The organism is Fusibacter sp. 3D3 (genome assembly GCF_001748365.1).
In the GTDB taxonomy this organism is placed as follows: Bacteria; Bacillota; Clostridia; order Peptostreptococcales; family Acidaminobacteraceae; genus Fusibacter_A.
This window is the reverse complement of sequence record NZ_BDHH01000027.1, coordinates 1-52,047: the sequence shown is the minus strand read 5'-3', so window position 1 is coordinate 52,047 and position 52,047 is coordinate 1. Positions and strand designations below refer to the sequence as shown.

Here is a 52,047-nt window from a genome sequence, read left to right as displayed (position 1 = left end):
CATTAGAGTAGTAAACACTGTAGAAAGATTTTGGAATAACATCATCTGTGTCAATAAACTGGTTAAAAAGAGAAAAAAGTTGATCTGATTTGTATGAAGTGAGTTCATCAAACTCAGCATCAAGATCAAACAGGGAAACCTGATTAGAAGCAGAAATTAGCATTATTACCTTCCTTTCTTTTGAGTATGAGTTATCAACAGGAACACACCTTATTTATACCCAAAATGGAGGGTAATATGCTATTTCTATAAATAAAAGCAAGTATTTTCAATGCTTACAGAGTTTCGCAAGAAACTAAGACAAATCTGATTTAGGAGGAAAGTTTATGTCAAAGAAACGCGTTAGCGGTCAAGAACAACCCTATTTTCCAGTAGGTCCATTCAAAATTAGGGTTCCATTTGTGCATTATCGTTTTGAATGGCCAGATTATCTTCAAGGGTTACTGATGTGTGCGGTTTGTTTAGGTGCGGTCCCTATGCTTCAGGAATATTTAGGGATGCCATTTGAAGTGGCCATGGCAGTTGTTGTGCTTAATGGTATTTTATATTCGGCACATGTGTTTTTAGGAGATCCGGTTATACCGGGTTGGGTAACCCCAGCCATTCCACTTCTTATGTTGTATGTCTCAAACTTTGAAATCGGTCCTGAGCGCATGCAAGCTTTGATTGCTTTTGAGTTATCACTAGGTATTCTCGCTTTTTTACTAGGTGTAACTGGGTTAGGTAAAAAAATAGTTTCTATAATACCCAATGCTATGCAATCGGGGATTATTCTAGGCTCGGGATTCGCGGCTATTATGGTAATTTTTAAAGAAGGCGCACGATTTGATATGTTTCCATTTTCAATAACAATTTGTATCGGACTAGGATTTTACTTGTTGTTTTCTAATCACTTTAAGAGTATTCAGAACAATAGCAACCTATTGAAATTCATTGCGAATCTTGGTATTTTACCAGTCGTTTTACTTGCTGTTTTCATTGGTCCAATATTCGGTGAAACACCTTGGCCAGCCATTGAATGGGGGATTACACGACCAGCATTTGGCGCCCTTTTTACAGAGTGGACTTTCTTAGGGGTAGGATTCCCGCCCTTAAGCATGTTTATTAGTGGATTGCCTATGGTCTTCTCAGCATATATTATTTTATTTGGTGATATGATTCAATCAGAGGCTTTGCTCAAAGATGCAGCTCAAGCACGCCCAGATGAAATAATTGATTATGACCCTAATAGATCTCACATGATTTTTGGTCTCCGCAACATGATTATGTCTATTATTGGTCCGGACCTTACAATGTGTGGTCCGTTATGGGCGGCTATGCAAGTGGTTATTTGTGAACGCTTCAAAAAAGGTCGTGAGACAATGGATTCTATTAACGGTGGAGCGGCGTCATTCCGTTTTGGAACATTGACAGGTTATTTGCTCCTTCCGATTGTAACATTGGTTAAACCTATTTTAGGAATAGCACTTGCTTTAACGATGTTGATTCAAGGGTTCGTATCTGTTAAGGTAGGCGTGTTAAAAGCCCGAACAGCTAACGACTTGGGGATCGCTGGTATAATAGCCGCAGTTCTAGCAACACGTGGTGCAGCTTGGGGATTGGCAGTAGGTGTCGTCTTATGTGTTCTTATAAACATTGGCAACAAACCAGAATACGATCAAGTTATATTTGAAGAACCAGAACCATTAGAGCAAGCAAGTTAAATGGGGGATTATTTGAGATATAAAAAACACTGGCTTGTCCAGTGATCGAGCCCTGCCTTTGTAATGAAGGTGGGGCTATTTTTGTATTAATAAACTGACTTTTAATAATGATGAAAAGTACGACTTAGTAAAGCAGTTTGATCAAGTACTGTCATTAGATTTATTAGAAGTGGATGGAACAGTTGGTGAAGCTGACTGGTGGTACAAGGCTGTATGTGATGAAAAAACGGGTCCAGATTCATTTGATTACTTTGGTTTTTTAGGATATGTCTATCGAAGCGTTTACGATAAGGACTTAGGTCATAGTTCTTCTGGAATGAGCAAAGTGGGTGTGGCTGTAGAAAAAAACAGAACACTTGTTCCACTGACGCATTTAGGGTATAACCTAAAAGCCGAAATTTTAAATAAACAATTAATAAAGTACAAAATAGAGGGTATAATAAAAATTAGGAAAAGTGCAGATGTCATAATTTGAAAAAAGGAGCGTTAAAAGATGATTAAACATAATTATGGGTACATGGGTAAAATTTTATGGATTGATTTGGATACCCATAAAATTACCAGCAAAGAAATTGACGAAGCCGTATATCGTGAATACCTGACTGGATATGGACTGGGTGTCAAAATAATCTATGAGAACCAGCCCCCAAAACTGCCACCTCTTGATTCAAGAAACATTCTTGGCTTTATGAGTGGCTTGTTAACCGGTACAAAAGCATTTTTTACAGGTCGTTATTGTGTTGTAGGCAAAAGTCCTCTTACAGGCACTTGGGGCGACGCTAATAGTGGTGGGCATTTTGCGCCAGCGATTAAAGAAGCTGGTTTTGATGGTATCTTTTTTGTTGGAAAAAGCGAAACGCCAGTTTACTTACTCATCAATGGGGGCCAAATTACACTTGAATCGACGGTGCAACAGGATGGATATAATCTATGGGGACAAACAACCCTAGACACAGAACAGTATTTATTAAATAAACATGGTGACAAATTCAAAGTATCTTGTATTGGTCCATCTGGAGAACAACAGGCGCTAATTTCTGGGATCGTTACTGAAGGGGGGCGTTTAGCTGCAAGAAGTGGATTGGGTGCTCTTATGGGTTCTAAAAATCTAAAGGCACTTTGTATCAGTGGCACAACGGATATAGAAGTGTTTGATCAGGAAACGATCATAAAAGGCAATAAAAAATTTGCCAAAGCATTTAAGCACTATAAAACGCCTATATTAGATTATGCTGAATCGGTAGCCCCAACGACAAAAATAGGGTCTGAGGTGCTTGATTTTTTAACAAAATTGAAAATGAAACCCACTGCAGAGGCTGAAAGATATGTCATGACACATTGGGGCACTGCTGGCGTTGTTTCTTACAGTGCTGCCAATAATGATTCCCCTATAAAGAATTGGTTGGGTGATGGTGCTAAAGATTTCCCTGCCTCAAAATCGGGTAAAATTTCTAATAATGCGGTTACAAATTTGCAAGATGAAAAATTCGGTTGTTATTGTTGTCCAATGCGATGTGGTGGCTACATGAAAAATAAGGATGACAGTAAAATACATAAACCCGAATATGAAACTTTATGCGGATTTGGTACCTTACTAGAGGCAGACGATTTAGAGAATATTATCGAAATTAACCATCTGTTCAACTGTTCTGGAATGGATACGATTAGTGCAGCTACAACCGTTTCATGGGTTTATGAATTGGTACATGAAGCCTTAATTGACAAAGAAAAGTTCTGTGATGAAAATATAAAATGGTCTAGTAATGATGGCGCCTTGGCATTGGCCAAACTTATGATTTCGGGAGAAGGTATTGGTAAATACCTTCGGAATGGCATCACCTCTGCTGCAAAAGCATTAGTTGAAAAGGGTTACATTCATGAAATCAATCGTGAAAGAGCACTTGAATGTGGCATGGTTATCCAAGGTCAGGAATTGCCAATGCATGATCCAAGAAAAGTAAACACGGTAGGTGTTGGATTAGGCGTAGGTTATGAAGCTGAACCAACTCCAGGAAGACACACATCTACCCTCAGTGGTGCAGATTATTATAAAGAACAAATGAATAAGAAGACGACTCATTTGCATCCGTTATTAAATCAAAATAGCTTACCAGAGCGTGAAATGATAGGGGAAAGTTTAAAAACAGATAGCTGTTTTATGGACTTGATTAATGGTTTAGGGATGTGTGCCTTTGGCTTTGGCAGTGACGTCAATCTACCTTTGATCGATTACATTAATGCCGCTACAGGTTGGCATTATGATTTTGATTACTATATGACCTGTGCACAAAGAATCAAAACCTTGAGGCATGCCTTTAACATTCGAGAAGGTATTGATGTGAAAAATATTAGAATGCCTGAAAGAATCCGCGCTGGCATAGAGGATTATGAGGGGCTGTCTTTTCAAGAAGTTAAAAACAGCTACTTTGACGCCATGGCATACGATCCAGATACATTAAGACCTACGCAAGCCATTCTCAAAGAGCTTAATTTAGGTTATGTGATAAAAGATTTATATGGGAGTGATGACTAGATGAAATACATGCTCATACCATTGCTCATTATTGTCTCCGTGCTAAACGTATACAGTCAAAAACCATCGGATAAAGGTTCGATCTATTATTGGATCAAAACGATCACGAAGCCTCTGATTATGCCACTGATTATCGCAATTTATTTAAGCTTTTCAAATGTGATTGAGCCCCTATTGATTTTAGCATTTGCCTTTGGATGGTTTGGAGATATTGCTTTAATGCTTCATATAAATGTTCACAAAGGGACGGCAATTCAGTCAACCGAAAAAACAGATATCATACCTTTGATGCTCGGCATGCTATTTTTTCTTGGTGGTCATATCACTTATATTTTTCTATTTGCAAAGGAGGCTGCCCATTTTACAAGTCACATCATAATTTACACGGCAATTTATTTGATCTATATTTTGTATGCCTTTATGATGTTTAAATATTTAAGTTCACATGGCATATTGAAGCAAGATCAGATAAGCCCTAAAGTTAGGCTGATTTTAAAAGTGGCGATATCCATGTACATGCTGGCGATTACGCTTATGAGCTTCATGTCGTTTTTAAGATATATGAATGATAGGCTCTTGGCAAAGTTGCTTTGTTTTATCGGTTCACTGATCTTTATTACATCTGATTCAGTGCTTTCAATCAGTACGTTGGGTCAAAATGAAAAAATGTCCGAACGTTACATTATGGGAAGCTATATCATAGCTCAGACTTTGATCATGATGAGTTATTTACTAATTGTTTAGAGTGACAATTTAATGAAGCCACTGAATGCGTAGATGACATTCAGTGGCTTTAAGGTGTACCCGAAACGATTAGTTAAATGAAGAAACACTTGGATATTTATTAGGACTGCTAGACCAGCCATTTTGATATTTGATGGTCATATATAAGGTTTCGCTTCCGTTTGAAACTTGAACATAACAAACCTGATCATTAAACTTGTCTGTGATATTGATTTTCTGATCGAAATAGTAAATCCAAACAGAGCCATCATCTTCATATCTCACATCTGGGTCGTCAAGGTGATCCAGTATTTCATCTTCTGTTAGAGGTCTTTCGCTTCCATCGGAATTAAAAGCAACGCCGCCACCACCTTGTTGAATCTCATTGCCTTCACTGTCTGAATAGGCCATGCCATAGCTTCCATCTGCATTAAAATCAATAATCACTTCAGTTTGGTCTCCCTGTATCCAAAGTTGAATTGTGCGTTGAATTCCGCCCAAATCAGCAGCATATGCAACAGTTGAGCCGCCCACTAAAAGTACACAGGCAGCAATACACGCAACCAGTGGATTGATTTTTTGTTTTCTACTTGTATTTGTCATTTTTTTTACCTCCAAATAAAATGAGTCAGAGATATGAACTGCAGAAAATGCTTGCTTGTATTTTTCTCTATTCGTCATCTTCCCATCCCTCCTTCAATGTTTCCCTAAGCAACATTCTGCCACGTGATAATCTAACTTTTACATTACTTACAGATATTTTTAGAATATCGGCTATTTCATTTATAGAATAGTCTTCATAATAAAACAGATGAATGGCGATACGATACTTTTCCGCAAGTTTCATCACGGTCTCAAATAATTCGGAGGATTCCGAGGATTCGAAAGTTAAAGTTTCCATGTAATCTTCCAGAGGCAGTGCATGTCGTCTAAAAAAGGTAGTGTTCTTATTCTTGGCCTTATTAATTGCTACTCTTATAAGCCATGCGCGCATGTGTTGCTCTGTTTCAAAATCTTTTTTGAGTGATATATACTGAATGAATGTATCCTGAACAACATCTTCTGCATCTTGCACGTTTTTACATACATTAAAAGCGATTGCATAAATGTTGCTTTTGTACTGTTCAATCAGTATCTCTACAGGTTGTCTCATAAGCATGCTCCTTGATCTATTTGAAAAGCTTTTCACTAATAATACAATTATAAAGGACAAAAGGTTACATATTTATATAAAAAAGTTTTACTGAGTAGATATGCTGTTGTATTCAACGGTCAAGTTGCTCTCGAATGATCGGTGCACTCAAGTAATTCTTGCATATTTTAAATTAAGATTTAAATTTAAAAAAGCGATTGACCCTCTCGTTACGTCATAGTGTATAGTAATAACATATAGAAATAAAAGAAATGGAGTTAATAATATGGAAATCAGAAATATTCGTTCAGATGAAATCTACAAAAAAATTATAGCTGCCCCTTTAGAAAAAAAGAACGACATTTATCGTTATGAAATGATGAAACCCTTTGAAAAAAAGTGGGCTTGTTATAATGTACCGCTCAAAGCGAAGCAAGAAAACGGTTATGATGTTATAATGGCAAGCAATATGTTAGGTTATTTGGCTCCTAACGAAGTTGACGAAAGTCAAAAAGAAGGCGTTGATTTGCTTTCAGAGAACGCATTTTGGAAAAGCTGTCAAGCCTCAATAGAGGATGCTCTTGGGCGTTTTGTGAATGTAGGTATTGAGCTACCAGTACAAAACTATTTATATACGATTCTCCTTGCTGATCCTCGGAGTCCATATACCATACTTAGTGATGGCTACTCGGGTGACGGCGGTATACCTGGTTATATCTTTGGCGCAATTACACCTAACGCTTATACAATTGGTCGGATACCAGCAGCCCTCGCTCATGAGTGTAATCATAATGTTCGATTTCAATTTGAAAAATGGCGTGATGATATTTCCTTAGCGGGTATGATGGTCACAGAGGGTTTGGCAGAAAACTATGCAACTTTCATTTATGGAGAGGAAAAACTTGGTCCTTGGGTTAGTAAGATTGATACGGATACTTTGGATAATTATGTAAAACCTTTAGTCAAAGATGCATTGGATGTAACGGGTATGGACAATTTGACCTCTTATCTTTATGGAGATGAAATTGCGAAAATGCGAGGTTATTTTCCTGTAGGTCTACCGTTTTGTGCTGGATATGCATGTGGATATTATATGATAAAACATTATTTAAAAAAGACAGGTAAAACCATCATTGAAGCAACGCTTACACCTACAGAAGAAATTCTTAGAGAGATTGAGGACTTTTGGGATGAATAAGGACGAATTAATGACAGTAAATGTCGTTGCCAAAATGACGGGCATAACCATTCGTACTCTGCATTATTACGATCAGATAGAATTATTATCTCCCACCTGTGTTTCAAGTGCAAATTACCGATTTTACTCCCATGAGGATATAGATAGGTTACAGCAAATTTTGTTTTTCAAGGAAGTAGGTTTTAATCTTAAAGAAATAAAAATAATCATGTCTGCTCCTTTATATAGCAAAGAGGAAACTCTAAAAAGGCATGTTGAGATTCTTGTATTAAAAAGGGATCGTATCGACGAATTAATTGAGCTTATTGATAAAGTTTTGAAGGGAGAAAGCAAAACAAACTTTTCGGTATTCAATGAAGATAATATTATTGAATTACAGGAGCGTTATCATCAAGAGGTTTTGGAACGATGGGAAAATACAACGGCTTATCAGCAGTACAAAAATAAATATGCTGGCATGGAAAGGAAAAACGAGTGGCTACGATTAGAGAGTACTGCACAGGAAATTTTTGGGAAAATTTTTCATCATATTGATGAGACTCCAGACAGTAAGAACGTTCAGGCTATTATCCATGAGTGGAGAAATTTTATTTCAGCAAATTATTATGATTGCTCTATTGAAATGTTGCGGTATTTGGGCTTTCTATATGTTTCGGATAAACGTTTTTCAAGTACCATTAACAGCTATGGAGATGAACGCTTATCGGAATTTGTAAATCAAGTAATCACGATTTATTGTGACAACAATATAAGTAAATAGTCGGTAGTCAAGCGACGGTTTTGTAATTTACACATATCTATAGTTTGTAAAATGAATTTTACAAACTTGATGTTCTGTGCGAATTATGTTGATATGAGTTTGCGAAAACAATAAGACCAGCTAATAAAAGGGAAACAGTATCTCGCTACGGGATCAAAATATGACGTCGCTGATATTGGACTTCGCTATTTCCTTTTGGGAACGAAACATACAGATATGGGGCACATCCTTGAGAACAGCGTTTATCTTGAACTTTTAAGAAGAGGATATAAAGTCCATGTAGGCAAAGTAGGTGACGCTGAGGTTGATTTTATCGCTATTAATGCTGAAGGGCAAACGTATTATCTTTGTCTGCTCTAGGCATGCGGAGAAGGTTTGCTTGTGTAACTGAATTATTTTGCTCAGAACTTTTCTAAATTTGATTTCAAACCACGAATATCCTTATGCTTCTGCTATAATGTGCCTCTGATGGAATACTCCAATTCTTAGTTTACAGAATAGTCGCCTCTTGTATGAACCTACTCTGATTTGATAGATATAAAGAAGCCCACTATGATAAGAAATGAAAGGCATTATACTGCAAAGCCTTGACTTTTAGTATCTCAAAACTGCCTCAATACTGCCACAAAACTGCCACGCTTAAAAATTGGGTTTCTTCCGATAGACTATTTAGAGTCAATAAATCTAATAAACCCAAAAGGAGTGATTTTAAATGAGTATATCACCTGTTTCTTCCTCAATAAGTTCAGGTTACGACAGCACGGAAGTTCAGAAGTTAAAGCTGAAATCAGGCAATGAGGCGTTAAGTCAAAAAACTGAGCATGTAAAAGAAAATGAAGTAGTGGATTCAAAAAGAATCGAATCCAAATTAGAAGTATCATCTGAAGACCGTTCGACGGTTGGAACATCAATACATGGTGACACCGTTGAAATAAGTAAACAGGGTATGAGCAAAGCACAAGAAATGTCTGCTGCATCAAATTCTGTATTGGCAGAACAGTCAGCGTCAACTCAAACGGCATCAACTGTGTCAGCTACAGCAACTGTGTCCGCTACATCAACAAAATCTGCACAAGCAGCAGCAGTATTAAAATCATCCGAGACAGAGGATACAGAGTCTTCAACGACATCTTCGACAGCATCTTTGTCAAATGATTCAGAGTATGATTTAAAGCAAAAGCTAGCAAATGGAGATATAACACAATCACAATATGATAATGAGCTTAAGAAAAGAGGAAAAGGTACAGAATCAGCTGAAGTTAATAAATAGCATTTAGAAACAGCATATCACATTGATTACAAAAGATACTTACGAGATTCAGCCTATTTCTTTCACCCATGTGGAGGTAGTTCGTCTGCTTAAACGAGTAGCCTAATTGAATATTGAGATGGATTTTAAGTTCTGAGCCAATTTTTTTGCTCAGAACTTTTTTACATTTATTGTGTTTCCTCCACGGATTGCCCGAATCTAAAAATTTCGCCGTTAATCAGTTGCAGCTTTGCAGACACAAGCGGTTTTTCATGCATATACTCTGTTTGTGTAACGCTTATTTCCCCCTCATCCATGGATAAATAATAGTCGTAATGCGTTCGATCTGCTAATGGATACACTTTATCGGTGGCATAATCATAAACTATGATGTGAGTATCAACAATACCTGAACCAAAACTTACTGTGGCACAAAACTCTGGCTTGCCGTCGTTTGTCAAATCGGTTAGATAGACATTCCAAACTGGCATCCCTTGGAATAAGACTTTGTCTCCTGCAGTCACTTTTTCTGATGACCATGTAAAAGTGATGCCTGGAAATTCTGGAAGTGTTAGTTCTTTGATCTCTCCCCATGGCAGTTCCTCATCTTTAAAATAATCAAGCCATTTTTGAGGTTCGTATTTTGACGGATTCGCCAATCCGAGGTATACATCAAAAGAAAGATTTGTTGAGCCATTAAGGTTCATTGGAAAACTCTTTCCGTCCGAATTACGCTCAACGATACAGCCCGTGTTTCCGTCACTGCTGACAATCACTTTGAGTGTGTAGCCGCCATCAACATTAAAGATATGGTAGTCTGTGTCAATATCAAAATGCGTGTATTTCTCAAAGTCTGAGACGGTAAGATACGGCGCTTTCTTCACCAGTTCCCGCAAAGCGTCAACAGTAAGCGTTTCACCTTCAATTTTTGGATATTGACTTAGATAATCCGCATTGGAGCGGTAGTTATAGACTGCCCCAACTTTCGTAAAGCCTAAGGTTGATGATTTCAGAGTTAGCGTATCACCATTATTGGATACTTCAAATGAAGCGCGTGTATTTTCACCATGAGTGACCATTAATTCATTTTCATTTATCTCATATTGTCCCATGGTAAACAGGGCAAAACTGCTGATGGGCGGTTGAGAGAGCTGAGCATTTCCGTTTTCGTAAAGAGTGACTGTGGGCATGATCCTAAATGGGTCTTCGTCTTTTAAAACGTATACTTGTGGCGTTTCAAGCAGTTTGAAAGGATTCGCGGGTTCCGATTTGAAACGATTCGCTTGTTCAGAAGTGCAACTGGACAAGACACAAGTGGTGATGAATAGAACCATTACATAGAATATCTTTTTCATAGGTTTAGCCTCCAACCGCATTCGTAATCAGAACAAAGCATATGGCAACGATCAGTGCGCCGAATGCCACTGTAGATAATAGCGTCAGTCTTTTGTACGATAAAACACTTTCAATGCGTATTCTCGTTTTTACACCGCCAAAAGGACTGGTAAAATAACGTTGACCGGAAGCACAAGACAGTAGAGTGGCAGCGTAGTCTTGTGCTGAACGGTCACCTAATGTTTTAAGGACCTTTGCATCACAGGCAAGCTCCATGTCCGTAAAAAACCATTGCAAAAATAGCCAGCTGAGTGGATTGAACCAATGTACACACGCTGTTATGAGCGCCACAATCCGCCAGAGGTTATCCCTGCGACGTATATGGATGCGTTCATGTGCTAAAATAATGGGCCGTTCTTCTGGAAGAATCCAATCGGGCATGATTATTTTCGGTTTGATAATGCCATAAACTGCTGGAGTGGACACCTTTTCAGAAATCCAAACTTCACCCTCTAAATGGCAGACGTCCTGTAACTTATGTTTTGAGAGTGTGTACAAAAAAAACAATGTTAGAATTGCGAGGGCAGTGATTATGCCCCATATAATAGAAGCTGTTTCAAAGATGTTTTTAAGCAATTCTGTTTTGTAGACAACTGGAAAGTAGCTTTCAGCGGCTTGCACAAAGTTAGAGGTTGTACTCGTGAGCAAATGAGGAGACATCTCCCAGACAATCACGGTCTTGGTGGCATACTTTGAGATTAGGCTCAGTAAGCTAAAGCGGCTTGCTATGCCAAATGGCATCCAAAATCGAATCAGTGGCAGAAGCCATAGAGCATACGCTGCAAAAGAGGGGAATTTTGGTGTTTTCCTCACAAGAGCGACGATTAAACCAGTTGCGCTACCGATAATGCTGGCGTTTAATACCCAGTAGAAAATTTCTGATAGCATAGGCGTCACTTCTTTTCGATTAGGGTTCTGAGTTCAGCAATCTCGTCTTCAGAAAGCTGCTCGTCAATGAAAGCAGAAAAGAACGCTTTCTTTGAGCCCCCCCATAATTTGTCGATCAGTCGCTCGGTTTCGTCCTTTTGAACCTCATCAAGGCTTATGAGCGCAGAGCATACAAAACCTGGGTCCTCACGGCAAACGGCATTCTTATCAATGAGTTTCTTAATAACAGTATAAGTCGTATTTTTATTCCAGCCGATTTCTGTAGCGGCAATTAAGCAGATTTGCTTGGCGGTGGTTTTTCCCTCGCGCCAGAGGATGTCCATGATTTTAAGTTCACTGTCAAAAAGTTTTATGGGTTCCAATTAATGCCTCCTATCAATTTTATCTAGATCAATTTCATTAAGACTATTGCAGTAGTATACAAATATACTACTGCAATAGTCTGATCGTGTCAATAGAAAAGAAAGTAGTGCTATTCTAAAATTATCAATGAATGGATACGGGGGAGTAATTTTCTGTTTTTATCAGGACTATTGAAATAACCAAACTCAATAAGTTTGTAAAATTCATTTTAGGTTAGGGTGTCAAATCTAAAAGTTGAGCAACCCTCTACCCTATGATGTAATCCATATTTTAGTGGAAAAATAACCACTTGTGCAGATTATTTACCGCTTGATCACAATCTATTGAAAAAAATTGGACCAAATGCTACTTTAAAATAAAAACGCTTTTAAACGCATCGTTAGGCGCAATTGTAATTGTGTGCGGCGTTTTTAGAAGGGGATGTCCGAGGAAGCCGTCCGATGTATAGCTCCGAGAATCGGTAACAGGATGTCTTAGATTTTTAGAAAAAGAAGAGAGCGAAGCAATGCCGTATTAAGAAAGGGCATTGAGCGATGGAGGAGCTTATGAAAACAAAACAAATCGCAGAACGCCTAAACAGCGTTCTTGTCAGAAAAAAAGCAAAGCAGTTATTGGCGGTAATGCTGGCAGTACTGATGATGAATCCGATCACAGGCTATGGCCTTTCTGCCTATGCACAGGAAGCGGAGACGATTACCGCTTTTGCAAAGCTGTCCAGTGAGATTACCAATCAGCAGTTTGCGGTGGGCGTGGAGAAATCGGAGATCACACTGCCCAATACGCTCAGCGTCATACTCACGGGTTATGGGGTGGAAAGTACCACAGGATCTGCAATTAGCGTGGCTTTAGAGGGTACAGACACTGAGCAGGCCGAAATTCAAGCAATCAGCTCACAAGAGCGGACGATTACGGGCATCACATGGCAGATCAATTTAGAGCGCAGTAGTTCAGACACCTTTGATTCACAGCGTGCAGGTGCGATATTTTACTATGAGCCCGTTCTGCCAGCGGGCTATGTCCTTGGGGACGGCGTCAGCCTGCCGCAAATTCAGGTACAGATTCAGGCTCAAATGCAGGTTCAAATTCAGCCTCAGATGCAGGTTCAGAACAACGGCAAGTGGACATTCAGCCAAAGCCAGACCATAGACGGCATCGAAATCACTGTTAAAGCGGAAAAGGACGTGTTCCCAGAGGGGGCTGTTCTTCATGCCGAGAAGGTGACCCGCACAGAGGACAAAGAGAAAATCCAAAGTGCGGTCAGTGAAGAAGTCAAATCAAAAGATACTGCTAAAACCGTAACGAAGCTGGTTTCCTTTGACATCACGATCACCGATGCAGACGGTAACGCGCTTCAACCCGATACCAGTAAAGGCGAGGTAAAAGTCTCCTTTGCGCAGCTGCCTATGGTGACAGAAGAAGCCGTGCCAACACAGGAGCTGAAGGTCTTTCACATGGATGATACCTTAAGCGAGGCAAAGGGACTTGACACCACTGTGGACGATGTGACAGAGACAGTGGAAGCATTAGCGGAGCATTTTTCTGTGTACACTGTGGCACAGCTCACCGAGGACATCAGTGCAACTGTAGAGGCAGAAATAAAGGCTTCCGATGGCACGCTTACCTACTATGATACGATTGAGGAAGCGATTACTGCGGCACAAGGTATGAACGGCAGTACGGTGACACTGCTGAAGGATGTGGTAACAGAAAACCTTGTTTTAATCACTTCGGGTACGTTCACCCTTGATTTGAATGGGAAGTGCGTGAATAGCACCTATTCATACGGTTCCATGGCATTTAAGTTGCAGGGAAGTAGTGGCAATATTGCTTCCCTTACCGTAAAAGACAGTGTAGGCGGTGGAAGTATTACGAAGGAGAATGCATTTTCTATTTATGGCGACAGCTATTGCTCCTTGACTTTGGAGGGAGGAAGCTATACTGGTATACAATGGGCGTATGAAAATGTAGGAGATGTACTGGGAGAAGGCTATGTCTACAGAAACAGAAGTGATAGTTCAGTTGTGACAGATACATCCATACTGAGTGGATATGAAATTTACAATGTAGAAGTAACGCCTGCACCAGTCAAAATCACCGCACAGTCAGAGGACGTCATTGCAACACCTGGTTATGCAGGAGCAGAAGCACCCACATTCACTGTAACGGCGGAAACGATACCTGCTGATTCCGGCAAAGCCATTTCGTACCAGTGGTATAAGGACGGCGCAGTCATTGACAGTGGAACAAGCGTAAGCTATACAGTTGATACCAGTCTTGCGGAGGGTACTTATACTTACTACTGTGCTGTGACTTGTGATGGTTATACGGTAAATTCGAATAATGCAATATTGTTTGTTACCAGTGCTACTGGAAATTATGAAGTGATAGCAGCGAATGGTAGTTCTGTGAGTTACCCGACACTGGAAACAGCTATTACTTCGGCAAAGAGTAAGCCAAACAGTACCGTCAAACTCCTTGCTGACGCAACCACGTCAAGTAAGGTGGAGGTCACCTCTGGCACGTTTACCATAGATTTAAATGGTAAAACATGGTCGAGTACCGCCAGTGATGTCGGATTAAAACTCGCAAATGGCAGCCATGTAACCTTAAAAGATAGTGATACAAATGGGAAGTTTACTACCAGTACCGCTCAAAGTACAATATCTGTTGCTGATTCCAATCTTACCATTGAAAGCGGCATCTATGAAAATGAGAACAGCAGTCGTATGAGCTGGGTGCTGGACGCTTATTTCTCGGGGACAGTTACCATCCAAGGTGGTACAATACAAACCACTCAAACTACCATGTGGTTAACCTATTTCCAATCCGTGAATGTGGTGATTTCCGGTGGTACCTTCAGCGGCAACGAAACAATTTTTGATGCCTGCGACAGCGTTGCTCTTTCCGGCGGGGAATATGAACATATTGATACTGCTTACAAGACTATAGTCGCCAGCCTACTGGCAAGCGGCTATGGATTTAAGAATGCAAACAATACTTGGGTAAACCGGATTGCAAATGCTGGAAGTTATGAGAATGATTTAGCACATTATTTTCTGAGTAATCCTGTCACCATTCAACCAGTGCCCGTGCAGATCACCGACCATCCGCAAAACGCTGCAAACGCAACCTACGGCTACACCGAAGCGCCCACTATGAGCGTAACGGCGAATAAGACTACCGCAGCACCAGTTGACAGTACGATTGCCTACCAGTGGTATCGGGTTAAGAGCGGCAGTGAAACCAGCGATACTGCAGTGGGAACAAATTCCAACACGTTGACCATTCCTATTGGTCTTGACGCAGGCACACACAGCTTTTATTGTGCGGTTTCCTGCGATGGCTATATCGTGAACAGCGAAAGTGCGGAATTTAGGGTAGAAAAGGCAACGCCGACGATAGACCTCAAAATTGACACCTACGAAGACGCCCCCTTTATCTATGGCGAGGGCGTGTATTTTAGGGCGGAGGTCAGCGGTGTCAACGGAGAAATTCCTAGTGGCACAGTGACTTTTAAAATAGATGGAAATGACGTTGTAGAAGTAAATCAAGTCAGTGTCGATTTATATCAGACGGGTCAGGAGAAAATATTCGACGCGGGAGCGCACAGCTTCACCGCCGTTTATACGCCAAGCGCCGACGGTACGGGCAAAAACTATGTAAGCGTAACCAGTGCAGTGCTTGAACAAACCATTGCCAAAGCAGATCAAAAAGATTTTATGATTACCGATGTTACAGATAAAAAATTTGGGGATGACCCTTTTACACTGGAGGCTGTTGATGGAAATGGCGAAGGTGTTGTAACCTATTCTGTGCCTGAAGATAACGGCATGCTTTCCATCAGTGGCAGCACTGCAACGATCCTAGGTGCCGGTGTGGTGACTGTGACTGCCACAAAGGCAGCGGATACGAACTACAACGAGGCAATCGCCACAAGGGAGATTACGATCTACAAAGCGGAGTCCACCATTGGCATCAAGTCCGATTACACTACCTTGCACACCTATACTGGAAGTCCTATTCCCAACCCTGCGGCAGAGGAAATGACCATTACGGGAGCAAACTATTCAGAGGTGGTCTTTACATGGTCGGTAGAGAGCAGCGGAGAGGTTCTTTCAGGGACACCCGTTGAGCCAGGAGATTATACTCTAAAGGTGAACATTCCAGAAACCCAAAATCATTTGGAATGTGAGAATTCTATCACGATAGGGCTTTATTACCTTACAGAAGAACCGACATTTGCCTATAACGGAAGCACTACAAAAGCGGACTGGTACACCGCAGCTGTAGCCATTACGGCGGCGGGTTATACCATAAGCGATCATCTAGACGGAACCTATGCGGAGTCCTACCTGTTAAGCGGCGAGGGCGCTATAACGAAAACGCTCTATTTTAAGCAAAATGGCACAGGCTATATCACGGATGGAAAAACCGTTTCCGTAAACATTGATAAAACCGCCCCAGCATTTTCAGTCGATACTGACGGTATCCACATCAGCAATAACAACTGGAAAGGATTCCTGAATCAGATTACCTTTGGGCATTTCTTTAAGGAAAACAAGGCCGTCAGCATATCGGCTACAGACGGTGGTTCCGGCGTGGAAAAGTATTATTACTATATGGATACCACCGGTAGTACGACAGTCAAAACAGCAGAGGAACTAAATATGCTCTCTTTTACAGAGGGGGATAGCTTCTCCATTACTGAGGAGAACAAATATGTCATCTATGCGTATGCGGTGGATTTGGCTGGCAACAGAAGCGCTTATATCTGCGCCGATGGAATCGTCATTGACAAGACGGCACCTACCGTTACCTTAACGGCGCCTGGGGGTTCTGATCTTGGAGACGTGTCAGGAGCAGCAAAAGTACAGATGAATGAAACAGGAACTATTGCTTATGTGGTCAAGACCACCGAACAAAGTGGTATTACAGCACAGGAGATTTTAGATGCCACAGAAAAGAATACGGTAAGCGTGACAGAGGGTAAGGCGGACGAGGATCTCGAAGCCATAATATCTGGTCTGACAGCAAATACCACTTATTTCATGTATGCTGTGGGCACAGACAGTGCAGAAAATAACGGCAGTGTGGTGAGCACAAGCTTTACGACGACAACGACACAGCCAGTCTTTGCAGGGAATCCAACTCTCACAGGAACTTATGGACAGCAAGTCAAGGACATGACGGTATCTCAGCCAGCCAGTACCAATGGAGTGGCTGGAAGCTGGAGTGTTTCCAGCACGGATCAACCGTCTGTAGGAACATCAGCAACTTATGATGTAGTCTTTACACCTGACAATACGGTGCAATATGCCACGGTGACGGTATCGGTAACGCCGACCATGACTCGTAAGAGCTTAACGGCGGCAGGCGTGACAATCGAAGAAGTAACAGGAACTTACACCTATGACGGAGCAGCAAAAGTGCCAACGGTCGCAGTAACCGACAGCACAGCAACCATTACGGCATCGGATTATGATTATAGCTATAGTACCAACACAGGTGCAGGAACAGCAACCGTAGCGGTTACCGCAAAAGGCAATTATACTGGAACGGTAAACCGAACCTTCACCATCGCGAAAGCACCAGCACCAACCATTACCTACCCAGCGGCAAGCGGCATTATTTATGGACAGAAGCTGTCTTCAAGCGTTTTGACGGGTGGAAGCACCGAATACGGTAGTTTTGCATGGACGAATGGAAATACAGTTCCGACTGTGGCAAATGGCGGCTATGAGGTCACCTTTATGCCGAATGCTGGTACTGTGGCAAACTATGAAACTATCACAAACACTGCCAAGACGGTTTCCATTACAGTTGGCAAAGTAACGCCTGCTGTGACAGTAAGCGCAGATCTTTCCGATGATGCGGGAAGCCTTAAGGCGACACTGACGGCTACCCTAACGGGTGCAGGTGATGGTGAAACGCCTACCGGCACCGTGAAGTTTGTGAACAGCACTAGCGGCAATGAAGAAGATATTGCAGGCGCAACTGCTGTCACCATCACAGGTGGCAAGGCAACTTACACATGGACAGGGCTTGCTAAACAGATTTACAAGGTTAAGGCAGTTTACACCGGCAGTGGTAATTATAACACCGCCACCAGTATAGAACTTAGCTTTGACATGAATAAGCAGAATCAAGCGGCACTTAATATAGGCAGTATCAGTACAAAGACTTATGGTGATGATGCGTTTACACTTTCTACAAACGGTGGCAGCGTAACCGAAACAGCCAGCTTTACAAGCTCCGATCCGACGATTATCAGCATTTCCGGTACCACAGCGACGATTCACAAGCCTGGTACCGTGACCATTACCGCTACCAAGGCGGCAAACAACACCTACAATGAAGTGAGCACATCGGTATCACTGACGGTTGGTAAAAAGGCTCTGACCGTTAAGGCAAATGACCAGCTGAACCTTATTAAGGGCGCGGCAATGCCAGTACTGACCTACACCGCAACAGGGCTTGTAGGAAGCGACACCTTTATCAGCCCGACCGTATCCACGACTGCTATGGACACCAATACGGTTGGTGAATATAACATTCTCATCAGTGGTGGAACGCTTGCGAACGCTGACAGTTATACCGTCAGCTACGAAAGCGGTAAAATGACCGTGGTTAATGCGACTTATACTGTAACCGCGACAGATGGAACGGGCGGCGGCAGCTACAGCGCGGGTCAGACCGTGACCATTACGGCAGATAGCCGTAGTGGCTATACCTTCACCGGCTGGAGCAGCAGTGACGGGGTCACTTTTGCAAGCCATACAGCAAGCACAACAACCTTTACGATGCTGAGGAAGGCGGTTACCGTAACGGCAAATTACAGCACAAACAGCAGCGGTGATGGCGGCTCCTCAGGCGGTGGTTCATCAAGCGGCAATTCTTCCTCAGGCGAAAGCTCAACATCAACAACGACCACAACACCAGAAAAGCAGCCAAACCATCTGATAACGGCAGCAGCTTCTGTCATAGCAACAGCGGGGACGAATGGAGCGGCAAGTGCATCTATTCCAGATAAAGCAGTGACCGATGCAATCGCGAAAGTACAAGCCGAGGCAAAGGCACAAGGTAAAACAGCAAATGGAATTTCTGTTGAACTTAATGTAACCATGCCAAAGGACACAGATTCCCTGACGGCGGCCCTTACACGCAGTTCTTTGGATAGCCTTGTGAGCGCAGGCGTAAGCAGCCTTGAAATCAACGGCTCGCTCTTGCAGGTAAGTTTCGACAAAAAGGCACTGGCAGAAATTCAAAAGCAGAGCACTGGTAATATCAACATTGCCATCGCACCTAAGACAAACCTTACAGATGCGGCAAAAAAATGGATTGGGACAAGACCGGTATATGACATCACCGTTGATTATGGCAACGGCAAAAGTATATCCAGCTTCGGCGATGGAATCGCAACTGTATCTATCCCATATACACTGGGCGAGAATGAAGCCGTTGGCGGTCTGTATGCTGTCTATTTAGATGCAGAGGGTAACGCCACTCGCATTGCAGGTTCTGCCTATGATGCAAATAGCGGCTGTGTTATTTTCACAACGCCTCACTTCTCACAGTATGGTATCGGTTATACCGCACCGACAGCCAAGTTTACAGATCTCAGCACCCACTGGGCAAAGGAATCTGTCGATTATGTAGTAGGAAGAGGGGTCCTTTCTGGAACCTCGGACACAGCCTTTTCACCAAACGCCGTTATGATACGGGGAATGCTGGTAACAGCGCTTGGCAGACTGGCGGGAGTGGATGCCAAAGCATACCCTACGAGCAGCTTTACAGATGTGAAGTCTGACAGTGCATATTGTTCCTATATTGATTGGGCATACAAGAAAGGTATCATTCAAGGTATCGGTAATAATCAGTTTGCACCCGACAGAGCAATCACCCGTGAGGAAATTGCGGTGATCTTTGCGAACTATGCAAAAGCAACCGGCTATACGTTGCCGATTACGCGTGAAGCCACAACTTATGCCGATGCTTCAAGCATTGGCAGTGTTTACACAGACGCTGTGAAAGCCATGCAGCAGGCGGGCATTATGATAGGCGGCAGTGACAACAAGTTTAATTCAAAAGGAAATGCCACCCGTGCGGAGGTTTCTTCCATGCTGAACCGTTACATCAAACTCACTATCAACCCTGATACAGCCCAGGGCTGGGCGCATAACGACGCTGGACAGTATCTGTACTACAAGGACGGCAAGGCCTTAACTGGTACGCAGACCGTGGATGGCGTGCAGTATTTCTTCAACACTGACAGTACGCTGAAAACCGGATGGGTAAAAGACGGCGATAACTGGCGTTATTATTCAGGTAAGACCATGTTAGTCGGCTTTTGGGATCTGGGTGCAAACGGAAACAGTATGACCTATTACTTTACGAAAGACGGTCTGATGGTATCTGGCAAGTGGATTGAGATTGACGGCAAATGGTATTACTTTTACACCGATGGTTCTCTTGCTAAAAGCACCAAAATAGATGGCTATGAAGTCGATGAAAAAGGCATAAGAAAAACAAAGTAAAAAACACAATTGATTAAGAGCCTGCTCTCTGTCCTAAGAGCAGGCTCTTGCCATAAGCAGTTTTAGCGGACTGACTTTTGACACCCTAACCCTATACTTATAGTTTATAAAACGAGTTTTACAAACTTGATAGTTCAAGAGATTCATAAAAAATGTGGATTTATATATCACAGGTTCAAATGCATTATTGTCTATAAGGTTGGCAGATACGATATAAAGGGGAAACAATACCTCGCTAAGGGATCAAAATATGACGTCGCTGATATTGGACCTCGCTATTTTCTTTTGGGAACGAAACATACAGATATGGGGCACATCCTTGAGAATATCGTTTATCTAGAGCTTTTAAGAAGAGGCTATGAAGTCTATGTAGGCAAAGTAGGTGACGCTGAGGTTGATTTTATCGCGGTTAATGCTGAAGGACAAACGTATTACCAGATTTCTCAGACGGTGATGGAAGAGCAGACACTAAAAAGGGCGCTTTCATCGTTAGGTGCCATTAAGGACCATAATCCGAAGTATCTTCTTACGATGGACTACACATGTGGACAATTTAGACGAATTAAATTCATTTGAGACTAGATGTAATTCATCTAAATTAGCAAATGGGATAGAAACAAAAATTCATACTTACAAGGATGGTAGCACATTATCAGTTGTTTCAGAAGAAGTTGTTTCAGCAAAAAAATAATAATGTTTTTGGAGCATTAAAAACTGCTGTAAATTCAAGTTCAACAAAAACATTTACTTATTATCATACGAATATTTTTGGAATAAAATCAACGGCGTATACAGTTACGATTACGACGTCTTATGTGAGTGATATGGCAAATGGGTATATTATAACTATGCATGGTCAATATACTATTTCAAATAATCTTTACAGTTGCAGCTGGGATAACAGTTATTCAAATACTTCAATTAGCCATATGCTAGGCTTAAACTCCTACTATAATGGAAATAGTGGTTTTTCAGTTTTTTCAAGTTTTTATAACACATTAAACGGGATGTTAAGTATATCTGTAACTAATTATTAATAGTTAGGAAGGGTGTTATGTCTAAAAAAAAATTAATCATGGTATTCTTAGTAGTTATTGTTATTGTTGTTGTTGTTGTTGGCTTTATTGTTATAAAACCACGGCATGTTACCACCGGTGAAGTATCCACAAACCCAACTGGTCCAGAAGACAATACTGTAGTATTGACAGAGAATTCACATGAAAATTATATGAATTATGTTCATGAATCTATTTCTAAAAATTATGAAATAAGTGAATTTGTATTAAATAATCAGGGACAAATTATTCTTTCGATAAAGGATACTCTTGATGATAAAGATATTGCATATATTAAAGCTAGTATGGATGGTCTCGATGATCTCTATTGGGGGTATAAAGAAGGTGAAGAAAAAGTCGAAGTAATGCTGAGTTATAATGATAGCACTGAAGCTTTTTTTATTCAAAAAAATATTGAGGAAAACTAATGTAAAGAAACAGCTCTAGGGCTGTTTCTTTTAAAATTAAAGTTCTAATTAGATTGATCAAATATAAAGTGTCAAACACTTTAAAGAATATCATACATCAGATGATTACATTAAGGAAAGTATATGATAAAACAATTCAAATCTTTTTTAAGTTCTGAGTAGATGTCGTTAAATCTACTCTTCTAATATTTTGAGGAAGAGAAATAAAAAAAATCCTAATCATTTTATTTTGATAAAACAAAATAAAAATTGAATTCGCTAAAAAATTTTGTTATAATAAAATAAAAAGGGGGTATTGTTTTGATTATTAGAGAAGCATATTTAAAAAGAATCAGACCATTTTATGAAATGGATCTCATAAAAGTCATAGTTGGAATCCGTCGGTCAGGGAAATCAGTTTTACTTAAACAAATTGAAGCTGAGCTTATAAGAAGCGGTGTTGAAGATTCTAAGATTATCTATCTGAATTTTGAGGATTTAGAAAATTCGTTTATTGAAAATGAAATGGATTTACATAAATATGTCAAAGATCAAATTAAAGATCATCAGAAATATTATTTATTTTTTGATGAGATACAAAATGTTATGAACTTTGAAAAAGCAATAAACTCTTTTAGGGCGACCTTGAACTGTAGTATCTTCATAACGGGTTCAAACGCAAAACTACTATCTGGTGAATTGGCAACGCATCTATCAGGTCGATATGTCAGTTTCCTTGTAATGCCTTTTTCATTTAAGGAATACTGTGAAATTAACGCGATAGATAATGATAGAATTTCTGATGATGTCTTTTTTGAATATCTTAATTACGGCGGTATGCCTCAACGATTTTTAATGAAAACGGAATCAGAAACAAAAGTGTATCTTAAAGATTTATATAATTCCATCGTTTTGAGAGACATTGTTCAAAGGAGTAAGATTAAAGATGTAGACATATTAAATAGAATCGTTGAGTATATGGTTATGAACACGTCTCAAACATTTTCAGCAAAATCCATCTCAAAGTATTTTGAAAGTGTAAACAGAAAAGTCTCAACTGAAACGTTATATGCATATCTTGAATTTATAACATCGTCGTTAATAATGAATAAAGCTGTTCGATATGATATAAGAGGAAAGCAGGTTTTGACGAGATCGGATAAATATTATTTGACTGATCTAGGGCTTTCAAAAATCAATAACACAGGATTTAAGACTGAAATTGGTGCATTAATTGAAAATGTTATTTACAATGAACTGATTTATCGTGGATATGAAGTTTATGTTGGAAAAACAACAAACGGTGAAATCGATTTTGTTTTAATGGATGGAGATCAGCGCAGTTATTATCAAGTTGCCTATTTGCTCGCAGATGAAAATGTTGTAAAAAGAGAGTTTGGCGCATACGACTCAATAAATGATAATTTCCCCAAATATGTATTATCATTAGACAAATTGGATTTTTCTAGAGAGGGCATTAAGCATATAAATATTATTGATTTTTTACTTGATCGATAATTTGAATCTGCCACTATGTCTAAATACAGGTTGAATCCCTTTGCGTGCTTAACCGATCGCTATAATCAATTATTATACGACTACTCCTAATATGAAAATAAGTAATATCTATTGTGTCAAGTGGGTTTCTTAGGTAAAATACAAAGGTTGTGAGTACAGGAAACCTATGAAACCATGACAAGTATGATAACCGAATGGACATACGGATTGATTAAGGGGAGGCACGTAATGAAATTTAATAAAATAATAAGCATAATACTTGTATTGGTAGCTCTATTTTCTTTAGCTGGCTGCAGTACAAAAGCGAGTGAAGCAGAAAATACTGCTGTGGAGAGTACACCGGCAAATAGCGAAGAAAAAGTCGCTGAAGTACAAACAGAGGCACCAGTCGCTGACTTGGAAGATAAGGTAGTCATTTATTCTACACATGGTGAAGACATGCTAGAACTTGTAGCGATAGCATTTGAAGCAGAAACAGGTGTTAAGGTTGAATTTATTAATCTTAAAGGTGAATTAGCAGAACGCGTTCGCGCAGAGAAAGAAAACCCACAATCAGATGTTATGTATGGAGGCGCGTCTTCAATATTCATGGAATTAAAAGCAGATGATTTATTTGAGGCATTTGAACCCACTTGGGCAAGTACACTGAATCCCTTATTTAAAGATAGCGAAAACTATTGGTTTGGTACCATTCAAACACCTGTAATGCTGTTTTACAACAGCGAAGTTATAGCGCCTGAAGATGCGCCTAAAGATTGGGCTGACCTTACAAAAGAACAATTTAAAGATCAACTTGTTTTTAGAAATGCTCTGTCATCATCAGCAAGAGCAACTTATTCAAGTTTGCTACAACAATTTGAGTTGACTTCAACTTTAGATGCTGGCTGGGATTATATGAAACAGTTAGATCAAAATACAAAACAATATTATGGTAGTGAATCCTTAATGTTTCAAGCTGTTGGTCGTAAAGAGGCAAGTATAAGTTATGCACCCTTAAATTCGATTATAGATAATAAAGTTAATAATAGTATGCCACTGGAAGTTGTAAATGCAGTCAGTGGTTCACCGATTATTACAGACGGTATTGCAGCTATTAATAATGCGCCACATCCAAATGCAGCAAAAGCATTTGTCGAGTTTGCTGGAAGTGCAAAAGTTCAAGCAATGCTTGCAACCGAATTTAATCGTATGCCTACAAATCCAGAAGCGTTAGCAACTTCACCAGAATGGATGGGGGCATTTGAGATTAATGCAATGAACGTAGACTGGGCTGATTTAGCAAGTAAACAATCTGAATGGATGCAAAAATGGGATACAGAGATTAAAGATAGCCATAAAGATGTTGAAAAATAATTTAAAACTCATGTAAAATATGAAGATAAGAAGCGGCTATAAGCTGACTTCTTATCTTTTTATGTTACAATAAAATGAAATGAAATGAAATCATAAAAAAAGAGGCCATACATGGAACTGTTATCTCTGAAAAATATAGAAAAAACATATGAGCAAAAGTGTGTTTTGAATAAAGTTAATCTGTCCATTAAAGAAGGGGAGTTTTTTACTTTTTTAGGACCTTCAGGATGTGGCAAAACGACTCTTTTACGCATTATTGCTGGGTTTGTTCAAGCGGAAAAAGGCACCGTTACATTTGAAGGGAACAACATGACGAACACACCTGCAGAGAAAAGAAATGTAGGCATGGTTTTTCAAAATTATGCGCTGTTTCCGTTTATGAATGTATTTGAAAATGTGGCATACGGCTTAAAAAACAAGAAAGACAGTAAGCAAACGATCCTGCAACAAGTGACCAAATACTTAAAACTGGTTAACCTTGAAGGCTACGAGGCAAGAAATGTTTCAGAACTTTCAGGGGGCGAACAACAGCGCGTGGCACTTGCCAGATCGTTGGTAATGCAACCGAAGTTATTGTTGTTAGATGAGCCGCTATCAAACTTAGATGCAAGACTTCGAGATAAAATGAGAATGGAGTTAAAAGAGATTCAAAGTCAATTAGGAATAACAACCCTATTTGTGACCCACGATCAGACAGAAGCTTTAACCATGTCGGATCGGATTGCAGTGTTTGATCAAGGCAACTGTGTCCAAGTGGGAACACCCTATGAAATTTATACGGCACCTGCTAATGTTTTTGTTGCCAATTTTATTGGAGATACAAATCTGTTTAAGGTTCAGATAGAAAACAACAAGGCCGTATTAAACTCAACTGTGTCTTTGGACTTGTGTAAGGATTCACTTGGTGAATATATATCTATCAGACCACAAGATATTACGATTTCTGATAAAACAGAGGGGAGCCTTAATACATTAAGTGGCATCGTGAAAAAAGTAAGTATGAGTGGTCCACTCATTGAATACATCGTAACTGTTGAAGCCTTAGAACTAAAAGTAATAAAGCTCAACACAATTGGGGCCGAATATAAAAGGGGACAACAAGTCTATTTAACCTTAGAACCAAGATGTATTAAAATTTTGAATGAATAAGAAGGTGCTCGTAACCATGGAAAAATTGCATCATAAATCAAGTTTTTTAAAGGTTGCCGTGATCAGTTTGCTACTTTGGAGCTTAGTTGGCTTTATTCTTTATCCTGTCCTTAAGACCTTTCAGGTAAGCTTAATCACGGAAGATGGTTTATCAATCCGCCATTACATTCATTTTTTTAATACTCAATCTTATGTGATTGCGCTGAAAAATTCGATTATACTGGGTGTCTTAACAGTTGTCGTCTGTGGCTTTATCGGCACCTTATTGGCATTCTTGGTTCATTTTTTTGAGATGCCGTTTAGAAAAACAATCGATAAGTTGCTATTATTGCCCATTGTTCTACCGGGGCTCGTGATTGTGTTTGCGTTTGTTCAATTGTATGGCGAAAGTGGCCTTGTTACGAAAACCATTCAAACCCTTCAAACCCTTTTAGGACTAGATGAAATTCCTTTTAAGTTGTCAGGACTAAGCGGTATTCTTTTTATTCACGCTTATACGCAGTACATTTATTTTTATGTTAATGTGTCCATTGCAATCAGACATATAGATCGTTATACCATTGAAGCGGCTCGAAACTTAGGGGCCACCAAGTGGCAAATTTTGACGACAATCATTTTGCCTTTTATTAAGCCAGCGATAATTGCGTCTAGCATTATCACGTTTATGACTGGTATTGGTTCCTTTTCAGCCCCAAGCATTATTGGTGGCAGCTACAAGGTCATGACGACTCAGATTTTACTCTCCAAAGCAAACAATTATATGGATATTGCAGCGACACAAGTGATCATCTTAACGTTCGTCTCCTTTATGTTTCTGGGTGTTATGCGGCATTATGAGAATAAATGTAGATTTGAATCCTCTGTTAAAGGTGTAGGCATAAAGCCTCAGAAAATCAACAATCCAGTGGTTAAAATGATCTTAATGATATTGGCATTTTCATTAGTCCTTTTTATTCTTTTGCCAATTGTAACGGTTTTTATGCTTTCATTTGTTAAACCTGGGACATGGATGATTGAGATCTATCCAAAAGAATTCTCAATGGCAAATTATATCAAAATATTTACGAAATCAAGATCATTAGCGCCTTTTATCAATAGTTTTATAATGGCCCTTTTAACGGCAATACTTTGCATCGCCATTGCAACGCCAGCTTCTTATATCATCGTCAAAACGAAGTTCAAATTTAAAATAATGATAGAAGCTTTAATTATGATGCCATGGGCGATTCCCGCAAGTGCGATTGCCATCAATATGATTAATGCCTTTAATCATCCGACGCCATTTACTGGAAATCAAATACTCGTCGGAGAATATATACTCTTACCGATTGCCTATTTTGTGAGTCAAGTACCACTGATGTTTAGAACGACGACAATATCCTTTCAAAACTTAAACAACACTTTTATAGAAGCGTCCAAAAGTCTCAGAGGCAGCTCTTTTCAAACCATTAGAAAAGTAGTGCTCCCCATCATTACCCCTGGTATAATGGGCGGGACGATGCTCATTGTTATTCGCAGCATTGGCGAATATACCATATCCACCTATTTATATACAGTCCAAAATAAACCGATTTCCATTGCAATGGTGAATGGCATATTTGAATATGAAATAGGTTTAGCCATGGCATATGGGGCGTTAGTAGTTGTATTTGCACTGGTGGCGAGTGTATTTATAAGCAAAATCCCCAAATATTAAAGGAGCAGTATATGAAAATAGAGACAATAACGAATAGCTATAAAGACAATAATGAAGATATACATGGCAAAACAGAACATGCCTTTTGGATCATTGATGGTGCATTACCACTGAGCAAAGCTAAGTTTACAAAAGAGAGTAGCGATGTGATTTGGATGGTGCATTGGTGGCATCGTTATTTGTCTAATCATCTAGAACAATTTAATAAAAGCATTGTGACTATTCTAGAAGAGGGCATGGTATTGTTGAATACAGAATTCTCTCAATATGCTGACATCAGTAATTTGTCTAAGTTAGACCGTGCATCGGCAACCATAGCGATTGTAAGAATAAATAGTGGCTTTGTAGAAAGCTATGTTCTAGGGGATTCAGAAATCAATATTCGGACTCAAGAGGGTAAGATCAAAACGATAATTGATGAAAAAATTGAAGCACTAGATCAAGAAGTGATTGACATGATTTTTAATAATAAAGAACGGAAAAATTGTATTGCGTTTAATGGGTATACAGATGAAGAATTAAAAGTACTCAGGCAGAACCGAATGAAAATGAATTCCAAAGAGGGCTACTACATCTTAGAACATGACATAGAGGGCATTAAGCATGGTATTTACTCAGAAATAGAGCTGTCAAAAATTCAGGATATATTGATGATGAGCGATGGTTACTCAGCCATATATAGCAAATATAAGAAGATGACCTTAACTCAATTGATGGATAGCTGTAAATCGGAGGGTTTAGAGGCAGTCTTAAATCAGATTAGAAGTATCGAAGATAATGATGTTGATTTTACGGCATATAAGCGTTTAAGAGTACATGATGATGCAACTGCAATCTACATTGACCTTTAAAATGAATTACAACAAATAACAATAGATTGGAGGGTGAGTATGAATACGGCCTATCTTAGAACCTATATTGAAGTGGTAAATTTAAAGAGTTTTTCAAAAGCTGCAGAAAAATTATTCATATCGCAACCTGCTGTGACAAAACAGATCAAAAGTCTTGAGAAGGATTTTGGTATTGTGCTCTTAAAAAGAAGTTATAATGATATTATTCCTACTAAAGAGGGCAAAGAAATTTACAAGTATGCAACTACAATTTTGAATAAAGAAGAAGAAATTTTTGCAAAAATGGTCCAAAATGAAAATTCAATTTCGGGTGAATTGACCATCTGTTCAAGCACATTACCCGCTAACTATCTACTGGATGAAATCTTACTTGATTTTTCAACAGAATATAAAAATATCACTTACAATATTAAAAAGATGGATTCCTCAAAAGTTTATGATGCCGTAGAATCCGGCAATATAAGTTTTGGCTTCACAGGCATACACGTTAAAAAGAAAAACATTGAAAGCATTGAAATTGCTAAGGATCAACTGGTTCTCGCTGTTCCTGCTCATAAGTTCAATCACCTCGATACGATGGAAGTCAGTTTGGAATTCCTACTTGAGCAAGATATTTTGATCAGAGGAACGGGTTCTGCAACGCTCAAGACCTTTGAAGAAGCTATGAAGCTTGAGCACTATGCCATCAAAGATTTCAAAATAAAAGCAATTGTTGAGGACAACGAAATCATTAAAAAAATGATATTAAAGGGCATTGGTGTATCCATCATTTCTAGGCTGTCGATTGATAAAGAAGTCAATGAGGGGTCAATAATGCCATTAACAATTAAAGGGATCAACTTAACGAGAGGCATTTATTATATCTATCATAAAAATAAATATTTTTCTAATATTGATGAGAAATTTAAGAACTTGGTTTTAGAAAAGTTCAACGGTAATACATCGGAGGTATATAGATGAACAATGGGAATATCATGTATACGAAAACAAAACTAATCGATGAATCTGGGGAAGAAAAAGACATTCTTACTTTCGGTCCGCTTTGCATTTTGCCAGATTATCAGAGAATGGGGTATGGCACAAAACTTGCGTGGTACAAATGGTGAAACTTTAAATGGGAGGGATACCATGATACTTATTCAAGCCGTAAAAATAATCGGAAATTTTGAATTCACTGAAGGCGACATCCTTTTGGGTGGCGAACAGATACTCGCAATTGGTGCGGATATTAATACGAATACGTTGCCTGATATTCAGGTGGTTGACGGACGCTCATTAATTGCAGTGCCTGGTTTCATTGATGCCCATGTACATGTTTGTGGCGGGGGTGGAGAGGGAGGCTTTTCAACGAGGACTCCAGAAATACAGTTGACAGATTTGACAATAGCAGGCGTTACCACAGTTGTGGGCTGTCTTGGTACCGATGGCGTTACTAGGAGTCTTGAAGGGCTCCTAGCAAAGATTCGAGCCTTAGAGTCTGAAGGTATTAACGCCTATATGTATACTGGGAATTATCGGATTCCCCTTTCGAGCATGACGGGTTCAGTCATGCGGGATTTAATCCTGATTGACAAGGTCATAGGGGTGGGAGAAGTGGCGCTTTCAGACCACAGGTCCTCGCAGCCGACCTATGATGAATTTCAACGATTAGCTGCAGATACAAGGGTTGGTGCCATGTTGGCAGGGAAAACGGGAATCATCAACATTCATCTGGGAGATGGATCCCGGATGCTGGAATTGGTGGAACGGATTTTAGATGAAACGGAGATTCCGATCAAGCACTTCTTCCCGACACATATGAACCGTAATCCAGAGTTGGTTGAGAAAGCCATGGATTATGGTAAACGTGGAGGCTTGATTGATTTTACGACCTGCACTAATGCTCAGTTCATTGAAGAAGGTGAGGTGCCTGCGGGAGAGGCCATGGCCCGTTGTTTGAACGCGGGTGTTGCAGTGGATCGAATTAGTTTTTCCTCCGATGCTCAGGGTAGTCTGCCAGTGTTTGATAGTAAAGGAAATTTGATGGTAATCACTGTTGGGAAGCCCACTTCACTTTATGGTGCCGTCCGCGATGCCGTAGCCTTGGGCGTGCCTTTTGAAACTGCCATTCAGTCAATTACCTCAACTCCTGCCGCTCTGCTTGGGCTCAAGAACGTTGGCCGGTTGGAGGTTGGGTGCCTGGGAGATGTGGTCTTGGTCGACAGGGAGAGCCTTGAGATTGTCCATGTGTTTGCGAAAGGACGGCAGATGACGGCAAACGGAAAGCCACTGGTGCGTGGAACCTTTGAATGATGTGGCGTAGGGATTAAAAGAGAGTGAGGGTGCAGATGAAGACAGTGACATTATTCACAGGAACTGAATCAACGAGGCTTGAGCTAATGGCACAGCTAGAATCGATACTTCAGGGTGTTGTTGAGATTGAAAGCTATGCCATAAATAATGGTCTGAGCAAGCGGGTGTCACCGGATTTGGTGGTATTGTCCACAGACTTGATCTGCTCGGAGGCTGCACCTTGGTTCGATGCTTCTTGTCCCTGTATTACAGCACGGCGAACTCTAAATATGACGCGGCTTGATGAGCTCTTTGCCATTCCAGTGGGACAGAAGTTACTACTGGTGAATGACGCTCAAGAAACCGCAGAAGAATCTGTGGCGTTGATTGCCAGTCTGGGACTTACCCATTTCGAGATGATACCATACTACCCAGGATGTGGCATCACAGGGGGATTAGAGCGCGCCATAACCTTGGGAGAACTGGATCTAGTGCCAGATTTCGTAAGTCGAGTCATTGATATTGGTCCCCGAATCATTGATCTGACAACGGTGGTTGAAATTCTAGAGCGGTTGGACTTGCTAGATGAAAAGGCAAATCTGGTATCAGCCCGTTATTTTGAAACCATTATTCGTCTGCATCGGCAGCTCTATCAATCTATGGAGGAAAAGGGTCGGCTTAACACCTATCTCATGCAGGTGCTGGACGGCGTCAATGACGGGATCCTAGGCTTTGATAGATCGGGTAGAATCACTATGTTTAACCAGCGCTGTGAGGAAATTTTCGGGTTGAATCACCGAAAAGCGGTAGGAAGATCAATACAGCACTTCTTCAAATCGGAGGAAGTGGATTTTTTGCTGAATTCTGAAGATGGCGCGGATCTGGCCTTCGTATTCAACCAGCGTGAGTATATACTAAATCGGTTTACCGTGGAGACAAGGGGGGCCATCGTCAGTACCATCCGGGACAGTGCTGAGAAAGACCGTATGCAACTGACCTTGAGAAGAGATCTGCTTCGAAAGGGTCATGTAGCGAAATACAGTTTTGACGATATCCATGGCACTTCGCAGGTTCTTCTGGAGGCCATCAGCAATGCGAGAAAGTTGGCGCGAACAGAGCTGTCGGTACTGATTCAGGGGGAAACAGGCACAGGGAAAGAACTCTTCGCGAGTGCTATCCATAAAGCGTCAGGCCGTTCTGAAGGGCCTTTTTTGGCCGTAAATTTTAGTGCACTACAGGAAGAACTGGTGGAAAGCAAGCTCTTTGGGTATGTAGAGGGCTCATTCACAGGAGCTAGTAAAGGCGGAAAAAGTGGATTGTTCGAACAAGCTGATGGGGGGACCTTATTTTTGGATGAAATTGGAGACATCTCTCTCAGAATTCAGGCTCGTCTTCTACGTGTTCTACAGGAAAAGGAGGTCATGCGAGTAGGCGGAACGGATATCATCCCCATTGATGTCAGGATTATTGCTGCTACTCACAGGCAATTGTCTGAGCTGTGCGCCGATGGCGCATTTCGGGAGGACCTCTATTTCCGTTTGAAACGACTCTATCTTAACATTCCAACACTTCAGGAAAGACGTTCTGATATTCAGACGTTGTTTAAATGGTTTTTGCAGCGGAATAATCGGGAGGCTTTGTCTTTGTCTTCTGAGGTTCAGGCTTTTTTTCAGGCTTACACATGGCCAGGGAATGTGCGGGAGCTAGAAAGCGTGGCAGAGTATCTGGCGGCTGTCTGTGAAAGCCCTGTGATTGGTCTTGAGAATCTGCCACCGGACCTCCTGATGCCAAGGTCTGTGACTACATTAAAGCCGGAACAACCGCCTCTGGAACGAGATGACTTGAGCTTGATCCTACAGTGGATCAAGGAGATGCGTAGCGCTGGACAGCGGGTAGGGCGGCGAAGTTTGGCTCAAATAGCAGAAAAACAGGGGATACCCCTCAGTGAGAATCAAATCCGTAGCCGTCTTGAAAAGCTTGAAGCGCTAGGGAAGATTCGAATTTATAACGGACGCCGAGGGGTTGAGTTAAGTAGTGAGTGATACCAAATCCCAAAGGGTTAAAAGGGTGGATAGGGTGATGAAAAGGGTGGACAGGTTAAAAAACGGGTGACTCCAAACTGACGAAAATTTAGAATTGTAGGATATTTTGGAAATTAACTCAACCGTTAGCTGAATGGGCATTTGAATGAAGAGATTTGATGTTCTAATAAAAAGAGGATACCCCAGGCTTAGGGCCTAGAGTATCTTTTTTTATTGGCATGTGATTTGCATTAGGATAAACAAACAGGTTTCCATACTGCAATTATAACTAGGAGGACTATTATGTCAGACGCAAACAAGAAGCCTCAACCCGAGGGGAAAAAACAGAAAAAGGCATGGAACATGCCAGACACGTACGTCATTATTTTCTTTGTCGTCATGCTTGCTGCACTGCTCACTTATGTTGTACCCGTTGGATCATTGAAAATGAATGAAATAAAGTATGAGTTGAACGGGGTAGAGAAAACCAAAAACGTGCCAGAGGCAGGTAGCTTTGCATTAGCAAAGGATGACAACGGCATGGAGATTAGAAAGGGTGTCAAATTCTTCGAGCCCTTTGGAGAAGTGGGATTTTCGAACTATATTTTTGAAGGATTGGTATCTGGAAATAAATGGGGTTCGGCAGTGGGGGTTGTGGCCTTTATCCTGGTAATCGGTGGTGCCTTTGGGATTGTGATAAGAACCGGTGCAGTTGAGGTCGGTCTTCTCCAGATGATTCAGAAGACTAAGGGGCGCGAATGGCTTCTGATTCCTATCCTCTTCTTTCTATTTTCTCTAGGGGGTGCAGTATTCGGTATGGGCGAGGAAGCGCTTGCATTTGCAATGATTCTTGTGCCTATCATCGTTGGACTCGGCTATGATTCCATTACGGCTCTATTCGTCACCTATGTAGCCACTCAGATTGGCTTTGCCACCTCGTGGATGAATCCTTTCAGCGTTGCCATTGCTCAAGGCGTTTCTGAATTCCCCGTGCTGTCTGGGGCACCGTTCAGGATGATCATGTGGTTTGTATTCACGATGTTTGGGGCTGTTTATACGATCTTGTATGGCCGAAAAGTAAAAAAGAATCCGGAAAGCTCTCTTGCCTATACATCAGATCACTACTTTAGAAATGATATGCAGGAGAAGAAGGAAGCGCGCGTGAAATTTGGAACAGGTCATATTCTAGTACTTCTAACACTGCTGTTTGGAATGATCTGGGTCATCTGGGGCGTTGTGAAGTATGAGTACTACCTTCCTGAAATTGCGACGCAGTTCGTCATCATGGCAGCCTACAGAGGCCTTATTGTATGATGATTTTTATAATAATGGGGACAAGGAAAATTTTGAAAGCAACGGATTTGAACCTGCCTATATCCCGCTGGCGCTGGATAACTACAAGAGTGTCGCCAATGAGCAGTATTTTGCCGATCTCGTGGAAAGCTGTCACATTGCGTTCTTTTTTGGAGGCGCACAATTAAGACACACAAGAACTCTTTTAAATGATGACGGAAGCCTCTCAAAAGTGGGCCAGGCCATTCAGAATGTGCTGGCAAGAGGCGGAACCGTTGCGGGTTCAAGTGCGGGTTCTGCAGTCATGTCAGGATTTTCTTACACAGATGGTGCGAATTATGCCTATCAACCGATGTACTGGAATAAAACCGAGCGCCTTGATTTCAGGGCGTATGATGGGGAAATCGACAAAGAGCCGGTGACTGCAAATAAAGGAAACAGCCTGTACTATAAGAGCATTGGCGTTATCAAGCCTGCTGCGGGCAAGAATGCTTTAATGGATTCCCATTTTGATATTAGAGGCCGTCTAGGTAGGCTGTTGGTCGCACTGAGAGATACGGACAAAAAAGGGCTTGCCATAGGGCCTGATGAGGGAACCGGAATTAGAATCAAGAAAGAGGTCGGAACGGTATTTGGACTGGGCGGTGTTTATATAGTTGACGCATCTCGTGCTGTTTGGAGCCCAGGTAGTGGAACGTCACATCCGTTGTCTGTAACAGGAATCAAACTCCACTATTTAACAGCAGGCGATACGTATAATTTTACCACAGGTATCGTTACACCAAAGAGCGATAAAACGATGATTTCTTCACCGACGGGAACGGTTTATAAGACGGTTGATGCCTTCGGACCGTATGAAACAAGTAAAACGATCCTTTCACTGGCGAACAGCAGTGCCGCAATGGTTACGGTTAAAGGCAAGAAGATACCGGATGTTGATTTTGCAAACGGACCGACCTTTGATATCCTTTATAAGAAGACGGCCGAAACAAAAGCTTATTGCTCGTATGAAACTTACAATACGGGTGAGATAGAAGCCTATTTAGCTTCTTTCCAGAAAACAACGATCACCAATTTGACCATGGACGTTGTTTTGGGGCACGATCTGCCAACTGTAAAAAATATTACGAATACAATTAACGGTGCAAGCATAGAATTTAATAATCCGTTGTGTCTTGGAACGACTACTAACGGCCCAGTTTATTTAAATGGCGAAGAGATCGAAGATTATCTCGTCATTGAGGACAGCAAAGGCAACAAAAAGGAGATTGTTACAGGAGAAGCTTTTTCAATCAACGGCAACGTACTGAACATTGAGCTTTCGGACGGAACATTTGAGGTTGGCGATACGATTCAATTGACGACGCATGTCAAGGATATCTATGGTGAATCTGTAAACGGAGATATTGTCTACTGGTACAGCGGCATAAAATGGTCCTCTCCTCTAGAAGTGAAATCGGTTTATCTGTCAAGCAGCAAAACTTATAGGTCTTTTATTGAGTTTAGCAATGAAATAGCAATCGGATTTACCGATGCTGCGGACTATAATTATCTGATTGACCCAACTTCATCGTCTGAAGTGAAGTCGCAATATATTATAGTAAGAGATAAAAATGGCAATACAAAACAACTGGACAGCGCAAATGCCTTCTGGCTTGATCCAGAGTATCCAAAGGAAATTATGATCGATCTAGATACCGAAGACTTCGAAACTGGGGATACGATCACAATCTCACCGAAAATCAAAGATATATTCGGCGAAGGAATTGTTGAGGATGTCACCTACAGGTTTGATGCAGAGACGGGTAAATGGACTCTAGTGCCGTAAAATAAGGATTGAAAAAATAGTAGCCTTCATGTGATTTGACATGAAGGCTGCTATGATTTAAAGCGGTAAGGTAGAATGAAAAAAGGGATACTGAATGTTAATTGTTTTCAGAGATTGAATAAACCCTTTAGAATGATATAATCAATTTGAGGTGATTATATGTACGCAATAATAGCGATGATTACAAAATATGTTTTGATTTTTGTAATTTATATGTTTATATTGAAAATTGCAAAATTAATTTATCAAGACATAAAGAATATGACCATTTGGGAAGATTCAAAATTTATGAATCCACACCTTAAACTCTTATCCTCAATTGAAAAAGCAGATATGAACGCCGTAACTGAAATTTTTCCGTTAAAAAATAAGATTACTGTAATAGGGAGATCACTTGACTGTGAAATCGTTATATCAGATCCCCATATCTCATCACGTCATATACAGATTGATAAAGTTAATCAAGGCTTTAAAGTTACAGATTTAGGCAGCTCCAATATGACTTATATCAATGATATAAAGATTCAAGAACCTGTCATGTTAAAAGAGGGCGACAAAATATTACTTGGAAGCACAGAACTCGTCTACTCTGAAGGTGGAAAATTAAATGAGTAATTATTATTATGTTCAAGAAAAACAAAGGCGTCCTATTGTGCCCATACATTTAGTAGCTCTAATTGACCTATCTTTATTTGCACTGCTCTCTTTTAGAAGTGGTGAATTGAATTCGTTTTTTTGGATATTAGGGGCCACAAAGATTGTATTAACTTATTTGACCTATATAATGCTCAAAAAATTTAAAATGGGTGAGACTTACATCACTTCTATCGTCGCCATGATTTTGAGTATTGGTCTTGTTATGCAACTCAGGATATCTACGGACGTTGGATTTAAACAATTTATATGGTATTTAATTGGAATGGGCATATTTGTAGCGACAAGTTCTTTTTACCATCTAGTGCATAAACGTATGAGATCCATCTGGTTTTTTTATGCTTTAATGATTATACTTTTTATGATTACACAAATCATTGGGGTTAGGGTAAACGGCGCTAAAAACTGGATAGTACTGGGGTCTGTGTCCTTTCAACCTTCTGAATTCATTAAAATTCTTTTTGTATTTTTCATGTCATCATTTGTCTCAAATCCAGAGGCACTGCGTTTAAAAATACACGATAAAAGGATACATCCAAAGTGGACATTAATGGCTATGGTCTTTGTTTTACTTGGTTTTTTTGTACTCCAACGAGAGTTTGGAACCGCAATGCTTATATTTATGGTGTATTTGGCGATCGTTTATGTATTTGAGAAAGCAATTATTTTTGTAGCGATCAATGCTATAATTTCAGGTGTTGGTGCACTGGTAGCAATTCAAATAATGCCACATTTAAAGGTAAGAGTGGATAGCTGGCTAAATCCGTTTGCAGATATTGCAGGAAAAGGATATCAAATAACGCAATCTCTATTTGCAATCGGAAGTGGCGGCTTTTTTGGAACAGGCATAGGCCTTGGGTATCCTCATTTTATACCCAATGTCGAAACGGACTTTATTTTCTCTGCAATTTGTGAAGAAATGGGTATATTTGGGGGTATCGCAGTTATCGTTTTATTCAGTTTACTCATATATAGAGGTATTAAAATATGCCTAGGTCTTCGAGATCCATTTACAAAATCGCTTGCATTTGGACTAATTACAACGATTGGGTTTCAAACCTTTATCATAATTGGCGGGGTCATAAAGTTCATACCACTTACGGGCATAACGTTACCTTTTGTAAGCTATGGAGGCTCCTCTCTAATCTCTAGTTTCTTAATACTAGGGCTACTACAAGCCCTATCAGGCTCTATTTTAAGAGAGGAGGTCTTTGAAGGTGAAAAAATCCACAACGAATAGTAGAATTCTTCATATTTTTATGATGATAAGTTTGCTTTTTTTAGGCTTGATCCTCTATATGAGCTATTTTGAACTGTATGGAAAAGGGCCTATAATGGCAAATAGCTACAACAGACGTCTTAAAGCCAATGAAGAAGACATCATACGAGGGCAAGTTTTTGATAGAAATGGTGTCCTATTAGCCGCTACAGAAGTGAAAGAGGGCCTCTCAAACAGAAGTTATCCCTATAAAAACCTTTACGCGCATGTCATTGGTTATAATTCTGATCTTTATGGAAAGACCCTTTTAGAAGCTGCGTATAATGATACCTTACTCGGCATAAATGCGTCCGGATTTATGGGTAATATGGTGAGCCTTATTAAAGGCGAAGAAAAAACGGGGAATAATCTCATTTTAACCATAGACCATAATCTCCAATTAAAAGCGCGAGAACTACTCGGGAAAAGGCGCGGTTCAATCGTTGCCATTAATCCTAAAACGGGTGAGGTTTTGGCAATGGTAAGTACGCCAGATTTCAATCCAAACGAGGCTTCATTAGAAGAAAACTGGGGGAGTATATCCACAAATGAAAATAGCCCACTTTTACCAAGAGCTGTACTTGGTTTGTATCCTCCAGGCTCCATTTTTAAAGTTGTATCAGCGGTTTCAGCAATTGAAGAGGGTTTTATTGATTTTAAAATAGAGGATACTGGTAGCGTTGTCATTGATGGCAAAACTTTTTCGAATGCAGGGGGCAAAGCTTATGGAGAACTAGATATGACATCCGCTATGGCTGTTTCCAGCAATGTCTATTTTTCAATGTTATCAGAAGTTCTTGATCCAAAGGCATTGCTAGATACTGCCGAAAAGGCGGGCATAAATAAAAATATAAACTTTGATATAGCCACTAAAAAGAGTAGCATTGAGAGTGTTATAAAAAGCAAAACTGAATTTGCCGCAACAGTGATCGGACAGGGTAAACTTCTTGTGACCCCCCTTCAAATGGCACTTATAAGTTCAGGAATTGCAAATAATGGCGTCATTATGAAACCCTATTTGGTTAAAAGTATATCGGATAAAAATAACTTTATTCTGTCTAATACATTTTCAAGAAAACTATATAAATTTACGGATAGTAATACCGCTGAACTCATAAAAGAAATGATGATCGAAGTGGTTAAAAATGGAACGGGTAAAGAAGCGGCTATCTCCAAAATTGTAGTCGCTGGAAAAACAGGGACTGCTCAAAACGAAAAATTAATTGAAGGTAATGGCAATGATCACGCATGGTTCATCGGGTTTGCGCCAGCGGATGATCCGGAAATAGCAATAGCGGTTATCATAGAAAATCAAGAACAAGGCGGTGGTCAAATAGCGGCGCCAATCGCTAGAAAACTCATGTCAGAATGGATAAAAAATAGTGAAAAACAGTGAAAAATAGTGCATATAAACAGCCGTTGGTTAGGTAAGGGGGGGGGGTAAAGTTTACTTCATTCTCCCCTTGACTCTGCGCATGACGGCTTTCTTATCAGCCATGAAGTGGTGATAAATTGTTCTGAGCATAAGGGTATCGTTTCTCACATCATGATGCTTTATCTCCATGTCATCTGTGAGTATTTCGTACACTTTTTTAAGTCCTGGCCGAAATGAAATGCCACAGTACTTCATAAACTCTTCTTGAAAGTCTACAATGTTAAATTCAAGTTCTCCAACAATCTCAATACTTGCCTTATAAATGGCTTCAAGATCGACGTTACCCCAAACATAGAGAATGTCATCATCACTGGTATTGTTGATCATTTCTTCGTATACATCAGAGAATACGGGTTGCAGTTCAAGATCTGCCCTTGTGATTCCTGTAAGCGTGGTGCAATATTCTGATATTTCAAAGGCATCATCATAGGGCCTTACAAGTCGAGTCAGTTCATAACTGTCATCTTCTGAGAGTAAACAAATGGCAATAATATCCTCTTCATAAGCAAAATCTGCATCACACAGAAATTCTAAATCCATAAAATAAGCTTTCATTATTTCTCCTCACATCTGTTGTTTTGGTATTATTCTATCAGAATAATCTTTTTCCGTCTAAAATATCGATGCCTAGCGCTTTCGCCATGCCAGTTTGCTTAAATGGGTTTATTTTTTCCACGATGTCGTCACGTCTGAAAAGCGAGCCAGTATTTTTAAACCAAAATGTTACATTCGCTTTTATGCACTGTTCACGGATATTAAGCACCCAATCATAATCGCATTCACGAGCTTCTCGCCCTGTTTCGCCGCCGACTGTAACATGGTCTACGCCATGAAGATATGGAGTCAAATCTATCGCTTCTAAAAGCGGCGCGCAGGCGATAAAACGCCGCTTGATCGGATAGGATAAAAATAAGGGAAGTCTATAATCGGCTAATTTTTGATTTTCAACAGTACATCCTATATTTACATTGTCATATCCTGTTCCCCAATCTGATGGGAGGGATACAAGGAAACGGTCAATCCGCTTGGTCAAAATCAAAAAATCGATATCAGTTCTTTCTTTGATGATAGACCAAACTTCTTTGCGCCATTCATCCGCTTCTGGAAGGAAAAAGTCGGTTGCAAAACAGGTCGCAAGAATCTTATTGCCTTTGATGTTGTATTCACCCTTTGCATTTCTTCTTATAGGCCAATCCAATTTATCTGTTTTTTCTATGGTGTTTTGGCCAAAGCGTTTCGCATGTGGGCCATAAAAATAGCAATTTGTGCAGCCATCACTTGTTTTGTAGCAACCTGTCCACGGCTCCCAGTTCATAGGCATCCTCCTCATTTTGATGGGTTTTGATATTTTAAAAGCATGACGCACATTGCTTTACGACTTCAAGGGGGAACATTGTACGCTTGGCGATTTCTTCCAATGACATGCCTTGATTCAAAAAGCGGTTGATAACCGTATTCATATCCTCTGCAATCTCCACAATATGATTGTCTGGGTCGTATACTCGAATATCACGTTGCCCCCACGGATATTCCCTGATCTCATGTAACCAGTGTAAGTCGGATATACTTTTCATTTCGGCATACACTTTGTCTAAATCTTCTACTTCAAAATAGAGCTGAAAATTGTGAGACCGTTCTTTCACACTATTGACTGCTACCTCAACAAGTTCAGCGTAGCCCTGTTGCAGAGAGAATCCCTCGAACGCTACATGTACGCCGATATCCATTACAGCATTTTGATGCAGCACTTTTTCATAAAAATATTTAGAAGCGACTATATCCTTAACTGCTAAAAGACAACCTTTATATGTCATTTTTCATTCCTCCTTTGACGAAAATAAAAGCGTATAACTCAGTCCGCGTAGCTACCTTCGTAACCCTTGCGCAATCCATCTACTCAATGATTATATTATAAATCTCCGTTCCGTCATAGTAAAAATCAGACATTGTTTTCAGATACTTTTGAGGGGTAACACCACTAAGAGCCTTGAAATCTTTATCAAAATGGGCTTGGTCGAAATAGCCAGCTTGCTGCGACAATGCCGCAAAAAAGCAGGGCGATTTTTGAATGCGCTTGAGCACATAATTAAAGCGGTTTAAGCGTACAAAGTCCTTAACATTCATTCCGATTTGTGCAAGAAATAAGCGGTTTAGCTGTCGCTCGCTATAATGGACTTGTCTAGAAATTTCTTTCACTTGTATTTGTCCATAATGATCAGAAATCATTTCGGTTGCCAACAACAAGGCGTCCGAAACAACTTGCTTTTCCATGCGTTTATGTAAAATTTGCTCACATGTAAGGATCAAACCAGTTATCGTTTTTGAGGCTACAAAGGCCTGATGCAGAGCATGAAACAGCTCATGGTCAATATCCGCAAGCGAAAGTCGTCTATCTACAAAATCCGCTTGGCTTTGACGGGTGATTTGATACATCCCATAGGGCGAAAGCTGGATAAGGAGTAGGATCTGATAACGATTGGGTTCCATGCCTAACAAAACAGGGGTTAAAGAGGCCCCCCACAGCTCGGCAACGACTGTGTTTCCGTCAAAAGCAAGGGACAGTGTGCCGCAAGCGTTAGGCATAAGTGTATAGTGTGCCATAAACATATCACACGTTGGAAATACGATGTTGTAATAGAGAATATATTTTCTCAGGCTCACATGTGAGGGAAAGATATTGAATTGTGCATTCTCTTTTATAATCAAATTGTGCCCTCCGCTCTTTCACTGCTAATCGTATATATTATATCTGGAAGCATGAATGAAATCAAGAATATGCTAATGATGATATGCTCTATTATAGTCAATACTGATAGAACCTATGCACAACTGTCTTGTGATCACCGTAAAGACGCTTTAAATCTTTCCTTGAACAGAATCCACTGGACCATTGAGCAATAAGAACGTTTTAAGTTCAATACCAAAAATAATGCAATCCGGATTCTTCAGAATTTCTTTTAATTCCACATGGCTCTCAGCTAATTTTGTGCGGATAATCTCGGTTTCTAAAGGAGCCAAATACTTTAGACCCCCTTCAAATGTAATGGAAGATACGGTTTCATCAGAAGGATAAGCAAGATTTTGACGGTTATCAACCAGCAAACTCACGGTTGAATTTTCCAACAGGTTTTTATATTTTCTGGATTCACGGACAGTCACCATATACACCGTTTTTAAATCATCACTAAGAACATAAGTCATCAACGAGCAATAAGGAAGGTCTCCGCTGACTGTACATAAAACACAAAGAGAGTTAGCCATAAGCATTTCTTTAACGCGATCTAACATGTGATCACACTCCTATTATTTAAGTATTATCATCCATTTCAAAGCAAAATTCTTCAAACAAAGAGGTCACTATTTGCCTTATAGCTCACGTATACCCTAATTTGGCTTATCAAAGCGTATACTCAATCTGTTAGGATTGCATTAAGTGGGAGACTTTTTTCATTGTTGCATGATTTTCTTTACATACAAAGAATAATGTGGTAAAAATAAAACGAGGTGAGAAACGTGGGAGTATTGCGGACTTTCAAATCAAGAATGAAAGCTGGTGTAGTGAAAGCAAAAAAACATAAGCGTTCGGATAGCTGCCTTAGAAAGAAAAATTCTCGATATTATTCAAGTTATATAACGATTGGAGTGTTTAAAATGAAAAAGAAAACAAAAATAGCTATAATTATAATCTCATGTATCGTTTTAATAGTGATTGCAGGGGATTTAGCCAATGGCAACTTCGTTACTCGTAACAATCAAAATTTAAGAAATGCTCTTAAATCGATTAAAAGTGATTCTATCCAGTTGAATGAAGTTGTCCCTTTTGAGTGGGATGTGGTATATACTTTTGGGCCTTATGCGAGTAAAGCAAGCATCGAAGAAATTGTTGGATTCCAAAGTACTGATATTAAAGAGAACAATATCAATGAAGGCATGGTACATTTACTTTTTGTTAAGGAAGAAAAAGTAGTGGCAAGCATACTTGGGTATAGTGAAAGTTTAGGATACCGTTTAGATTTTCCCTCAAAAGTAATCTTTTCAGAAAATGCTCAATTTGATGTAACAGTTTCTGATGGTATTGTCGTCTTAACATACAGGAAATAGGATAGTCTATTGTGTGACAAGTAGGCATTTGATCCAAGGGTTAAAGTGATACTGAAAATGAGGAGGTCCAATAAATGAAAAAACGATTGATCGCGTTACTTTTGCTTTGTATATGCTTTTTATGTGCTTGCAATAGGGATAGCGAGGAGACCGTTACTGCAGATCTGACGAAAGATGTACTAAAATTGGCTGATGGAAAGAGCATTGATCAATTGAATTATTTTAACAGGACCGTTTATCAGCTCGAGGATGGCACTGAACTGTTAAGCGTTCAAGCCCCTTCTGGCCCGAATAATGTATATGTAGGTGGAATTGAGAGTTTTGATGATTTAGGTGAAGCCGCACAAGCACAAGTTCTGTCTTATTATAACAATCAAAGCTTGTTATACGATGTGAATATTGAGTTAGAAAGAGCCTATTCCAATTATAAAAATGCAGAAAATAAGTCCGAATTTAGTGCCTACTTTTTGTCACAAAATATTGCACCAACCTCTTCTAATAAAAAGGTCATGTATTTTCTGACTTCAGCGATGCTGCCCATAGAGGGTAATCATGGATATGAAATACGCCTCGGAGCAGCATTTAATCGAGAAACGGGTGAACACATTGGCAATTGGGAGTTGTTTTCTTGTACAGAAGAGGAAGCCAAACAAGCAATGCTGGATATAGCCGGCATTATAGACCCTGTTTTGAGAGCGGAGATGGAAGCCGCGTTCAAGCCTGAGCAGATCATCTTATTTACAGATCATCTTGAAATATCGTTTGGAGAGGGAACCTTACCCAGTCAGGTGCAGAGCACTCTTTTAGCATTAGATTTCGAGGATGACCTATGTGAAATTCTAAACGAATGGTCAATCCCAAAGCGTACAGAGTAATATGATCGTGGAGTTACGCTTCGTACCGGGTACGAAGCGTACGAAGCGTAACTCTCATTTTATTTCTGAAGACGAAACGCAATAAAAAAGGCAATAAAAAAGGCAATAAAAAAGGCCGTTTGCAATCAAGAATTCTTGATACCCCGCACAAAACACAAATTTTCTGCTACGCTAAACCTATGTCATGCGAGATGCAATGACTTTGTTTGATGTAGTCCTTTGGCAATGGCTCTTGCATATGCTACTTAGAGAAAATTAGAGTAAACAATCAAGGCAATAAAATTATTTAACGAATGGAAGGAGTTTTGAGATGAAATATCATGATAATGAGGTTTATTTTTCTTGTGGTTCAAAGGCAAATTTCACTTTGGTAAACGGTACATATAGAATCAGCTCATGCAGCATAACGGAGGGCCAAGATCCTAAGCAAAAGAGTAGATCAGGTAACCTATACAATTTTTCATCAGATGGAAAGCTTAATTTTCAGGTGGGGCGCAAAGCATCAAAAGAGGTCGCTGATTGGTTGAACAGAAATATTACGATAGACAATTCAACCTTTGGTCACTCGGCTGACGAGTTGAATTTTGCTTTTCTGGGCATATTGCGAATAAAACTGAAAAATCTGTATGCCTTGGGTACGGAGACCACCATTGAGTTTGAAAATATTGCTATTGCACAAGGGAACACGTCGGGACGCAACAATTGGTGGTTTGGTGGCCGTAATTGTTTTAATACAAATGATAATAATTGTGTTCATGCCATTGGTAAGGCAGATGACGGCACTTACTATTGCGCTATGATAAGAAGAGGCGGAAATGCGGTAAACACATACGAAGTCAAATCCGTCGAAAAGATTCAACCCAACTGGATGGCAAATCTGAATGGGGCGCTCAAGCTTAGCCAACTTTCCATACCGGGTACACACGATTCTGGAACAAAACTTGTCCAGCTTCCTGCCACAGAATATCGCCCTCTTGGAATAAAAATTCCAAATATGGGTTTGGCACGATGCCAAAATTTTTCGATTAGGGCACAATTGTATCATGGCATCCGCTTTTTAGACATCCGCCTAAAATACGTCAATCATTCGTTGATGTTGTTTCATGGTCCTTACTCTCGTTGTGAGCTCAGCTTTAGACAAGTGTTAGATTGGTGTAACCATTACTTACATGACTTCAAAAAGGAGACAATTCTGATGAGTGTGAAGGCAGAAGACGGGGAAATCAGTGACGCATTTCGCATGATAATGGAAAAATACACAGAATTATTTTTAAAAAGCAAAGTTATCCCGACACTTGATGAAGCAAGAGGCAAAATTGTATTGTTCAGCCGTATCAATTACCCTGATAACGGTATTCAGCTTTATAATGGATGGGAAGAGAATACACAATTTGCGATTTCAACAAAAGATTATACCTTTGAAATTGAGGATCATTTTAATATCAACGAAAGTATAAAAGACAATCTGGTACAGAAAAACATTATTAACGCTGCAAAAGACATGGAGGCCGCACACTACTACCTGACTTTCAACAGTTTGGCGCAACTTTTGGAGAATACCCCGTACTTGCATTCTCAAGGGCTAAACAAAAAATTACTGCTCTATCTAAAGCAACAAGGGGGAGACGAAAAGGTTGGCACAATCTTGATGGACTATTATAACAATCATGGGGAACTTGGAGAAAATGAACTGGTCGAAACCATTATCAGCAGAAACTGACCATAACTGCGAAAACCCACTGAATGTGTAGATGCCATTTAGTGGGTTTTTTCTTGTGAAAATCGTTTCTCGTACAAATCGAGTCAGACACTTTTTGAAACACCTTCAGAGGCAGTAAACCTTGTTTGCCTTTGAAGTCTTACAACACAACCGTATTCAGTTGACGATAATAAGAATCAAGTCCGCTCAAAGTTTTTAGGATGCTATATTTTAAGACATCTGGCGTTATTGAAAGTATCTGCTTGCCATATGTGATAAAATAGTTTGTAATAAAACGCTCTTCTTCTGGGTTGTAAAAACCGTTGATAAAAAATCGACCGTTGTTGATCTCAAGTTTCATGGATGGATAATTTTCTTTATGAAAATGATCTACCCCCTTCTGGGTGGTTTCTACTACGAAATCAATCGCATTGATACTTTTGTGAATCCGTTCGTTGGTCTTTTCAAATTCTATATGATTTTTGGCTACATATTGCGAGGATTCCTTTACCGCCACGACTTTGTCGCAACGCAATACGATGGGTTTTTGGGACTGAAAATTGTAAGCAGTCGAATACCATTGCCCGAATGAAGAAGAGATATCAAAAAATTGCACAAAGAGAATCTGAGATAGAGAATCCTTCATATAGGTCACTTCACAGACCTTGTTTTCTATCGCAAAAGTCAAAATATCTTTTAAACATTTACTTTCATTAAAATGCTTGATTACGCCCATGCTTAGGATGTCTTCCATCTTCCGAAGTTGGTGTACTTTTTCATTAGACAAGCACAGTTCAAACTTATTTTTTAGTGTTTGAGTACATAAGTGAAAAGGCGTTGTTTGATAATCGACGAGTGTTAGCATTGCAAAATAAAGCGCATACATTTCATCAACGTTGAATACAATGGGAGACAAGAGCCGGTTGGGTAGAATACCATAAAATCCATTTCGACCTGACTGTGAATAAATGGGCATTCCGATTTCTTCAAGAGATTGTATATCCCGCAGAGCAGTGCTTTTTGAAATGTGATACTTATAGATAAGATCTTTTAAGTTAAAAGTGTTTTTACCATTTAAATAGATCATCATATCATTTAATCTTTCTGATTTTTTCATAGAACATACCTCTTTTTATTAAACGGTGTCATATAATGATACCATTTAATAGTATAATTAAGCTATAAAAAATAAAGGAGAAAGAAAATGAAACTATTCTTAGCAGCATATTTTAAACGCGTGGCACCCTTACTTACAAAGTATATGCAATGTGAAGGGCAAAAAGTTGTCTTTATCACCACGGCGAGTAAGGTCGAAAAAGTTAAATTTTATGTCAAAGCGGATAAAAATGCACTTTTAAAACTTGGATTTATTGTTGAGGAGCTGGATGTATCCATTGAAGAAACCGCAGAAATTCAAGCAAAAATTAATGCCTGTGATTGTATTTTTGTTGAAGGGGGGAATACTTTTTTTCTGCTTCAAGAATTAAAACGATCCGGAGCAGATCAAATGATTTTGGAGCATATACAAAAAAACAAAATGTATATAGGTGCATCTGCAGGCTCCATGATTATTTCAAAAAATATTGAATATGCAAAACATATGGACAATCCAGCGTATGCGTTAGAATTGAATGGGGATTACTCGGCACTAGGTGCTATCAATTTCTGCATTGTACCTCATTATTTAAATTCACCTTTTAAAAAAGCGGTAGAAAAGATTATAATAGAATATACAAATAGCTTGACATTGTATCCCATTAGCAATAATCAGGCTGTTGTTGTTGAGGGTGACCATGTTAAGGTTGTTAATTGAAAAGGAGTGTTAAGATGGAGTATACAAGTGTTATTGTGAGCAAAAATGAAAATATTGGCATCGTTACATTAAATAGACCTGAATTTAACAATACATTTAATGTGTCGCTTGCAACAGAATTGAATCATGCACTTATTGAATTTGAAAATGATAAGAGTGTAAATGTCATTGTTATTAATGCGAATGGGAAAAATTTTTGCACGGGAATAGATATAAACGGTTTAGAAGGCAAAAGCAATATGGAATACTTAGAATGGGTAGGCTTAATGGAAAAAATGAATACAACGATTGCGAGTATGGGAAAACCGGTTATTGCCTCTGTGCAGAAAATAGCAGTTGCAAATGGCATTGGACTTGTGGCCGCATGTGATCTCGCAATTGCAGCAGAAAATGCTAAATTTGGTGCTACAGCCATCAATGTAGGCTTATTTTGTATGGGACCAGCAGTGCCCTTATTAAAAAGCTTGGGTAGAAAAAAGACCTTGGAATTAATTATGATGGGTGAACTGATAGATGCTTTTGAAGCTCAGAGGATTGGTCTTATCAATAAAATTGTTCCAGTAGAAAGTTTAGAGGAAGAAACGCTAAACTATGCAAGAAAATTAGCCAATAAAAGTCCTTTAGCGCTCCAACTTGGAAAAAAATCATTTTATAAAATGGAAGATTTGGATTTCAAAAAAGCGTTGGATTTAACAAACAATCATTTTGCAACACTTTGTACAACTGAAGATGCGCATGAAGGTGTAGAGGCATTTTTAAATAAAAGAGAGCCTGTTTGGAAACAAAAGTAATTTTAACAGGATCATGTAATCCGCAATAACAGCAAGTCAAATCAAGCAGGAATCTCTCCATTTCTTTATAATAAATATAGGGTGGTCAAGCGAGGTGAATAAAAGCATGTACGAGTGGCAGAAGCAAATTCAAATAATCGTTGATGAAATTGATCAATGTATTAAAAATTATGATGACGAAGCCTTGACGCTAAGTTCTCTTTCGCGCAGGTTGGGTTATTCCGAGTTTCATACGACGAGAAAATTCAAAGAAATATCGGGGATGCAATTTAGGGATTATCTTCGGCATAGAAAATTAGCCTTTGCACTAAAACAGGTTCGAGATAGTGAAAATAGCATTTTGGATATTGCTTTTGACTATGGATTTTCATCGCATGAAGCGTTTACCAGAGCTTTCAAGGGCACATATGGTGTAACGCCAAGTGAATACCGAAAAAAGCCTAAGCCTGTCGTTCTGCGTACAAAAATAAACCCTTTTGACCGCTACTTTTTAGGATTTGGAGAGATCGGCATGATAAAATCTACAGAGGATGTTAAAATTTATTTTGTAACCATTCCCGCACACAAATTTTTGCACATTAAAAACGATGAGAGCAATGGGTATTGGGATTTTTGGCAAAAGCAAAGTCTCATTCCGGGACAAGACTGCGAAACCGTTTGCGGCTTACTCGATAGTATCAAGGGAAAATTGGATGACGTTGGTGGGAGTGAAGTTAACAGTGGTAGTGGTCAGATTATGGCATACATCAATGACCCAGAGGGCAGACTCTGCGATTGGGGTTTTCCACGGACAGAGTGTTATGGTGTACGTCTGCCTTCTGATTATAAAGGCGAAATACCACCACAAATGCTTATGATGGATGTCCCAGAAGCCGAGTACATTGTTTTTGAACATGGACCATTCGATTATGAACAGGAAAATCGCAGTTTAGAGGAAAAGATGGAAAAGGCAATGGCAACTTTTGATTTTGAAGGCACGGGTTATTGCTTGGATACTTCTCCCGGTAGGTTAATTTACGTTTATCATGATCCAGAGCGGTTTTGGAAGTATATCAGACCAGTACGGCAGTAACTTAAAGTAAAATGAGGGGTTAAGGAAGGCGGTGCTGCATATTCCAAATAGGATTTATAATCATAAGGCTTTGTGATGTAATTCACCATATTTTACACCAAAAGGAGATGTCATAAAATTTTTTATGAATTGAATGATCTCTCTATCTTCTATTGCATCGCGAATATCCATTGCCCCTAGTAAGAGCAATCTGTCATATGCTTCAATGTTAATTTCATGGATACTATACTCATCTTAATCTTATTGCGTATTTTAAGATTTTGTTGTTTTTCGAATCTTTATACAAAATTCTTGACACGTCCAAAACTTTGTTCAAATATTAAATCTTGCAAATCAAAAAAAGACGTCATAAGAATTATTGACATATGTTTGTTATAGAGTTAGTATATGATTAGAAGCTAAAGTGATGCTTTTATTTGAGATGAAAAGATCCATTCAATAGAATATTTATAGTATAAGGATGATTAATTGCAATCTTAAACGGTTTTGTAGTAAGGATTCTAAAGGAGAATAGTGATGACTAAAAAAGAGGCAAATAAAAAAGGAGCTCTTCAACCATTACCAAAAGTATTGGTTTCTTGTCGTGGATTAGATGGGGAAGAAAATGTATTGGCAGTTGCATATTGCGGTAATTGCAGTTATGATCCTCCTATGGTAATGGTAGGCATAGTACCTTCTAGATATTCTCACAAACTCATTAAAGAATCGGGATGTTTTGTAGTAAATTTAGTGGGTAAAGAGTATCAAGATACCTTTGATTATTTAGGAAAGAATAGCAAACGAGATGGTGATAAACTGGCTTTTAAAAATGTTCAATTAGAGAATGGGAAAAAAGTTAATGCACCTCTTCTTAAAGATTGTCCAGTTTGTATTGAGTGTACAATCATGGATTCAGTAATAACGGGTTCTCATGAGATGTTCATAGGAAAAATTGAATATGTTCATGCAAATGAAAATTTAATTGATAATGAGGGCAATATTGATTTTTCAAGGATCAATTTTATATAGTTTTAGATAGAATAATTTAGCACTAGAAAATATTGATTAGACAGAAGAAGTGTTTTATTATTTATGCCCAGTTTACGGGAACGTAGAAAAAGTAATTCCAGATAAATGTAGCATTTGTGGCGTATCTGGAGATAAATTTATCAAATATTAAAATGCAAAAAATCAAAATCAAAAAAAAATGGAGGACAAGAATATGCCTGATTTTGGACACCCCTTTTCTGGACTTAAGAAAGATCGTAAGATTAGTGACCAAGAATTAATAAGAGCTATACGATTTATGATTGCTGCAGAGTATGAAGCTATTCAGCTCTATATGCAATTAGCAGAATCAACAGATAACAAACTCGCAATAGAAGTATTAAAGGATATTGCAGACGAAGAAAAAGTTCATGCTGGAGAATTCTTAAGATTACTTAAAGCGCTAGATCCTGATGAAGAAAAGTTTTATGCTGAAGGAGCTGCAGAAGTTGAAGAAGAAATAGAGAAACTTAATAAAGAGTAAAGAATAAAATTTGAAAAGACACACTATGCTCATTCGTAGGGTGTCTTTTTTTGCCTTGTTATTATCTTACTTTATGGAATCGAGTTTTTTATTTAACCCATATAATGTAAAAAATCCTATTGTTAGATAAGCGATTAAGATTATACTTTCTCCACAAGGTATTCAATCTCAAAATAATCAAAATCAATCTCTTCAATGAAATGTTGGGCTTTAAATCGCGTCTTATTGACTTGTTTCATTCCCAATGTGTTATCCTGCATCCAAATTGGGTTTGCAATATCAAAACGGTTGCACAAATCTTCAATGCCCTTAAATAGCTTTTTTTCAAAGCTCAAATCTTCATTATCCATCTCAAAAACATAATTTTGAACAATATTATTTTTCTTTACTATTTGTCCCCAGAGCCTAAACATATCAATCTCCTTTAAATACAACGGTGTCTATATATGACAATTGCTTATTAATATCATTAGTTTTCGTCCAGCTTAGAGGCAGGAATGTTCAGCCTGCTCTAAGCGGTTAGACGAAAACGGGTCGGTCAAAACAAGGTTTTGGCGGACAATGATTGTAAAAAGAAAACCACCGGTTCTACCGGTGGTTCTAAAGAGCTTTAGCTTTGAGTCAAAATAGCACCTCCTTCTGATAAAATAATAATGGTTCGCCAACCCTATTAGCTCAGAAGGAGGATCCGAAATGGATAAGAACAGTTTAGCACATACTCAATGGAATTGTAAATATCACGTGGTGTTTGCACCAAAGTATAGAAGACAAGTAATCTATGGAAACATCAAAGGTGATATAGGGAAAATTTTAAGAAAGTTATGTGACCAAAAAGGTGTAGAAATATTGGAAGCAACAGCGTGTCCAGATCATGTTCATATGGTGCTAGCAATTCCACCGAAGTATAGCATTTCAAGTG

The 52,047-nt window shown here is 39.4% G+C and carries 45 protein-coding genes and 2 pseudogenes; 35 read left to right on the top strand and 12 right to left on the bottom strand.

Translation table 11 applies throughout. The features are described from left to right. Window positions 1-326: 326 nt before the first annotated feature. From F3D3_RS21115 to F3D3_RS21100, 4 genes are all read left to right on the top strand, one after another. Window positions 327-1,703, top strand: coding sequence for a hypothetical protein (locus F3D3_RS21115; RefSeq protein WP_069876422.1), 1,377 nt, complete (start codon window positions 327-329; stop codon window positions 1,701-1,703). 169 nt (window positions 1,704-1,872) lie between these two features. Then, window positions 1,873-2,178 (top strand): hypothetical protein, encoded by a 306-nt coding sequence (locus F3D3_RS21110; protein WP_069876421.1) that lies wholly within the window; start codon window positions 1,873-1,875, stop codon window positions 2,176-2,178. 18 nt (window positions 2,179-2,196) lie between these two features. Then, window positions 2,197-4,236, top strand: a complete 2,040-nt coding sequence (locus F3D3_RS21105) for an aldehyde ferredoxin oxidoreductase family protein (protein ID WP_069876420.1) — start codon at window positions 2,197-2,199, stop codon at window positions 4,234-4,236. Beyond that, a complete protein-coding gene (locus tag F3D3_RS21100) occupies window positions 4,237-4,980 on the top strand; it encodes a lysoplasmalogenase (RefSeq protein ID WP_069876419.1) in 744 nt (247 codons plus the stop codon). Between the two features lie 69 nt (window positions 4,981-5,049). On the opposite strand, the gene F3D3_RS21095 is transcribed toward F3D3_RS21100, so the two are convergent. Then, a complete protein-coding gene (locus F3D3_RS21095; RefSeq protein ID WP_069876418.1) occupies window positions 5,050-5,640 on the bottom strand; it encodes a hypothetical protein in 591 nt (196 codons plus the stop codon). Then, window positions 5,630-6,112 carry an RNA polymerase sigma factor gene (locus F3D3_RS21090; protein ID WP_069876417.1) on the bottom strand — a complete coding sequence of 161 codons (483 nt, stop codon included), beginning with the start codon at window positions 6,110-6,112 and terminating at the stop codon, window positions 5,630-5,632. Before F3D3_RS21090 ends, F3D3_RS21095 begins: the two co-directional genes overlap by 11 nt. A 265-nt stretch (window positions 6,113-6,377) precedes the next feature. On the opposite strand from F3D3_RS21090, the gene F3D3_RS21085 reads away from it, so the two are divergent. From F3D3_RS21085 to F3D3_RS21075, 4 genes are all read left to right on the top strand, one after another. After that, window positions 6,378-7,289: a DUF2268 domain-containing protein gene (locus tag F3D3_RS21085; protein WP_069876416.1), complete on the top strand. Its 912-nt coding sequence runs from the start codon at window positions 6,378-6,380 to the stop codon at window positions 7,287-7,289. Continuing rightward, window positions 7,282-8,049: a MerR family transcriptional regulator gene (locus tag F3D3_RS21080; RefSeq protein WP_084389220.1), complete on the top strand. Its 768-nt coding sequence runs from the start codon at window positions 7,282-7,284 to the stop codon at window positions 8,047-8,049. Before F3D3_RS21085 ends, F3D3_RS21080 begins: the two co-directional genes overlap by 8 nt. A gap of 195 nt (window positions 8,050-8,244) precedes the next feature. Then, window positions 8,245-8,409, top strand: coding sequence for a hypothetical protein (locus tag F3D3_RS23560; protein WP_374700096.1), 165 nt, complete (start codon window positions 8,245-8,247; stop codon window positions 8,407-8,409). Window positions 8,410-8,761: 352 nt separating this feature from the next. Beyond that, on the top strand, window positions 8,762-9,319 hold the full coding sequence (locus tag F3D3_RS21075) for a hypothetical protein (RefSeq protein ID WP_069876415.1): 558 nt from the start codon (window positions 8,762-8,764) through the stop codon (window positions 9,317-9,319). Window positions 9,320-9,486: 167 nt separating this feature from the next. Here F3D3_RS21075 and F3D3_RS21070 read toward each other — a convergent pair whose 3' ends face one another. The 3 genes from F3D3_RS21070 to F3D3_RS21060 are packed head-to-tail and all read right to left on the bottom strand — an operon-like array spanning window position 9,487 to window position 11,943. After that, window positions 9,487-10,653 (bottom strand): hypothetical protein, encoded by a 1,167-nt coding sequence (locus tag F3D3_RS21070; protein ID WP_069876414.1) that lies wholly within the window; start codon window positions 10,651-10,653, stop codon window positions 9,487-9,489. A 4-nt stretch (window positions 10,654-10,657) separates the two neighbouring features. Continuing rightward, the gene (locus F3D3_RS21065) at window positions 10,658-11,581 is read right to left on the bottom strand and encodes a M56 family metallopeptidase (RefSeq protein ID WP_069876413.1); all 924 of its coding nucleotides are present in this window, start codon (window positions 11,579-11,581) and stop codon (window positions 10,658-10,660) included. A gap of 5 nt (window positions 11,582-11,586) precedes the next feature. Next, on the bottom strand, window positions 11,587-11,943 hold the full coding sequence (locus F3D3_RS21060) for a BlaI/MecI/CopY family transcriptional regulator (RefSeq protein WP_084389219.1): 357 nt from the start codon (window positions 11,941-11,943) through the stop codon (window positions 11,587-11,589). A gap of 546 nt (window positions 11,944-12,489) precedes the next feature. Between F3D3_RS21060 and F3D3_RS21055 the strand changes: the two genes are divergently transcribed. The 17 genes and pseudogenes from F3D3_RS21055 (at window position 12,490) to F3D3_RS20980 (ending at window position 39,228) form a co-directional block, all read left to right on the top strand. Further along, window positions 12,490-20,478 carry an S-layer homology domain-containing protein gene (locus F3D3_RS21055; protein WP_069876412.1) on the top strand — a complete coding sequence of 2,663 codons (7,989 nt, stop codon included), beginning with the start codon at window positions 12,490-12,492 and terminating at the stop codon, window positions 20,476-20,478. Window positions 20,479-20,604: 126 nt separating this feature from the next. Further along, complete coding sequence (locus tag F3D3_RS21050) at window positions 20,605-21,054, top strand: DUF4143 domain-containing protein (RefSeq protein ID WP_069876411.1); 450 nt, start codon at window positions 20,605-20,607, stop codon at window positions 21,052-21,054. Window positions 21,055-21,532: 478 nt separating this feature from the next. Continuing rightward, window positions 21,533-21,961, top strand: a complete 429-nt coding sequence (locus tag F3D3_RS21045) for a hypothetical protein (RefSeq protein ID WP_069876410.1) — start codon at window positions 21,533-21,535, stop codon at window positions 21,959-21,961. Between the two features lie 300 nt (window positions 21,962-22,261). Beyond that, window positions 22,262-23,458 carry an ATP-binding protein gene (locus F3D3_RS21040; RefSeq protein WP_069876409.1) on the top strand — a complete coding sequence of 399 codons (1,197 nt, stop codon included), beginning with the start codon at window positions 22,262-22,264 and terminating at the stop codon, window positions 23,456-23,458. Window positions 23,459-23,686: 228 nt separating this feature from the next. Then, window positions 23,687-24,811 (top strand): extracellular solute-binding protein, encoded by a 1,125-nt coding sequence (locus F3D3_RS21035; protein WP_069876408.1) that lies wholly within the window; start codon window positions 23,687-23,689, stop codon window positions 24,809-24,811. A 111-nt stretch (window positions 24,812-24,922) separates the two neighbouring features. Further along, window positions 24,923-25,960, top strand: a complete 1,038-nt coding sequence (locus F3D3_RS21030; protein ID WP_069876407.1) for an ABC transporter ATP-binding protein — start codon at window positions 24,923-24,925, stop codon at window positions 25,958-25,960. A 16-nt stretch (window positions 25,961-25,976) separates the two neighbouring features. Beyond that, window positions 25,977-27,656 (top strand): iron ABC transporter permease, encoded by a 1,680-nt coding sequence (locus F3D3_RS21025; protein ID WP_069876406.1) that lies wholly within the window; start codon window positions 25,977-25,979, stop codon window positions 27,654-27,656. Between the two features lie 11 nt (window positions 27,657-27,667). Then, the gene (locus F3D3_RS21020) at window positions 27,668-28,507 is read left to right on the top strand and encodes a protein phosphatase 2C domain-containing protein (protein WP_069876405.1); all 840 of its coding nucleotides are present in this window, start codon (window positions 27,668-27,670) and stop codon (window positions 28,505-28,507) included. Between the two features lie 39 nt (window positions 28,508-28,546). Next, on the top strand, window positions 28,547-29,467 hold the full coding sequence (locus F3D3_RS21015) for a selenium metabolism-associated LysR family transcriptional regulator (RefSeq protein WP_069876404.1): 921 nt from the start codon (window positions 28,547-28,549) through the stop codon (window positions 29,465-29,467). A 5-nt stretch (window positions 29,468-29,472) separates the two neighbouring features. Beyond that, a pseudogene (locus tag F3D3_RS23555) lies at window positions 29,473-29,610 on the top strand (N-acetyltransferase); the annotation flags it as partial. A 25-nt stretch (window positions 29,611-29,635) separates the two neighbouring features. Continuing rightward, the gene (gene iadA, locus F3D3_RS21010) at window positions 29,636-30,799 is read left to right on the top strand and encodes a beta-aspartyl-peptidase (protein WP_069876403.1); all 1,164 of its coding nucleotides are present in this window, start codon (window positions 29,636-29,638) and stop codon (window positions 30,797-30,799) included. A gap of 35 nt (window positions 30,800-30,834) precedes the next feature. Then, a complete protein-coding gene (locus tag F3D3_RS21005; protein WP_069876402.1) occupies window positions 30,835-32,820 on the top strand; it encodes a sigma-54-dependent Fis family transcriptional regulator in 1,986 nt (661 codons plus the stop codon). A gap of 342 nt (window positions 32,821-33,162) precedes the next feature. Further along, window positions 33,163-34,113, top strand: a complete 951-nt coding sequence (locus F3D3_RS21000; protein ID WP_242877182.1) for a hypothetical protein — start codon at window positions 33,163-33,165, stop codon at window positions 34,111-34,113. Between the two features lie 121 nt (window positions 34,114-34,234). Further along, window positions 34,235-35,920 (top strand): cyanophycinase, encoded by a 1,686-nt coding sequence (locus tag F3D3_RS20995; RefSeq protein WP_175438442.1) that lies wholly within the window; start codon window positions 34,235-34,237, stop codon window positions 35,918-35,920. Window positions 35,921-36,079: 159 nt separating this feature from the next. After that, the gene (locus F3D3_RS20990; protein ID WP_069876399.1) at window positions 36,080-36,535 is read left to right on the top strand and encodes an FHA domain-containing protein; all 456 of its coding nucleotides are present in this window, start codon (window positions 36,080-36,082) and stop codon (window positions 36,533-36,535) included. Further along, window positions 36,528-37,814 (top strand): FtsW/RodA/SpoVE family cell cycle protein, encoded by a 1,287-nt coding sequence (locus tag F3D3_RS20985; RefSeq protein WP_069876398.1) that lies wholly within the window; start codon window positions 36,528-36,530, stop codon window positions 37,812-37,814. The genes F3D3_RS20990 and F3D3_RS20985 overlap by 8 nt, the downstream gene beginning before the upstream one ends. Beyond that, window positions 37,792-39,228, top strand: a complete 1,437-nt coding sequence (locus F3D3_RS20980) for a penicillin-binding protein 2 (protein WP_084389216.1) — start codon at window positions 37,792-37,794, stop codon at window positions 39,226-39,228. Before F3D3_RS20985 ends, F3D3_RS20980 begins: the two co-directional genes overlap by 23 nt. A gap of 51 nt (window positions 39,229-39,279) precedes the next feature. Here the strand turns inward: F3D3_RS20980 and F3D3_RS20975 are convergent, their stop codons facing one another. The 5 genes from F3D3_RS20975 to F3D3_RS20955 form a co-directional block, all read right to left on the bottom strand. Next, window positions 39,280-39,822, bottom strand: a complete 543-nt coding sequence (locus F3D3_RS20975; RefSeq protein ID WP_069876397.1) for an exonuclease domain-containing protein — start codon at window positions 39,820-39,822, stop codon at window positions 39,280-39,282. Window positions 39,823-39,859: 37 nt separating this feature from the next. After that, a complete protein-coding gene (locus tag F3D3_RS20970; RefSeq protein ID WP_069876396.1) occupies window positions 39,860-40,582 on the bottom strand; it encodes a DUF5131 family protein in 723 nt (240 codons plus the stop codon). Window positions 40,583-40,616: 34 nt separating this feature from the next. Further along, entirely contained in the window at window positions 40,617-41,081 is a 465-nt protein-coding gene (locus F3D3_RS20965; RefSeq protein ID WP_069876395.1) for a VOC family protein, read from the bottom strand. 79 nt (window positions 41,082-41,160) lie between these two features. Then, window positions 41,161-41,973, bottom strand: coding sequence for an AraC family transcriptional regulator (locus tag F3D3_RS20960; RefSeq protein ID WP_069876394.1), 813 nt, complete (start codon window positions 41,971-41,973; stop codon window positions 41,161-41,163). A 150-nt stretch (window positions 41,974-42,123) separates the two neighbouring features. Beyond that, a complete protein-coding gene (locus F3D3_RS20955; protein ID WP_069876393.1) occupies window positions 42,124-42,555 on the bottom strand; it encodes a pyridoxamine 5'-phosphate oxidase family protein in 432 nt (143 codons plus the stop codon). 255 nt (window positions 42,556-42,810) lie between these two features. Between F3D3_RS20955 and F3D3_RS20950 the strand changes: the two genes are divergently transcribed. From F3D3_RS20950 to F3D3_RS20940, 3 genes are all read left to right on the top strand, one after another. Continuing rightward, a complete protein-coding gene (locus tag F3D3_RS20950; RefSeq protein WP_175438441.1) occupies window positions 42,811-43,368 on the top strand; it encodes a hypothetical protein in 558 nt (185 codons plus the stop codon). A gap of 74 nt (window positions 43,369-43,442) precedes the next feature. After that, window positions 43,443-44,243, top strand: coding sequence for a hypothetical protein (locus F3D3_RS20945; RefSeq protein WP_069876391.1), 801 nt, complete (start codon window positions 43,443-43,445; stop codon window positions 44,241-44,243). 310 nt (window positions 44,244-44,553) lie between these two features. Beyond that, on the top strand, window positions 44,554-45,963 hold the full coding sequence (locus F3D3_RS20940; protein ID WP_069876390.1) for a phosphatidylinositol-specific phospholipase C domain-containing protein: 1,410 nt from the start codon (window positions 44,554-44,556) through the stop codon (window positions 45,961-45,963). A gap of 139 nt (window positions 45,964-46,102) precedes the next feature. On the opposite strand, the gene F3D3_RS20935 is transcribed toward F3D3_RS20940, so the two are convergent. Further along, window positions 46,103-47,059 carry a YafY family protein gene (locus F3D3_RS20935; RefSeq protein WP_069876389.1) on the bottom strand — a complete coding sequence of 319 codons (957 nt, stop codon included), beginning with the start codon at window positions 47,057-47,059 and terminating at the stop codon, window positions 46,103-46,105. A gap of 87 nt (window positions 47,060-47,146) precedes the next feature. Here F3D3_RS20935 and F3D3_RS20930 point away from each other — a divergent pair, with 87 nt between their 5' ends. From F3D3_RS20930 to F3D3_RS20910, 6 genes and pseudogenes are all read left to right on the top strand, one after another. Next, window positions 47,147-47,755: a Type 1 glutamine amidotransferase-like domain-containing protein gene (locus F3D3_RS20930; protein WP_069876388.1), complete on the top strand. Its 609-nt coding sequence runs from the start codon at window positions 47,147-47,149 to the stop codon at window positions 47,753-47,755. 14 nt (window positions 47,756-47,769) lie between these two features. Further along, the gene (locus tag F3D3_RS20925) at window positions 47,770-48,546 is read left to right on the top strand and encodes an enoyl-CoA hydratase/isomerase family protein (protein WP_069876387.1); all 777 of its coding nucleotides are present in this window, start codon (window positions 47,770-47,772) and stop codon (window positions 48,544-48,546) included. 106 nt (window positions 48,547-48,652) lie between these two features. Beyond that, window positions 48,653-49,618 carry a helix-turn-helix transcriptional regulator gene (locus F3D3_RS20920; protein ID WP_069876386.1) on the top strand — a complete coding sequence of 322 codons (966 nt, stop codon included), beginning with the start codon at window positions 48,653-48,655 and terminating at the stop codon, window positions 49,616-49,618. Between the two features lie 516 nt (window positions 49,619-50,134). Beyond that, a complete protein-coding gene (locus F3D3_RS20915; RefSeq protein ID WP_069876385.1) occupies window positions 50,135-50,626 on the top strand; it encodes a flavin reductase family protein in 492 nt (163 codons plus the stop codon). Between the two features lie 19 nt (window positions 50,627-50,645). Continuing rightward, window positions 50,646-50,777, top strand: a pseudogene (locus tag F3D3_RS24790) (rubrerythrin family protein); the annotation flags it as partial. A 42-nt stretch (window positions 50,778-50,819) separates the two neighbouring features. After that, entirely contained in the window at window positions 50,820-51,128 is a 309-nt protein-coding gene (locus tag F3D3_RS20910) for a ferritin family protein (RefSeq protein ID WP_069876384.1), read from the top strand. A 140-nt stretch (window positions 51,129-51,268) separates the two neighbouring features. Here F3D3_RS20910 and F3D3_RS20905 read toward each other — a convergent pair whose 3' ends face one another. Then, window positions 51,269-51,541 (bottom strand): hypothetical protein, encoded by a 273-nt coding sequence (locus F3D3_RS20905; protein ID WP_069876383.1) that lies wholly within the window; start codon window positions 51,539-51,541, stop codon window positions 51,269-51,271. A 280-nt stretch (window positions 51,542-51,821) separates the two neighbouring features. Here F3D3_RS20905 and tnpA point away from each other — a divergent pair. Then, window positions 51,822-52,047 (top strand): IS200/IS605 family transposase (gene tnpA / locus F3D3_RS20900; RefSeq protein ID WP_139132168.1); only part of this gene is annotated, 226 nt, incomplete at its 3' end.

Excerpts from the sequence above, each read along its gene's own strand:
- F3D3_RS21115 (WP_069876422.1), top strand. The coding sequence starts at position 327 with ATGTCAAAGAAACGCGTTAGCGGTCAAGAACAACCCTATTTTCCAGTA.
- F3D3_RS21105 (WP_069876420.1), top strand. The coding sequence starts at position 2,197 with ATGATTAAACATAATTATGGGTACATGGGTAAAATTTTATGGATTGAT.
- F3D3_RS21100 (WP_069876419.1), top strand. The coding sequence starts at position 4,237 with ATGAAATACATGCTCATACCATTGCTCATTATTGTCTCCGTGCTAAAC.
- F3D3_RS21095 (WP_069876418.1), bottom strand. The coding sequence starts at position 5,640 with ATGACGAATAGAGAAAAATACAAGCAAGCATTTTCTGCAGTTCATATC.
- F3D3_RS21090 (WP_069876417.1), bottom strand. The coding sequence starts at position 6,112 with ATGAGACAACCTGTAGAGATACTGATTGAACAGTACAAAAGCAACATT.
- F3D3_RS21085 (WP_069876416.1), top strand. The coding sequence starts at position 6,378 with ATGGAAATCAGAAATATTCGTTCAGATGAAATCTACAAAAAAATTATA.
- F3D3_RS21080 (WP_084389220.1), top strand. The coding sequence starts at position 7,282 with ATGAATAAGGACGAATTAATGACAGTAAATGTCGTTGCCAAAATGACG.
- F3D3_RS21075 (WP_069876415.1), top strand. The coding sequence starts at position 8,762 with ATGAGTATATCACCTGTTTCTTCCTCAATAAGTTCAGGTTACGACAGC.
- F3D3_RS21070 (WP_069876414.1), bottom strand. The coding sequence starts at position 10,653 with ATGAAAAAGATATTCTATGTAATGGTTCTATTCATCACCACTTGTGTC.
- F3D3_RS21065 (WP_069876413.1), bottom strand. The coding sequence starts at position 11,581 with ATGCTATCAGAAATTTTCTACTGGGTATTAAACGCCAGCATTATCGGT.
- F3D3_RS21055 (WP_069876412.1), top strand. The coding sequence starts at position 12,490 with ATGAAAACAAAACAAATCGCAGAACGCCTAAACAGCGTTCTTGTCAGA.
- F3D3_RS21045 (WP_069876410.1), top strand. The coding sequence starts at position 21,533 with ATGTCTAAAAAAAAATTAATCATGGTATTCTTAGTAGTTATTGTTATT.
- F3D3_RS21035 (WP_069876408.1), top strand. The coding sequence starts at position 23,687 with ATGAAATTTAATAAAATAATAAGCATAATACTTGTATTGGTAGCTCTA.
- F3D3_RS21030 (WP_069876407.1), top strand. The coding sequence starts at position 24,923 with ATGGAACTGTTATCTCTGAAAAATATAGAAAAAACATATGAGCAAAAG.
- F3D3_RS21025 (WP_069876406.1), top strand. The coding sequence starts at position 25,977 with ATGGAAAAATTGCATCATAAATCAAGTTTTTTAAAGGTTGCCGTGATC.
- F3D3_RS21020 (WP_069876405.1), top strand. The coding sequence starts at position 27,668 with ATGAAAATAGAGACAATAACGAATAGCTATAAAGACAATAATGAAGAT.
- F3D3_RS21015 (WP_069876404.1), top strand. The coding sequence starts at position 28,547 with ATGAATACGGCCTATCTTAGAACCTATATTGAAGTGGTAAATTTAAAG.
- iadA (WP_069876403.1), top strand. The coding sequence starts at position 29,636 with ATGATACTTATTCAAGCCGTAAAAATAATCGGAAATTTTGAATTCACT.
- F3D3_RS21005 (WP_069876402.1), top strand. The coding sequence starts at position 30,835 with ATGAAGACAGTGACATTATTCACAGGAACTGAATCAACGAGGCTTGAG.
- F3D3_RS21000 (WP_242877182.1), top strand. The coding sequence starts at position 33,163 with ATGCCAGACACGTACGTCATTATTTTCTTTGTCGTCATGCTTGCTGCA.
- F3D3_RS20990 (WP_069876399.1), top strand. The coding sequence starts at position 36,080 with ATGTACGCAATAATAGCGATGATTACAAAATATGTTTTGATTTTTGTA.
- F3D3_RS20985 (WP_069876398.1), top strand. The coding sequence starts at position 36,528 with ATGAGTAATTATTATTATGTTCAAGAAAAACAAAGGCGTCCTATTGTG.
- F3D3_RS20975 (WP_069876397.1), bottom strand. The coding sequence starts at position 39,822 with ATGAAAGCTTATTTTATGGATTTAGAATTTCTGTGTGATGCAGATTTT.
- F3D3_RS20970 (WP_069876396.1), bottom strand. The coding sequence starts at position 40,582 with ATGAACTGGGAGCCGTGGACAGGTTGCTACAAAACAAGTGATGGCTGC.
- F3D3_RS20965 (WP_069876395.1), bottom strand. The coding sequence starts at position 41,081 with ATGACATATAAAGGTTGTCTTTTAGCAGTTAAGGATATAGTCGCTTCT.
- F3D3_RS20955 (WP_069876393.1), bottom strand. The coding sequence starts at position 42,555 with ATGTTAGATCGCGTTAAAGAAATGCTTATGGCTAACTCTCTTTGTGTT.
- F3D3_RS20950 (WP_175438441.1), top strand. The coding sequence starts at position 42,811 with ATGAAAGCTGGTGTAGTGAAAGCAAAAAAACATAAGCGTTCGGATAGC.
- F3D3_RS20945 (WP_069876391.1), top strand. The coding sequence starts at position 43,443 with ATGAAAAAACGATTGATCGCGTTACTTTTGCTTTGTATATGCTTTTTA.
- F3D3_RS20940 (WP_069876390.1), top strand. The coding sequence starts at position 44,554 with ATGAAATATCATGATAATGAGGTTTATTTTTCTTGTGGTTCAAAGGCA.
- F3D3_RS20935 (WP_069876389.1), bottom strand. The coding sequence starts at position 47,059 with ATGAAAAAATCAGAAAGATTAAATGATATGATGATCTATTTAAATGGT.
- F3D3_RS20930 (WP_069876388.1), top strand. The coding sequence starts at position 47,147 with ATGAAACTATTCTTAGCAGCATATTTTAAACGCGTGGCACCCTTACTT.
- F3D3_RS20925 (WP_069876387.1), top strand. The coding sequence starts at position 47,770 with ATGGAGTATACAAGTGTTATTGTGAGCAAAAATGAAAATATTGGCATC.
- F3D3_RS20920 (WP_069876386.1), top strand. The coding sequence starts at position 48,653 with ATGTACGAGTGGCAGAAGCAAATTCAAATAATCGTTGATGAAATTGAT.
- F3D3_RS20915 (WP_069876385.1), top strand. The coding sequence starts at position 50,135 with ATGACTAAAAAAGAGGCAAATAAAAAAGGAGCTCTTCAACCATTACCA.
- F3D3_RS20910 (WP_069876384.1), top strand. The coding sequence starts at position 50,820 with ATGCCTGATTTTGGACACCCCTTTTCTGGACTTAAGAAAGATCGTAAG.
- F3D3_RS20905 (WP_069876383.1), bottom strand. The coding sequence starts at position 51,541 with ATGTTTAGGCTCTGGGGACAAATAGTAAAGAAAAATAATATTGTTCAA.